42 protein-coding genes and 2 pseudogenes (1 of these 44 running past the window's edge) are annotated in these 57,671 nt (G+C 62.2%); 21 read left to right on the forward strand and 23 right to left on the reverse strand.

Features of this window, described 5'->3' with window-relative positions; genetic code table 11:
- Nucleotides 1–1,839 (forward strand): hypothetical protein (locus B2S33_RS20905; protein ID WP_288651009.1); only part of this gene is annotated, 1,839 nt, incomplete at its 5' end.
- Nucleotides 1,839–3,035, forward strand: coding sequence for a DUF6708 domain-containing protein (locus B2S33_RS20910; protein ID WP_288651010.1), 1,197 nt, complete (start codon nucleotides 1,839–1,841; stop codon nucleotides 3,033–3,035). The genes B2S33_RS20905 and B2S33_RS20910, both read left to right, overlap by 1 nt.
- 167 nt (nucleotides 3,036–3,202) lie before the next feature.
- Here B2S33_RS20910 and B2S33_RS20915 read toward each other — a convergent pair whose 3' ends face one another.
- The 3 genes from B2S33_RS20915 to B2S33_RS20925 are packed head-to-tail and all read right to left on the reverse strand — an operon-like array spanning nucleotide 3,203 to nucleotide 6,429.
- Nucleotides 3,203–4,735, reverse strand: a complete 1,533-nt coding sequence (locus B2S33_RS20915; RefSeq protein WP_027914885.1) for a DHA2 family efflux MFS transporter permease subunit — start codon at nucleotides 4,733–4,735, stop codon at nucleotides 3,203–3,205.
- A complete protein-coding gene (locus B2S33_RS20920) occupies nucleotides 4,732–5,925 on the reverse strand; it encodes an efflux RND transporter periplasmic adaptor subunit (RefSeq protein ID WP_027914884.1) in 1,194 nt (397 codons plus the stop codon). The genes B2S33_RS20915 and B2S33_RS20920 overlap by 4 nt, the downstream gene beginning before the upstream one ends.
- A 30-nt stretch (nucleotides 5,926–5,955) precedes the next feature.
- A complete protein-coding gene (locus B2S33_RS20925) occupies nucleotides 5,956–6,429 on the reverse strand; it encodes a MarR family winged helix-turn-helix transcriptional regulator (protein ID WP_027914883.1) in 474 nt (157 codons plus the stop codon).
- 238 nt (nucleotides 6,430–6,667) lie between these two features.
- Here B2S33_RS20925 and B2S33_RS20930 point away from each other — a divergent pair, with 238 nt between their 5' ends.
- Nucleotides 6,668–7,666 (forward strand): FecR family protein, encoded by a 999-nt coding sequence (locus tag B2S33_RS20930; protein WP_027914882.1) that lies wholly within the window; start codon nucleotides 6,668–6,670, stop codon nucleotides 7,664–7,666.
- Nucleotides 7,667–7,677: 11 nt separating this feature from the next.
- On the opposite strand, the gene B2S33_RS20935 is transcribed toward B2S33_RS20930, so the two are convergent.
- Entirely contained in the window at nucleotides 7,678–8,997 is a 1,320-nt protein-coding gene (locus B2S33_RS20935) for a Na+/H+ antiporter family protein (RefSeq protein WP_145280035.1), read from the reverse strand.
- 537 nt (nucleotides 8,998–9,534) lie between these two features.
- Here B2S33_RS20935 and B2S33_RS21690 point away from each other — a divergent pair.
- From B2S33_RS21690 to B2S33_RS20960, 6 genes and pseudogenes are all read left to right on the forward strand, one after another.
- Nucleotides 9,535–10,500, forward strand: a pseudogene (locus B2S33_RS21690) (HAMP domain-containing protein); the annotation flags it as partial.
- Nucleotides 10,501–10,845: 345 nt separating this feature from the next.
- Nucleotides 10,846–11,358: pseudogene (locus B2S33_RS21695) on the forward strand (methyl-accepting chemotaxis protein); the annotation flags it as partial.
- A 69-nt stretch (nucleotides 11,359–11,427) separates the two neighbouring features.
- Complete coding sequence (locus tag B2S33_RS20945) at nucleotides 11,428–12,444, forward strand: ABC transporter substrate-binding protein (RefSeq protein WP_027914879.1); 1,017 nt, start codon at nucleotides 11,428–11,430, stop codon at nucleotides 12,442–12,444.
- Entirely contained in the window at nucleotides 12,441–13,289 is an 849-nt protein-coding gene (locus B2S33_RS20950; protein ID WP_110607192.1) for an ABC transporter permease, read from the forward strand. The genes B2S33_RS20945 and B2S33_RS20950 overlap by 4 nt, the downstream gene beginning before the upstream one ends.
- A 90-nt stretch (nucleotides 13,290–13,379) precedes the next feature.
- Nucleotides 13,380–14,297 carry an AEC family transporter gene (locus tag B2S33_RS20955; protein ID WP_049695884.1) on the forward strand — a complete coding sequence of 306 codons (918 nt, stop codon included), beginning with the start codon at nucleotides 13,380–13,382 and terminating at the stop codon, nucleotides 14,295–14,297.
- 248 nt (nucleotides 14,298–14,545) lie between these two features.
- On the forward strand, nucleotides 14,546–15,397 hold the full coding sequence (locus tag B2S33_RS20960) for a CAP domain-containing protein (RefSeq protein WP_027914876.1): 852 nt from the start codon (nucleotides 14,546–14,548) through the stop codon (nucleotides 15,395–15,397).
- Between the two features lie 64 nt (nucleotides 15,398–15,461).
- Here the strand turns inward: B2S33_RS20960 and B2S33_RS20965 are convergent, their stop codons facing one another.
- From B2S33_RS20965 to pgm, 4 genes are all read right to left on the reverse strand, one after another.
- The gene (locus tag B2S33_RS20965; RefSeq protein ID WP_280076855.1) at nucleotides 15,462–17,867 is read right to left on the reverse strand and encodes a TonB-dependent receptor; all 2,406 of its coding nucleotides are present in this window, start codon (nucleotides 17,865–17,867) and stop codon (nucleotides 15,462–15,464) included.
- A gap of 131 nt (nucleotides 17,868–17,998) precedes the next feature.
- Nucleotides 17,999–18,955: a FecR domain-containing protein gene (locus B2S33_RS20970; RefSeq protein WP_280076854.1), complete on the reverse strand. Its 957-nt coding sequence runs from the start codon at nucleotides 18,953–18,955 to the stop codon at nucleotides 17,999–18,001.
- A complete protein-coding gene (locus tag B2S33_RS20975) occupies nucleotides 18,952–19,464 on the reverse strand; it encodes a sigma-70 family RNA polymerase sigma factor (protein WP_027914873.1) in 513 nt (170 codons plus the stop codon). Before B2S33_RS20975 ends, B2S33_RS20970 begins: the two co-directional genes overlap by 4 nt.
- A gap of 78 nt (nucleotides 19,465–19,542) precedes the next feature.
- A complete protein-coding gene (pgm, locus tag B2S33_RS20980; RefSeq protein WP_111475634.1) occupies nucleotides 19,543–21,180 on the reverse strand; it encodes a phosphoglucomutase (alpha-D-glucose-1,6-bisphosphate-dependent) in 1,638 nt (545 codons plus the stop codon).
- 231 nt (nucleotides 21,181–21,411) lie between these two features.
- Between pgm and B2S33_RS20985 the strand changes: the two genes are divergently transcribed.
- Both B2S33_RS20985 and B2S33_RS20990 read left to right on the forward strand, forming a co-directional pair.
- Nucleotides 21,412–22,059: a DUF1345 domain-containing protein gene (locus B2S33_RS20985; protein ID WP_049695881.1), complete on the forward strand. Its 648-nt coding sequence runs from the start codon at nucleotides 21,412–21,414 to the stop codon at nucleotides 22,057–22,059.
- 335 nt (nucleotides 22,060–22,394) lie between these two features.
- Nucleotides 22,395–22,655, forward strand: a complete 261-nt coding sequence (locus B2S33_RS20990; RefSeq protein ID WP_027914870.1) for a DUF1652 domain-containing protein — start codon at nucleotides 22,395–22,397, stop codon at nucleotides 22,653–22,655.
- On the opposite strand, the gene B2S33_RS20995 is transcribed toward B2S33_RS20990, so the two are convergent.
- The 9 genes from B2S33_RS20995 to B2S33_RS21035 form a co-directional block, all read right to left on the reverse strand.
- Nucleotides 22,652–24,718, reverse strand: a complete 2,067-nt coding sequence (locus B2S33_RS20995) for a putative bifunctional diguanylate cyclase/phosphodiesterase (RefSeq protein ID WP_028686350.1) — start codon at nucleotides 24,716–24,718, stop codon at nucleotides 22,652–22,654. The two genes, B2S33_RS20990 and B2S33_RS20995, sit on opposite strands and share 4 nt — an antisense overlap.
- Nucleotides 24,719–24,863: 145 nt before the next feature.
- Nucleotides 24,864–26,351 carry an efflux transporter outer membrane subunit gene (locus B2S33_RS21000; protein WP_027914868.1) on the reverse strand — a complete coding sequence of 496 codons (1,488 nt, stop codon included), beginning with the start codon at nucleotides 26,349–26,351 and terminating at the stop codon, nucleotides 24,864–24,866.
- Entirely contained in the window at nucleotides 26,348–29,455 is a 3,108-nt protein-coding gene (locus B2S33_RS21005) for an efflux RND transporter permease subunit (protein ID WP_206405534.1), read from the reverse strand. The genes B2S33_RS21000 and B2S33_RS21005 overlap by 4 nt, the downstream gene beginning before the upstream one ends.
- Nucleotides 29,456–29,486: 31 nt before the next feature.
- Nucleotides 29,487–32,582: an MdtB/MuxB family multidrug efflux RND transporter permease subunit gene (locus B2S33_RS21010; protein ID WP_288651012.1), complete on the reverse strand. Its 3,096-nt coding sequence runs from the start codon at nucleotides 32,580–32,582 to the stop codon at nucleotides 29,487–29,489.
- A complete protein-coding gene (locus B2S33_RS21015; RefSeq protein WP_027914865.1) occupies nucleotides 32,579–33,853 on the reverse strand; it encodes an MdtA/MuxA family multidrug efflux RND transporter periplasmic adaptor subunit in 1,275 nt (424 codons plus the stop codon). The genes B2S33_RS21010 and B2S33_RS21015 overlap by 4 nt, the downstream gene beginning before the upstream one ends.
- A 218-nt stretch (nucleotides 33,854–34,071) precedes the next feature.
- Nucleotides 34,072–34,572: a thiol peroxidase gene (gene tpx, locus B2S33_RS21020; RefSeq protein WP_027914864.1), complete on the reverse strand. Its 501-nt coding sequence runs from the start codon at nucleotides 34,570–34,572 to the stop codon at nucleotides 34,072–34,074.
- 156 nt (nucleotides 34,573–34,728) lie between these two features.
- Complete coding sequence (locus B2S33_RS21025) at nucleotides 34,729–36,009, reverse strand: serine/threonine transporter (RefSeq protein ID WP_027914863.1); 1,281 nt, start codon at nucleotides 36,007–36,009, stop codon at nucleotides 34,729–34,731.
- A 312-nt stretch (nucleotides 36,010–36,321) separates the two neighbouring features.
- Nucleotides 36,322–37,518 (reverse strand): aromatic amino acid transaminase, encoded by a 1,197-nt coding sequence (locus B2S33_RS21030; protein WP_027914862.1) that lies wholly within the window; start codon nucleotides 37,516–37,518, stop codon nucleotides 36,322–36,324.
- Between the two features lie 147 nt (nucleotides 37,519–37,665).
- A complete protein-coding gene (locus tag B2S33_RS21035) occupies nucleotides 37,666–38,691 on the reverse strand; it encodes an Ldh family oxidoreductase (protein WP_145280043.1) in 1,026 nt (341 codons plus the stop codon).
- A gap of 428 nt (nucleotides 38,692–39,119) precedes the next feature.
- Between B2S33_RS21035 and B2S33_RS21040 the strand changes: the two genes are divergently transcribed.
- The 5 genes from B2S33_RS21040 (at nucleotide 39,120) to B2S33_RS21060 (ending at nucleotide 45,839) form a co-directional block, all read left to right on the forward strand.
- Nucleotides 39,120–39,929: a gamma-glutamyl-gamma-aminobutyrate hydrolase family protein gene (locus tag B2S33_RS21040; RefSeq protein WP_027914860.1), complete on the forward strand. Its 810-nt coding sequence runs from the start codon at nucleotides 39,120–39,122 to the stop codon at nucleotides 39,927–39,929.
- Between the two features lie 285 nt (nucleotides 39,930–40,214).
- A complete protein-coding gene (gene kdgD / locus B2S33_RS21045) occupies nucleotides 40,215–41,126 on the forward strand; it encodes a 5-dehydro-4-deoxyglucarate dehydratase (protein WP_145280045.1) in 912 nt (303 codons plus the stop codon).
- A gap of 102 nt (nucleotides 41,127–41,228) precedes the next feature.
- On the forward strand, nucleotides 41,229–42,593 hold the full coding sequence (locus B2S33_RS21050) for an MFS transporter (protein WP_027914858.1): 1,365 nt from the start codon (nucleotides 41,229–41,231) through the stop codon (nucleotides 42,591–42,593).
- Between the two features lie 76 nt (nucleotides 42,594–42,669).
- Nucleotides 42,670–44,223 (forward strand): galactarate dehydratase, encoded by a 1,554-nt coding sequence (gene garD / locus B2S33_RS21055; RefSeq protein ID WP_288651014.1) that lies wholly within the window; start codon nucleotides 42,670–42,672, stop codon nucleotides 44,221–44,223.
- A 23-nt stretch (nucleotides 44,224–44,246) separates the two neighbouring features.
- Entirely contained in the window at nucleotides 44,247–45,839 is a 1,593-nt protein-coding gene (locus tag B2S33_RS21060) for an aldehyde dehydrogenase (NADP(+)) (protein WP_288651016.1), read from the forward strand.
- A 45-nt stretch (nucleotides 45,840–45,884) separates the two neighbouring features.
- On the opposite strand, the gene B2S33_RS21065 is transcribed toward B2S33_RS21060, so the two are convergent.
- A complete protein-coding gene (locus B2S33_RS21065; RefSeq protein ID WP_027914855.1) occupies nucleotides 45,885–46,634 on the reverse strand; it encodes a FadR/GntR family transcriptional regulator in 750 nt (249 codons plus the stop codon).
- Between the two features lie 138 nt (nucleotides 46,635–46,772).
- Between B2S33_RS21065 and B2S33_RS21070 the strand changes: the two genes are divergently transcribed.
- Complete coding sequence (locus B2S33_RS21070; protein WP_145280049.1) at nucleotides 46,773–47,423, forward strand: DUF998 domain-containing protein; 651 nt, start codon at nucleotides 46,773–46,775, stop codon at nucleotides 47,421–47,423.
- A gap of 74 nt (nucleotides 47,424–47,497) precedes the next feature.
- Nucleotides 47,498–47,827: a hypothetical protein gene (locus B2S33_RS21075; protein WP_027914853.1), complete on the forward strand. Its 330-nt coding sequence runs from the start codon at nucleotides 47,498–47,500 to the stop codon at nucleotides 47,825–47,827.
- A gap of 109 nt (nucleotides 47,828–47,936) precedes the next feature.
- Here the strand turns inward: B2S33_RS21075 and B2S33_RS21080 are convergent, their stop codons facing one another.
- Nucleotides 47,937–49,151 carry a YeeE/YedE family protein gene (locus tag B2S33_RS21080; protein ID WP_059183955.1) on the reverse strand — a complete coding sequence of 405 codons (1,215 nt, stop codon included), beginning with the start codon at nucleotides 49,149–49,151 and terminating at the stop codon, nucleotides 47,937–47,939.
- A 135-nt stretch (nucleotides 49,152–49,286) separates the two neighbouring features.
- On the opposite strand from B2S33_RS21080, the gene B2S33_RS21085 reads away from it, so the two are divergent.
- Entirely contained in the window at nucleotides 49,287–50,195 is a 909-nt protein-coding gene (locus tag B2S33_RS21085; protein ID WP_049695873.1) for a LysR family transcriptional regulator, read from the forward strand.
- Here the strand turns inward: B2S33_RS21085 and B2S33_RS21090 are convergent.
- The 4 genes from B2S33_RS21090 to B2S33_RS21105 form a co-directional block, all read right to left on the reverse strand.
- Nucleotides 50,180–50,713, reverse strand: a complete 534-nt coding sequence (locus B2S33_RS21090) for a DMT family transporter (protein WP_027914850.1) — start codon at nucleotides 50,711–50,713, stop codon at nucleotides 50,180–50,182. The two genes, B2S33_RS21085 and B2S33_RS21090, sit on opposite strands and share 16 nt — an antisense overlap.
- Before the next feature lie 188 nt (nucleotides 50,714–50,901).
- Nucleotides 50,902–52,191 carry a PQQ-dependent sugar dehydrogenase gene (locus B2S33_RS21095; protein WP_027914849.1) on the reverse strand — a complete coding sequence of 430 codons (1,290 nt, stop codon included), beginning with the start codon at nucleotides 52,189–52,191 and terminating at the stop codon, nucleotides 50,902–50,904.
- A complete protein-coding gene (locus B2S33_RS21100; RefSeq protein ID WP_132578708.1) occupies nucleotides 52,188–52,616 on the reverse strand; it encodes a DUF2231 domain-containing protein in 429 nt (142 codons plus the stop codon). The genes B2S33_RS21095 and B2S33_RS21100 overlap by 4 nt, the downstream gene beginning before the upstream one ends.
- Nucleotides 52,617–52,810: 194 nt before the next feature.
- A complete protein-coding gene (locus tag B2S33_RS21105; RefSeq protein WP_288651017.1) occupies nucleotides 52,811–54,997 on the reverse strand; it encodes an OsmC domain/YcaO domain-containing protein in 2,187 nt (728 codons plus the stop codon).
- Between the two features lie 263 nt (nucleotides 54,998–55,260).
- Between B2S33_RS21105 and B2S33_RS21110 the strand changes: the two genes are divergently transcribed.
- Nucleotides 55,261–55,716 (forward strand): (2Fe-2S)-binding protein, encoded by a 456-nt coding sequence (locus B2S33_RS21110; RefSeq protein WP_027914846.1) that lies wholly within the window; start codon nucleotides 55,261–55,263, stop codon nucleotides 55,714–55,716.
- Nucleotides 55,716–57,671: the 5' portion of a xanthine dehydrogenase family protein molybdopterin-binding subunit gene (locus B2S33_RS21115; protein ID WP_288651019.1), read on the forward strand. 285 nt of this gene lie beyond the right edge of the window; the window shows 1,956 of its 2,241 coding nt (coding positions 1–1,956); its start codon is at nucleotides 55,716–55,718; its stop codon lies beyond the right edge, outside the window. The genes B2S33_RS21110 and B2S33_RS21115 overlap by 1 nt, the downstream gene beginning before the upstream one ends.

A 57,671-nucleotide genomic window follows, 5' to 3' on the forward strand; every position in this document is an offset into this window, starting at 1 on the left:
GCCATCGGCATTACCCAGGAACTCAATGCCTGGCGCAACGCTGGCATGGAACACCTCAGGAATTGGCTGGAAGCCAGTACCGAGAACGGTGGCCCCAGTAACGAGCGGAAGGTGTTGGTTGCTCAAGCCTTTAGCGAGCTGCATGAGCAATTCACGGAGCGAAAGGTTGCCGCGTTGGTCGGTCATTATGACAAGGCGCTACGCGCCAGTCTCGCCTACGTCATGCAGGGTTCGCAGTCGCGGCTGGCCGAACTTTGGGAACAGAAAAAAGAGGCCATCTTCGAAATACACGTAGAAAAAGAGAGGCAGAAGCTCGAAATCCTTGCCGAGAACGGCGAGTTTGCCAAACATTTCGAAGACCGCTACCTGCCACTCGTCAACCTGCAAGGTATGCATCGACACCTGGAGACGTTCGAGGCGCAGAGCGCCGAAGCACAACGTCTCGCCGAGTCCAGAGCGGCAGATCACCTCACGTGGTTGAAGTCGTCCGCACTGGTAGACGCACTTGTCCACTATGATGAGAGCGACCTCACCAATGGCTTTTGCTTTGCACATCAAACGGGCCTATGCGTGATAGGCCTCGAAAGCGTGCCAGCAGGCGCAGCATTGCTCGCCCAATGGTGGCGCGCCGACGATATAACCCCTGACAACCTTGCGCTGCGCTCGTTTGTCCTCAACCAACGTGAGATTGCAGAGGCGCTTGCGCGAACACGTACAGCGCTGGACGCACTGGCGCCAGGTAACGACCCTTTTCTTCAGCTGGAGACGGCCCTCAAACAAGCCAAAGAGCTCGCCGCACACTTCAGCCGGCTGGACAGCCATCTGGACCAGCTCGCGCAACATAGCCCCATCAATACTGCTGGCGCGTTGGCCTGGCTTGGGCAGCTGGGGCACCAGAGCCTGTCAGCGGGTGCGCCCGGCAGCGCTGATCGGTTGCTGTACCGACGCCTGAGCACCTACCTCATTGCCTCACTGGGTCAGCAAGCGGTGGAACTGCGCTTGAGTGAGCAGGCGCTGAACGGTAAAACGCCGTCGCCCGGCCGCGTCGCGGCGCCCATCGTACGCCGGCTTGATCAAGCTTATGCCGAGACATTGCACGGGGTGCACGGGAATCAGTTCTATCGTTTGCGGGTCGCCAGCGGATTACTGCTGTTGGAGGCCGGGCTGCTGTTGTTACAAGGCAGGCGGGATGACAAGGACCGACGCTTCTGGAGCGAAGTGACTGCAGCTGCATTTACAAGTGCGGCTGCGGGGATGGAGCTGCTTGCGGTGGGGACTGAACTGACGATTAGAGGCGTTGGTGGGAACAGCGCCACTGCGCGGGGCGCGCACGTTAGCCTGGGTCGGTATCGATTTTGGGGAGCCGGGTTGGCGGCGGCGGGCGCGGTTATAAGCATTAAGTGGGACTTTTCCGATGCCATTGATGCACAAGCAAGATCTAAACATATGTTAGTAGCGGCTTACAGCGTTAGAGCAAGCGCCATCATCACCTTACTTGTGGGGCAAGGGGGTATAGCATTTTCACAGGCGAGTGCGTTCTTCCATTGGCTAGCAATTCTTGATCCTACTGCACGCATAAGCAACTCATACGCAATGTTATCAAGATTATCTGCAAGACTTGCGGCGAACAGGCCTGCTATGCTCTGGCTCAGCCGTTTGGGCTTGATCGGCGGCACCGTCGTGGTAGTCAGTACTGTTGCCTTACTGATATTCGATGAAAGCGCGTTAGAGAAGTGGTGCAGTAAATGCTGCTTCCGCATTAAAAAAACCACCGAAGGTTACAAAAAAGACACGGAAGAACTTGAAGCTTTATTTAGCGCAATCAGAGAGATAGCGTAATGTATTTTTTTGAATGGCTCACATGGCTCTCCTATATTGACCCCAAGGAAGAACGCGATGCTTTTGAGAAAAAGCATAAAAAGATAAAACTCAAGACAGTCTATGAAAACGACGATCAGGAGATGATCACAGCCGCTAAAAATCCAGCCAGCAGCTCACCCAAGAGCCGAGGACCAGTTTATGCTTGCAACGAGCATATACTGGAAATGCGCTACGGCATGTGGGAAAACAAGCGCGGACTCATCAGCATCATCTCGGCCACCATAGTAGCTACGATTACATCATTCGCATACATGTCAGCAACGTCTCTAATTCGACTAGTAGACATAGTTAGAAACGATCAAGGGGAGCCGTATGGAGCCCATATCTTCATAGCAACTCTTACCAGCAGCTTAATGATATTGATCTCCATAATTTATATAAAGTATGGGTTATGTATCACGCGCTTGGAAATGTTTACGTCGCGCCACTTGCTGATTCGATTCAATCGTAGTACCCAACAGGTTCACCTGCACCGTCCTACTTACTGTGGTGGCATCGTCACACTTCCTTGGCACGGAGTCACGTCCAACGGCTCGAATATAAATTACGCTGCTGCCGGTGGTGTAGGCCTACCTTTGGTGCTTATGTGGCCACCGTCGTTCGCCGGCGCCCTCCATCCAGAACTCGCCCACGTAGGCAAAGCCGCCAACAACTTCACGGAGCTGCAATCCGAGTGGGAGTTCATCCGCCGCTTCATGGACGAGGGCCCGGAGGACCTGCCCCGTCCACCTATGACTTCGCACTTCCCCTGGCCCTGGCAAGCCTTTACCCCTCAATTCGAAGGCCTGACCCACTACTTTCGAAAATCCTCTCGAATCATCCAACTCGGCCTGGTCTTGATCTCGCCCGCCTTCCTGATCATCGGCACCGGCCATTGGCTAAGCCTGATGCTGTGCTGGAAACCGCGCTGGCCCAAGATCATTCGTGAAGCCGGTTTGCCCGGGAAACCCGTTCCGCCATTGACCACCGTCAATGACTATCCACCGGCCATTCAAGAGCGGTTACGCGAAAACGCTTACCTCTGGGCCGTTCGCCCAGGTAAACGCCCGGAGAGGAAGAAACGCACCTCGACTCGGCGGCTAAAGACCGAAGTAGAAACTTCGACTGCCCAAATGAGTAGGCCCCGTGCAGCCCCCCGTGATGATCAGCCATGACGATGCAGTGAAGAGCAGAAGCGCGGACTCAAAAAACATCGGCTCCCCATGAAATTCTCTTTAGGGCTGCTGTGCGGCCCATCGAGGTCGGTCCGGCGCTCCGGCAAGACCGCTCCTACTGGGCTCCGGTATTTAGCAAAACACCGGTCACGCAACCCAAATCAAACTCAATGCCCGCCCCCGGGCCCCGCCTTGGCCGTAAACGGCGGCTTCGCGAACCAGACCAACAATATCAGCCCTGCGAACACCCACGTCATCATCATGAAGTAGTCCACCGTCGACATCATGTAAGCCTGCCCGTTGAGCACCTGCTCCAACTGCGCGTAGTTGTGCAGGTTCGCCCCGCCCATCTGCTCAAGCGTATGCCGTGTCGCCGGCTCGTACTGGCTGATGTGCTCACTCAAGTAAGCATGGTGCTGGTCAGCCCGGCGGATCCAGATCCACGTCGTCAGCGAAGCCGCAAAGCTACCCCCCAATGTGCGCAGGAACGTCGCCAAGCCTGATCCATCGGCGATTTGCTGGGGCGGCAGGTCGGACAACAAGATGCTCAATGTGGGCATGAAGAACAGCGCAACCCCGATGCCCATGAACAACTGCACCAATGCCACATGCTGGAAATCCACCTGGCTGGTGAACCCTGCACGCATGTAGCAACTGCTACCGATCGCCAGAAACGCCAGCCCCGCCAGAATCCGCAAGTCAAAGCGATGCGCGTACTTGCCCACGAATGGCGACATGATTACCGGCAATATCCCGATAGGCGCCACGGCCAAGCCCGCCCAGGTGGCGGTATAGCCCATCTGCGTCTGCAGCCACTGGGGCAGGATCAGGTTGATGCCGAAGAAGCCTGCGTAGCCACCCACCAGGACGATGGTTCCCACGCGGAAATTGCGGTGGGCGAACAACCGCAGGTTCACCACCGGGTGCCGGTCGGTCAGCTCCCAGATGACGAATACAGCCAGGAACACGACGGATATCAGCGTACCGGTGATGATGAACGAGGACTCGAACCAATCAAGGTCGTTGCCTTTGTCCAGCACGACCTGCAAGGCCCCTACCCCAACGATCAACGTCAGCAGCCCTATGTAGTCCATCGGCTGTCGGCTGGTGACCACCGGACGATCGCGCATTTGCTGGCGCACCACCGCAGCGGCGAACAGGCCGATGGGCACGTTGATGAAGAAAATCCACGGCCAGCTGTAACTGTCCGTGATCCACCCACCCAGGATGGGCCCGGCGATAGGGGCCACGACCGTCACCATGGCCAGGAGTGCGAGCGCCATCCCCCGCTTGGCAGGGGGATAGACCGCAATCAGCAAAGTCTGGGTCATGGGATACAACGGACCGGCTACCACCCCCTGCAATACCCGAAAGCCCACAAGCTCCGGCATCGACTGGGCGATGCCGCACAAGAACGATGCCAGCACGAACAACAAGGTCGCCCACAGGAACAACTTCACCTCGCCAAAGCGTCGGCTCAACCAGCCTGTTAGCGGCAAGGCGATGGCATTGCTCACGGCGAACGAGGTGATCACCCAAGTCCCTTGCTCGTAACTGACCCCCAGGTTGCCCGAGATGGTCGGCAAGGCCACGTTGGCAATGGTGGTGTCCAGCACCTGCATGAACGTGGCAAGCGACAGGCCGATGGTGGTCAGCAGCAGGCTAGGCGGCGTGAACTGGGCGGCGGCGTTATTGCTCATCGCTGTGCCGTCTTGCCAGGCGCGCTGTTGTCACGGATCAGTTGCTCGATCAGCTTGTCCGCCTCGACCAACTGGCGATCGTAGACGTCGGTGGTGTAGCTCGCCTGTTGCGCAGGTTGCTGAGCCAGGGCCGGGCCACTCTGGTCGTGCAGGTCCACATCCACAACCGTGGACAGGCCGATACGCAAGGGATGGTCCTTCAACTGGTCGGGGTTCAAGTGAATGCGCACAGGCACCCGCTGCACGATCTTGATCCAGTTGCCGGTCGCGTTCTGCGCAGGCAGCAAGGCGAACGCGCTGCCGGTGCCGGCACCCAGGCTGTCCACCGTGCCACTGTAGGAGACATCGCTGCCATACAGGTCGGCAGTGATCTCAACCGGTTGGCCGATGCGCATCTGGCGCAGCTGGGTTTCCTTGAAGTTGGCGTCGATCCACACCTGGTCAAGCGGAATCACTGCCATGGTGGCAGTACCGGGTTGCAGGCGCTGCCCGAGCTGCACGCTGCGCTTGGCAACGTAGCCGGTCACCGGCGCTACCAGCGTGGTGCGCGCATGAGCCAGGTAGGCCTGACGCAGATCGGCCGCCGCGGCCATGACCTCTGGGTGCGAAGCCACCACGGTGTCATCGACCAAAGCAGCACTGGTACTCAGTTGCTGGCGGGCACTGTTAACCGCCGCCTGGGCAACACTCAGGTCATCGCGCGCATGGGAAAGCTCTTCGCCGGCGATAGCGCCGCTTTCGGCCAGCACCTTGCGCCGGTTGAAGTCCTGCTGGGCCTTGCGCAATTCAGCCTGACGCGTCTGCAACTGAGCCTTGAGCGAATCGACATTGCTGTACAGACCGCGCACCTGCCTTACCGTACGCGCAAGGTTGGCCTGAGCCGATTGCAGGGCCACTTGGCTGTCGGCCGGGTCGAACTGCAGCAAGACCTGGCCGGCATGCACCAGGTCGCCATCGTCGGCGCCAATGCTGGTCACCGTCCCGGTCACCAACGGCGTGATTTCGACCACGTTGCCGTTGACGTAGGCGTCATCAGTGCTCTCGTACCAACGCCCAACCAGGCTGTACCAGGCCCAAGTGCCTAGCCCACCGAGGATCAGCAGCACCAACAGGCCAATCAGCCAGAGCTTGCGCTTGCGCGAGGAGGTGGGTGCCTCGGTAGGTGCAGGGGTGTCTGAGGAAGTAGCCATGACAATACCTTGGAATAAAGGAAACGGGGTTCAACGATCACCGAAGCGACGGATCGTCAGCGGATCGCCAGCGCCAAGCAGTACCTTGGCCAACAGACGCTCCAAGTCTTTGAGCTCATCGGCCGCCAGGGCGCCACACAGCTCGTTCATGGCGGCAGCTCCGATCTCGGGCAAACGGTCGGCCAGCCGCTGGCCATCGGCCGTCAACGCCAGGCGCACCACGCGGCGGTCCGTCGGGCAACGGGTACGCACCAGCAGGTCCTTTTGCTCAAGGCGATCGAGCATGCGCGTCATCGATCCGCTGTCCAGGCCCAGGTAGCGGCAGACCTCCGCCGGGGTATCGACCTGGTACTGCGTCACGATGATCAACACCTTGAACTGCGCGGCAGTAACGCCCTCGGACTCCAGGTGCCAGTCGAGGATCCGATCCTTCAGAAGCGCCGCGCGGCCCAACAGCATGCCGATGGCGCACGTCTCGAAATTGTCTGGCGAGAAATGGGGCATGAATGATTGCTCGAACAAGTGTGTGTAAATATTACTGCCTAGGCAGTGAATGTCAAAGACTTAATTAGCTTGCTATGTACGTGACACGAGCGCCTTTATTCATGGCGCGAAGCGTTCTCAAAAGCGAAAAATCTGAAGGCTTTTGCCGGAAAAGGCCGGGAAATGAAAGGGTTTGGCGGCTTTCCGTGTTTCTCGACACGGTGGTGGAACGTTAGAATGCGCAAAACCTGGAGCCGCGATGAACCAAGACCGCCCGACTATCCACACCGATGACAGCATGGCCGACGCCGCTGCGCACTGGTGCATGCGCCTGCATGAAGGCGATTGCACGACTGCCGAGCGTGAGGCTTTTGCCCAGTGGCTGGCAGCCGATCCGCGTCATGCCGAGGAATACCAGGCCATGCTGGATATCTGGTACACGGCCGACTTGCTGCCGCGTCCCGTTCAAGCGAATGGGCACCCTGCCCCGGTGCGGCGCAGCGGTCGCAGGTGGCGCGCTCAGGCTTACGCTGCCGTCATCGCGTTGGCGGCTCTGCCGCTGGTGGGGTGGATCGGCTGGGAGCAAGGCTGGGTTCCCAACCGCTACCAGCACGTCGAGACGACGGACCACATGCAGACCGTGCAGTTGAGTGACGGCAGTACGGTGCAGCTCAACCTGAACACCGACCTGACCTACCTCAACTTCAAGCACCAGCGCCGTGTCACGCTCAAGCGTGGCGAAGCCTTCTTCACGGTCCACCACGACAGCTCGCACCCCTTCGTGGTCCGCGCAGGCAATGGCCAGACCCGCGTGACAGGTACCCGCTTCAATGTCTGGAAATACCAGGACAGGGTCAAAGTGACCCTGGTCGAAGGATCGGTGCTGGTATCCAGCGAGGGCAATGCGGGCTATCGGCTTGGCCCCGGTATGCAGGCCACCTACCGCAAGGGCGACTATGAGCCCCAGTTGCTGGAAAACAGCAACTTCGCCGACGCCCTGGCCTGGCGCAGCGGCAAACTGGTGCTCGACAACTTGACCCTCGAACAGGCACTGCCGGCCATAAACCGCTACCTCGACAAGCCACTGAGGCTTGCCGATGTCGGTACCGGTCAGATTCGTATCAGCGGCATCTACAACACCCGGGAAGTAGGCCAGTTGGTGAACAACCTGCCCAAGGTGCTGCCGGTCTACCTGACCCGCAGCAACGACGGCAGCACGGTGCTCAACCGTATTTCGCCGCCGCCCGCCAAGCGCTGAGTGCCCTGCTGTTAGAGCGTCATCGCCGCCAACCACCCGAAGGCCAACAGCGGCAGGTTGTAGTGGATGAACGTCGGCACCACCGTGTCCCAGATGTGATGGTGCTGCCCGTCCACATTGAGCCCGGAAGTCGGACCCAGGGTGGAATCCGATGCTGGCGAGCCTGCGTCACCCAACGCGCCTGCCGTACCGACGATACACACGGTCGCCAAAGGGTCGAAGCCGAGCTGGACGCACAGCGGTACGAAAATCGCAGCCAGAATCGGTACGGTGGAAAACGACGAGCCAATGCCCATGGTGACCAGCAGGCCCACCAGCAGCATCAGCAAGGCACCTATCCCTTTGCTGTGGTTGATCCAATGCGCCGAGGTTTCGACCAGGCTTTGCACATCACCAGTGGCTTTCATGACGTCTGCAAAGCCAGAGGCGGTGATCATGATGAAACCAATCATGGCCATCATCTTCATACCTTCGGTGAACAGATCATCGGTGTCGCGCCACTTGACGATGCCTGACAGCGAGAAAATCAAGAAGCCGACCATCGCGCCGATGATCATCGAGTCCACCAGCAGCTGAACGACGAACGCGGCAACGATTGCAATGCCGGCCACCAGTAGCGTCATCGGGTTGTACTGCACGCTCACCTGTTCGACCTGCTCGATACGCGCCAGGTCGTAGTCGCGTTTTTTTCGGTAGCTGACGAACATCGCCACTATCAAGCCCACCAACATACCAGCGGCGGGAATGGCCATGGCGTGGGTAACGTTGACACCCGTGATGTCGACCCCTGCACGCGCCACGTTGGCCAGCAGAATCTGATTGAGGAAAATATTGCCGAAACCCACAGGCAGGAAAATGTAGGGCGTGATCAGGCCGAATGTAATGACGCAGGCGATCAGGCGCCGGTCGATACGCAGGCGGGTCAGCACATAGAGCAGCGGCGGCACCAATAATGGAATGAAGGCGATATGGATGGGCAGAATGTTTTGCGACGAGACGGCCACCACCAGCATCAAACCGATCATCAACCATTTGACCCTGCCACCTTGGTCGTGGCCTTGCCGGTCGATCATGGCCAATGCCCGGTCGGCCAACGCATGCGCCAGGCCGGATTTGGCGATGGCCACGGCAAAGGCACCCAGCAACGCATAGGACAGTGCCACGGTAGCCCCCCCGCCGAGCCCACCATTGAAAGCTTCAAGTGTGCCTTGCACACCCAGGCCGCCGACCAGCCCACCTGCCAGGGCACCGACGATCAGGGCGATGACCACGTGCACGCGGGACAGGCTCAGTATCAGCATGATGCCGACCGCGGCAATCACTGCATTCATGGGGGGCTTACCTCACTGGGAACAAAAAAGCGCGCACTCTGACGCAGTGCACGGCAGATGTCAAAACTGCCAGGCAACGGCGGATTGCCCGCAACCGAGCGGATTAAATTGAATGTTTGAATAAAGAAAAGTCTGTAGGAGCCGATACCCAGCTGGGGCTGGAAACCGCCTCGCCCGTGCCCTAACCCTTACTTGTCATAAAAAGGGATCTGCCCCATGCCTCTGCGACAACTTTCCATCCAATGGAAAATCACATTGCTGGCCGGCCTGTGCCTGGCCGGCATCGTCACCCTGCTCATCGGTTTGTCCCTGTACCGGATGGACCACAGCTCGGACCTGGTCAAGGCCAGCAGCATGCAGATGCTGACCGAATCGGCCCAGTCGCGCATCGAATCCCAGGGCGAGGTGCAGGCCCTGAACATCCGCCGCCAATTCATGGATGCTTACCAGTACGGTGCGGGCTTTTCCAGGCAGGTACTGTTCCTGCGCGAACAGGCCGAAAAGCGCTTTCTCGATGCGTTCGACCTGCGCGAGGACATGACCCGGCAGGTGCGCGCCGCGCTCCAGGCCAACCCCGATCTGCTGGGCCTGTCACTGGTGTTCGAGCCCAATGCGCTGGACAGCAAGGACAGCCTGTTCGCCGGCCAGGCTGAGCTCGGCAGCAACGAAACCGGGCGCTTCGCCCTGTACTGGTCGCAACCGCACGTGGGCCAGCTCACCTCGATGGCCCTGCCCGAGCGCGACATGGCCGACACGTCCATTGGGCCCAGCGGCCAACCTGCCAACACCTGGTGGGTATGCCCGCGTACATCGGGCAAGGTCTGCGTGGTCGAACCCTACTTCTATGCCATCGATGGCCAGCAGGTGCTGATGACCAGCATCGTCTTCCCGCTGGTGGTGGACGGCAAGGCGATCGCAACCCTGTCGGTGGACATCAACCTCAACAGCCTGCAGGCCCTGAGCGAACAGGCCAGCCGCAGTCTCTACGAAGGCCGCACCACCGTCGGCATCCTCAGCCCGGTGGGCTTGCTGGCAGGCTACAGTGCCGATGCCAGCAAGCTCTCCCAGCGTTTCGATCAGATCGACACGACCAAAGGTGCGGAGCTGGTGGCCAAGATGGCCGACGGCAAGATGACCATCATCAATGACCGCCAACGCCTGAAAGTGCTCGCGGCCTTCCGCCCGATCCCGGACGCCAAGCCATGGGGTGTGTTGCTGGACGTCCCCGAAAACGCCCTGACCGGGCCCGCCGAGGCCCTGAAGCAGGAACTGGACGCCCTCAACACCAGCGGTACCCTGCTCGAACTGGGCCTAGGCCTGGCAGCAGCCATTTTTGGCCTGCTGATGGTGTGGCTGATGGCCCGGGGCGTTACTCGCCCGATACTGGGCGTGGCGGCCATGCTCAAGGACATCGCCAGTGGCGAAGGTGACCTGACCCGCCGCTTGACCTACGACAAGCAAGATGAACTGGGTGAACTCGCGGGCTGGTTCAACCGCTTCCTGGACAAACTCCAGCCCACCATCGCCGAGGTGAAACAATCGGTACAGGCCGCCCGCTCGACGGCCGATCAGTCCTCGGCCATCGCCACCCAGACCAGCGCCGGCATGGAGCAGCAATACCGCCAGGTGGACCAGGTAGCCACCGCCTCGCACGAGATGAGCGCGACCGCCCAGGATGTCGCCCGCAGCGCAGCGCAAGCCGCGCAGGCGGCCCGCGACGCCGACCAGGCAACGCGCGAAGGGTTGGCGGTGATCGATCGCACTACCCACAGCATCGATTCGCTGGCCGCCGACATGAGCACGGCCATGGCCGAGGTGCAGGGCCTGTCGCAGAACAGCGAGAAAATTGGCTCCGTACTGGAAGTCATCCGCTCAATCGCCGAGCAGACTAACTTGCTGGCGCTCAACGCCGCCATCGAGGCAGCCCGAGCCGGTGAGGCCGGGCGCGGCTTTGCGGTGGTCGCCGATGAGGTTCGCAACCTGGCCCAGCGCACCCAGGAGTCGGTCGAAGAAACCCGCCAGGTCATCGAGGCCTTGCAGGACGGTACCCGTGAAGTGGTGGGCGCAATGGACAACAGCCATCGTCAGGCCCAAAGCGGCGTGCAGCAGGTCGGCCAGGCCGTGACCGCCTTGCAGCGCATTGGCCAGGCGGTGACGGTCATCACCGACATGAACCTGCAGATCGCCTCGGCAGCCGAGGAACAAAGCGCGGTGGCCGAGGAGATCAACAGTAACGTGGCGACCATTCGCGATGTCACCGAGTCGCTGTCAGGCCAGGCCAACGAATCGGCGCGGGTCAGCCAGTCGCTCAATGCCTTGGCCAACCAACAGCAGGCATTGATGGACCAGTTCCGCGTCTGAGCCTGCCCCCTGTGCTGCGTCGTCTACACTTGCCCCATTCCCGAAGGGCTGTAGACGACGAGGTCAGGCATGAAAAGAGGTTCATCGCTGCTGCTCGGGGTGCTGTTCGCCCTGGGCCTGGCCGCTGCCGACAGCGCTAGCGCTGCCGATCAGAAGCCACCCATCCGCTTTGGCGCCCTTACCTGGGAAAGCGGTGCCTTCACCACCGAACTCCTGCGCGTGATCGTCGAGCGTGGGTACGGCTACGCCACCGAGACATTGCCTGGTAGCACGGTCAGCCTGGAAGTCGCCCTGGCCCGCAACGACCTGCAAGTGATCGCCGAAGAATGGGCCGGTCGCAGCCCTGCCTGGGTCAAGGCCGAGCAGGCAGGTCAGGTGTTTGCGCTGGGCGACACGGTCAAGCATGCCGAGGAAGGCTGGTGGGTGCCGGCGTATGTCATCGAAGGCGATGCGTCGCGCAAGCTCAAGGCCTTGGCGCCTGAGCTGCGCAGCGTCGAGGATCTCAAGCGCTACGCTGCGGTGTTTCGCGACCCCGAATCACCCGACAAAGGCCGTTTCCTGAACAGCCCCAGTGGCTGGACGTCCGAGACCGTGAACAGCCAAAAGCTCAAGGCCTATGGGCTGGACCAACTGTATACTAACTTCCGCACAGGTTCCGGGGCCGCGATGGATGCGGAGATCGGGTCGGCCATTCGCCGGGGCCAACCGGTGCTTTTCTACTACTGGAACCCTACCCCGCTCATGGGCCGCTACAAGCTCGTGCGGCTACAGGAACCTGCATTCGATGCCCAGGCCTGGGCGACCTTGACCGACCCTGCCAACCCAGCCCCAAAAGGCAGCAGTTCGCTGCCGGCGAAACTCTCGGTTGGCGTGTCCAAAGCCTTTCGTGAGCAATACCCGGACGTGGTCCAGGTATTCGAAAGGGTGGATCTGCCTATCGACACGCTCAACCAGGCATTGGCGCAGATGAGCGAAAAACGTACCCCACCCCGTGACGCCGCCTTGGCGTTCATGCGCCAGCACCCGCACGTGTGGAAGGCTTGGCTTCCCGAGCAGGTGGCCACCAAGGTCGAGGGCGGTCTGTGAGCAATGGTTTCCCCCAGGCTTTGCAGTTTTCCTTCGCCGATCAGGTCAACCGCATGGTCGACTGGTTGGTACTCCATTATGGGGACCACCTGCGCAGCGTCTCCGACCAGTTGCTGCAAGTGCTCGTTGGCCTTGAAAACCTGCTGCGGCTCATGCCGTGGTGGCTACTGCTGGCGGTGGTCGGTGCGCTGGCCTGGCATGCTTGCCGAAGCCTGCTGCGCAGCTGTGTCCTGGTAGGGCTGCTGGCGGTCATCGGTATGCTGGGGTTATGGGACAAACTGCTGCAGACCCTGGCGCTGGTGCTGGTCAGTACGGGGTTGTGCGTGCTGGTTGGCATACCGTTGGGCGTCGTGCTGGCCGCTCGGCCGTTGGCAAGGCGCCTGGTGATGCCAGTGCTCGACGTGATGCAGACCCTACCCGCTTTCGTGTACCTGATTCCCGTGTTGATGCTCTTCGGTCTGGGCAAGGTGCCTGCGGTTTTCGCGACCTTGATCTATGCCCTGCCACCGTTGGTGCGACTCACTGAACTTGGGTTGAGCCAGATAGACCCGTCGTTGCTCAAAGCCGCCCAAGGCCTTGGCGCGACCCGTGCCCAGCGGCTCAGGCGCATCGCACTGCCCCTGGCGCTGCCCAGCATCATGGCCGGGCTCAACCAGTCGGTCATGATGGCCCTGTCGATGGTCGTGGTCGCCTCGATGATTGGGGCGCGAGGGCTTGGCGAAGATGTGCTGGCAGGCATCCAGACGCTGAACGTTGGTCAAGGCGTCGAGGCCGGGCTGGCCATCGTGGCACTGGCCATGGTCATCGACCGTATCAGCCAGGCCTATGGACGTGGACGGCGCTGAGAGGCTTTAGCCCGGGCGGTGGGATGGGCATGGCAAAGCGAGTGGCCGGCCGGTAGTCTGTGCAACGTACCCGGCCACGGATCTGCCTCCATGCTGCATGTGCTGTTGACCACCCTGCTCCCGATCATCCTGTTGATCGCCCTGGGCACACTGCTGCGGGTGCGTGGCTTCGTCTCGGACAGCTTCTGGCCGGGAGCCGAGCGCCTGAGCTACTACGTGCTGCTGCCCTCGTTGTTCCTCCATGGCCTGGCCACTGCCAACCTGGACGGGGTGCCGGTACTGGCCATGGTCGCGGTGCTGATGCTTTCGACCCTGTCCGGGGCGTTGCTGCTGGTGCTTTACCAGGGCGTGCGCCAGCACGACGGCACCGACTTCACGTCGCTGTTTCAGGGTGGCATCCGGTTCAACAACTACATCGGCGCGACCTTGGCCGCGGGCATCTACGGCAGCGCGGGCATCGCATTGGCAGCAGTGGCCAACGCAGCCATCGTGCCACTGGTCAATCTGCTCTGCGTGCTGGTGTTCGCGCGCTTCAGCGCCCGGCACAGCTCGCCGCTGACGGTGCTGCGGGCGATCCTTGCCAACCCACTGATTCTAGGGTGTGCGGGGGGCATGCTGTTACGGGTGACGGGGCTGGGCCTGCCGGCTGGCATCGAGCCTACCCTTGGCGCGCTAGGGCATGCCGCGTTGCCGCTGGGGTTGCTGTGCGTCGGTGCGGCCCTGGGTGGTGCACGTCTCGGTGATCAGGCCCAGCCATTGATAGCGGCCTGTGTCTTCAAGTTCCTGGTGATGCCGGTGACGACATGGGGGCTCTGCCGCCTGCTCGGCCTCAGTGGCCAGGCCGCTGTAGTGGCGGTGATTTTCCAGGCGCTGCCAACGGCATCGTCGTCCTACGTCATGGCCAGGCAAATGGGCGGCAACGCGCCTCTGATGGCGACCATCATTGCGGTACAGACGGTGGCGGCGGCGGCCACGCTTCCTCTGGTCCTTTCACTGTTGTTGGGCTGACAGCTGCACAACATCATGCATGGCCGATATCATGCCGAGTGCAAGTCCGGTCCACGCACACCCAGCATTGCCCCCTACACCTGGCCTGCACGCCGCCGCACTTTTTGCCCAGCCTGCGGTCTACTCTCCCTTACGACCGACAATGACTGCAGGCGTTTTCAATGCGTTGCACAGCTCGGGTCAAAACCATCGGGCTTGTGTAGGATAGGCAGCGCCTACTCGCCGCTGCCAGCCTCAGGGAGAACCATATGCGCGTCCTGTCATCTGTCGCTGCCTTCACGCTTGGGCTGATCGTTTCCTCCCAGGCACTGGCTGTCACGGGCGAAGAAGCACAGTTGATAGCGGCCATCAACGTCTACCGCAGCCAGGCGCAGCCCTGTGGCGAGCAAGGCTCGCTCGAACTGCCGCCGCTCAACAGCGACACACGCCTGGCACTGTCTCCCGAAGGCACTCGTGACCTTCAGCAGGCCATGACCCGCGCCGGTTACCCCATGGTCAACGTACAGGCGATCAGCCTGTCTGGCCCCCGAGATGCACCCGCTGCCATGCACGCCATTGAAGAAAGCTTCTGCCAGGTGGTGCTCGATCCTCAGTTCGTCGACATCGGCGTCAGCCAGGAAGGTCGGGATTGGCGCATTGTGCTGGCGCGCCCCCTGCTCTCTGGTCGCTTGGGCGACTGGCAGGCGGAAGGACAAAAGATGCTCCAGGAAATCAACGCCGCGCGTCAGCAACCCCGCCAGTGCGGCGGCCAACCCTACGCCGCCGCACCTGCACTTGGCTGGAACACCGTGCTGGCCGGAGTGGCAGCCGGCCACACGCGGGCCATGGCCAACCAGAACTTCTTCGATCACATCGACAAAGAAGGCCGCACCCCAGGTGATCGGGCCGAGCTTGCCGGTTATCTGTACCAGCAGATTGGCGAGAACATCGCCGCCGGGCGCGACACGCCGCACAAGGTGGTTCAAGGCTGGCTGGACAGCCCAGGCCACTGCGCAGTCCTGATGAGCGCCGACTTCCGGGACCTCGGCGCAGCGTATGCCGTAGACCCGAAGAGCGATGCCGGCATCTATTGGACGGCCCTGTTCGGCTCGCCGCAATAGCGCCTGGTTGAACCGGCGACACCCGACACCCGCAGTGTTGGCCCCGGGCTTCAGGCTGGCCGGATCAGAAACCCAGCGTGGCAGACAGCAGGTAAGTGCGTGGCGTCGACAAGGTAAGCCCCGGTTCGGCGTCATCCGGCGCGCCTGCTGAGCTCCAGTAACGGTCGTCGAGCACGTTTTCGACGCTGGCGCGCAGGGTCACCTGCGTGTCGTCCAGCTTGAAGGCGTATCGTGCCCCCAGGTCATAGCGTTCCCAGCCGTCGATCTTCTTGCTGTTGTTCTGGTCCAGGTACTGGGAGCTCGAGTGCGTCCCGCGCGCCGTCAGGGTCAGCCCCCGGACCGCCGGCACATCCCATTCGGCCCCCAGGTTGACGTTGTAAGCGGGCGTTGCGGGCGCACGGTTGCCATCGTAGGCACCCCCCACGGTATCGGTCAGGTCACTGTGGATGTACATCACCCCGCCCAGCACACGCACCCCTTTCGTGGGTTCACCGAACACGGTCAGCTCCACACCCCGGTTGTTGCGCTTGCCATTGGCGCCGAAGACCCGGGAGCCGGGGTTGGTTTCATAGGCAGGCTGACGGATTCTGAAGGCGCTGGCCGTGAACGCCACGTTGCCCAGGTCATACTTGGCACCCACTTCCACCTGGCGGCTGGTGAAAGGCGGGAAAATCTGGTCCTCGTTGATCGAGGTGGACGGCGCGATCTTGCCTTGGCTCAAGCCTTCCATGTAGTTGGCATACACCGACAGCTCATCCGTCACCTTGTACAGCACACCACCGGAGGGCGACACCTTCTTCTCGTCATACGCCGTGTCGCCTTTGACCCCATCACTCCAATCGTCCACCTGCACCCGCTGCCAGCGCAGCCCCAGGGTCAACAGCAATCGGTCATCAAAGAAGCCGAGGGTGTCGGACAACGCCAGCCCAGAGAAACGGTTCTCGGTGTAATCCTTCGAATCGAGCCGCGTCGGGGTACTCGGCGTGGGCGTCGCCGTCGGATGATAGAGGTTGCCGGCTGAGGCGGCGTAACGGGCACCCCCATTGGTGAAGTCCATGTAGTAGTACGTGGCAGCCAGGTTGATCTCGTGGCTGACGGGCCCGGTGTGCAACCAGGTCCTCAAGCCCGCCAAGGCAGTGCGTACCGATTCATCCCTGCTGAAATCGCGGGGCTGGATGGTGAAGTCGCCAGCATTGTTGATCACAGAGACGTTATGGCGCAGGAAATCGTGTCGGCTCTCCCGGGCGCCCACTGCGCCATAGGCCAGCACAGAATCGCTGAGGTCATATTCGGCATGCACTGCCCCGAAGGTATCGTTGGTGCGCGCCTTGCTCCACGCCTGGGCGTAGTTGCGGTGCACATCGCCAGCACGCGGTACCTGGGCGCTTGCCCCTACCAGCACACGCTCCTGAGGGGCATCGGTGTCACGCTCGGTATGCCCAAGGTCGGTCGAAAGCCGCAGGCGCTCGCCGCGAAAATCCAGCCCCAGTACGGCCATTTCGCGGTCCACTTGCTGGTGGTCCCATTCGGTATCGCCAGACTGTTTCACCGCGTTCAGACGCATGCCGAACTGCTGCTGTTCACCGAACCTTCGCCCTACGTCAACGGCCCCGCCTACCTGGCCCGCCGAGGCGTAGCTGCCGGTGAACTCGGTGATCGGCGTGTCGCCAGCGCGTTTGGGTTGGACGTTGATGCCGCCGCCGACGCTACCCCGTGGCGCAATGCCGTTGATCAACTGGCTGGGGCCCTTGATGATGTCGACCCGTTCGGCCATCTCCATATCGATCGAATAGGTAGGTAGCAAGCCATAGAGGCCGTTGTAGGACACATCACTGTTATACAAGCTGAAACCGCGAATGGTGAACTGCTCGAAACGCCCACCGGCCGGGTTGGTGGCACGAACCGAAGGGTCGCTGGCGACCAGTTCGCTCAGGGTGCGGGCCTGTTGGTTCTTCACGAGGTCGCTGGTGTAACTGGTGATGCTGAACGGCGTTTCCATGAAATCGCGCGCACCCAGCAAGCCCTGCGCGCCTTGGCGGGCGACCTGCCCGCCTGCATAAGGGGGTGCCTCGTCGGTCGCCGGTAGGCCACCGACGATGCTGGTAGGGGCTATTTCCAGCGGGCCACTTTGCTGGGGCGACGGCACGAGAGTGAAAGCATCTTGGCCCACGGCTACCCATTGCAGACCGCTGCCGCGCAGTAACTGCGTGAAGCCTTCATCGACGCTGTATTGCCCGGTCAGCCCTTCGCTGCGCAGGCCCTTGACCAGCGCTGGGTCCAGCGACAAGCTGACCCCTGCTTGATCGGCGAAGCGGGTCAATGCCGCCCCCAGGCTCGCCGCTGGCACTTGGTAGGTGCGCCGGGCTGGCTCATCGGCCCAAGCGGGCGTGCCGAGCAGCAGGCTGATGGCGAACAATGGGCGTGCTGCCCGCACCCATGGGCGCAGGTGGATGGACTTTACTGCAGGCATCTATAAAGCTCCCCTTTATGGTGTTCTAGGGGTAATGACAGGCGAGTCCGGAAAAGGGGACAGCTTCTCGTTGATATCACGTGCAATGCGTCGCAACGCAGCGTTCGGGGTGAACTTGGCGGGTTCGAGCTTCAGGCAGTCGTTGCTCGCGGCACCAGCGTGATCCAGTAGCGGGTACGGGCTACCACCTGCACCGGCAGGCTTGCCGCGAGCAGCGTCAGCACCTGGTCGGTGTCATCCAGGCGGAAGGTGCCGGTCACCCTCAGACTGTTTAACGCCGGATCCCAGCGCAGCACACCTGGACGATAGCGGCTCACCTCCACAAGCAAGTCGCCTAGCCGCTGATCGTCCAGGCGCAACACGCCATCACGCCATCCCAGTCGCCATGCCTCGAAGAAACCGAGATTTCGAAGACCTGACGCCACAAGGTCGGCCTGCTGACCGGCGTTGAGGCGCAGGCGATTACCCCCTGAGGGCTGCACGTCTGCCCTGCCCTGGACTACCGCGACCTGACACCCTGATTCGATCAGGCGGACGCACACCTGTCCAGGGCCAAGGGTTGCACCACCCAGCGACACCTGGCCTGAAGGCACCTGGATGGTCAGGGGTTGAAGGCCAGGCGTGGTGACTGAAATTTCGCCGCTTCGCAACCACACCTTGTGATTTACGGTGTCCAGGTCGACAGCGCTGTCGGTGTTCAACTGCACCGTGGTGCCGTCATTGAGCGTCACCACTCGACGCTCACCTACATTCGTGCGCAGGTCGGCAGTCCAGGCCTCAAGGGGCAGTTCGTGGCTCACCCACCAAGCCATGGGCACCAGCGCTGCCAAACCCAGTATTTGCCCAAGCGCGGTACGCCGGCTCTGGTCCGGACGGTCCAGCGTGGCCATGGCCAGACTGGCAGGCAAACCGGTGAAGCGCTCGCGCAAGCGCAGCGCCTGCTGCCAGGCAGTCTCATGCACAGCGCTTTGGCTGCGCCACTGCTCAAGCCCGGCCAGGTCCGCCTCACGGGTATCGCCTGAATCGATGAGCGCCAACCACTGCGCGGCCTCGCGCAAAGCTTCCCGCAGGTGCACAGGCGCGCTCACAGGAGTTCGGCCAGCAGGCAGTGCTCGTAAGCGTGCGCCATGTAGCGCTTGACCGACCGCTCGCAAACACCAAGCCGGCTGGCGATGTCGGCGTAGCTCAGCCCTTCGAGCTGGCTCAGCAGAAAAGCCTTGCGCACGACCGGCTTCAAACCGCCCAGCAGTTCATCGAGTGCCTGCAGCGTTTCGAGCAACAACCAGCGCTGCTCGGGCGAAGGTGCGTGCTGTTCGGGCAAGTGGGCCAGGGCCTCAAGGTAGGCTTTTTCAAGGCTGCGGCGTTGGTGCAGGTTGCTTAGCAGTCGCTTGCCAACTGTCAACAGGTAGGCGCGTGGTTCGCGGATGTCGGTCAACGGCTGGGCGCTGGCCATCACGCGAAGGAAGGTATCCTGACTCAGGTCGGCCGCATCCCAGGCATTGCCCATGCGCCGTCGTAGCCAGCCCTCGAGCCAGCCACGGTGCTCCCGGTAGAGGTCGGGGAAGCTTTGCGAGGGCGGCGGCGCGGCTTCGAACATGGACAAGTCCCTGCGATGATGTAAATAGGATTAATTCTAATTTACATCTCACCACAGGGCCAAGCCCTTTATCACTGCTTACGCAATGGCCGCATCCACCAGTACCTGGGCTTCCTGTACCAGACGTTGCAAGTGGGCTTCGTCGACGAAACTCTCCGCGTAGATCTTGTAGATGTCCTCGGTGCCGGATGGGCGGGCTGCGAACCAGCCATTGGCGGTGATGACCTTCAGACCACCGATGGCCTGCCCATTCCCTGGCGCGTGGCTCAGGATCTGCAGGATCGGCTCTCCAGCAAGCTCGGTGGAGGTCACTTGCTCGGGCGCAAGCTTGCTCAACAACCCTTTCTGGCGGGCATCGGCCTTGGCTTCCACGCGGGTAGCGAACGGCTTGCCCAGCGCCTGGGTCAGCTCGGCATACGCCTGGCTTGGGTTACGTCCCGTCCGGGCGGTCATTTCCGCAGCCAGCAAGGCCGGGATGAGGCCATCTTTGTCGGTTGCCCATACCGAGCCGTCGCGGCGCAGGAACGAGGCGCCCGCACTTTCTTCGCCACCAAAGCCCAGCGTGCCATCGAACAGGCCTTGGGCGAAGAACTTGAAGCCTACGGGTACTTCGTACAGCTCGCGGCCCAGCCGTTGGGTTACGCGATCGATCAGGCCGCTGGACACGACCGTCTTGCCGACGGCTGCGTCGCTACGCCACTGGGGACGGTTGCGGTACAGGTAGTCGATGGCCACGGCCAGATAGTTGTTAGGTTGCAGCAAGCCGTCGGGGGTGACGATGCCATGGCGATCATGGTCCGGATCGCAGGCAAAGGCCACGTCGAAACGCTCGCGCAGGCCGATCAAGCCCTGCATGGCGTAGGGTGACGAAGGGTCCATGCGAATCTGGCCATCCCAGTCGACGCTCATGAAACGGAACGTCGGGTCGACCTCGGTGTTTACCACTTCCAGGTCCAGTTGATAATGCTGGGCAATGGCCGACCAGTAGCGCACCCCTGCCCCACCCAGCGGGTCCACACCCAAGCGCAGCTTGGCCGCACGGATGACCTCGAAGTCGATGACGTTTTCCAGGTCTGCCACGTAGTGGCTGACGTAGTCGTGACGATGGGTGGTAGGGGCCTGCAGCGCCTGGGCGTGGTCGATACGCTTGACCCCCGCCAGCCCGGCCGCCAGCAACTCGTTGGCCTTGGCTTCGATCCACTTGGTGACGTCGCTGTCGGCCGGGCCGCCGTTGGGCGGGTTGTACTTGAAGCCGCCACTTTGCGGCGGGTTGTGCGAGGGCGTGATGACAACCCCGTCGGCCAGGCCGTCCTGGCGCCCACGGTTGTAGCAGAGGATGGCATGAGACACTGCCGGTGTCGGGGTGTACTCGTCGTCCTTGGACAACATCACCTGCACGCCGTTGGCAGCCAGCACTTCCAACGCACTCGCTGCTGCAGGTGCTGACAGCGCGTGGGTGTCGGCACCGACGAACAGGGGGCCATCGATGCCCTTTTCCTGGCGGTACAGGCAGATGGCCTGGGTGATGGCCAGTACATGGTATTCGTTGAAGCTCAACTCAAGCGAAGTACCCCGGTGCCCCGATGTGCCGAAGGCGACCCGCTGGCTCGCCACGCCAGCGTCCGGCCGGCCGGTATAGTAGGCCGTGAGCAGGCGGGGAATATCGACCAGCACGCTGGCTGGAGCCGGCTTGCCTGCCAAAGGACTGAGCGTCATGCATTAACCTCGAGTTCAGCGAAATGTGGGGGGTTAGAGCGTGCAGTGTACTGAGAGTTGCAAGTGCGCGCGATGCAGGGCACGAAAGAAACCCTGGGTATCGCTCGATGACAATTTGATGCAGCCCCCCGTCCCTGCCACGGGATGATATCGAGCCCCTGCCTTATGTGGATCTTGGCTCAAGCCATGCGGTCAGAAGCCTTGTCGAGCACACCATTGCTGTGAGGCACCATGGCTTTCTATCGTCTGACGCGCACCCACCCTCGATTGAGCCTGGCCACAGGCGCAGGGTTGCTGAGCGCCTGGCTGGTCCCGGTCAGCGACCCTGTGCAACGCCTGCTGGCAGGCTGGAACATTGGCGTCTGGTTGTACCTGATGCTGGTACTCTGGCTCAGCTGCACCGCAAGCCCTGCAAAGGTTCGCAAGGTGGCCCACAGCGAAGACGAAAACGCGGGCCTGGTGCTGCTGACCGTCTGCGTCGCAGCGATCGCCAGCCTGGTCGCCGTGACGCTGCAACTGGTGTCCAGCCGCGGGCTGCAGGGCAGCGCATTGACGGCTCACTACCTGTACACCGGGTTCACCGTCGCAGGCTCCTGGCTGCTGATCGGCTGCATCTTCAGCCTTCACTATGCACGGCTGTTCTATGCAGTGAAGGCCACGGCGCCGCCGTTACGCTTCGCCGATGGCGAAACCCAGCCAGACTACTGGGACTTTCACTACGTCTCGTTCACCATCAGCGTGGCCGTCCAGACATCCGACGTGGGGGTAGCCGGTAGCGCGATGCGGCGCGTGGTATTGGCCCACTCGCTGGTGGGGTTCGTGTTCAACACCGCCATTCTTGGCTTTACCATCAATATCGCGGCTGGGTTGCTTGGGTGAATCACCCGTCGGTCAGGTTTCATGAACTCACGCCATGCTCGGCTTTATACGTTCTATAGGCTTATCTCGTATCCCCACCCTGAACCCGGCTTCCGAGGTTCAGCGTTTGGATTGGCTCGATGCGGTGGGCGTGTGCCCGCCGGACGGGCAAAATCATGAGGATGCGCCTTAACCGGCTTCAGATTCCCATAGCGCTGTGATGCAGGTCATGCCCTGCAACATTTGTCACATTTGCAAGCGAGAATCACGTCAGCCAGATGCTATGGTTACATTCCCGGCAGCCACGGTGCGCGGCCGCCCTTCACCAGCTTTCAGTCACGTACAAGGAGGCTCGGATGAACAAGATGACCTTCCCCAACGCCTGTCAAGTCATGCGCTGGCACTTCCATCCGTTGGGTTTCGAAGCCAACATGGATGCACCGCGCAGCATGGTGGCGCGGCTGTTCGATCGAAGCACGGGCGAAACCTTGCTGGCCATAGCAGGCATCCCCTGCACAGCCATCATGGCTGCCAGCGATGTAGAGCGCATCATCGAAGCGGTCGAAACCGAACTCGATGCCTTCCAACCCCCTCCTTTGCTGCGCAACGCCAGTTAACCCAGGGTCGAGTTCGACCCCCGCAACTGCTCGGCCGGCACGGGTCGACCGAGCAAGTAGCCCTGAAGCGAATCGCAGCCTAACCGCGTCAGGAAGGCCTGCTGACTGGAGGTCTCGACGCCTTCTGCGACGATTCGCAACCCCAGTGCGCGGCCCAGGGCAACGATGGCCGACACGATGGCCGCATCCTCGCCCTCATCTTCCAGCTCGCGCACGAACCCTCGGTCGATCTTCAGCTCGTTGGCTGGCAAGCGCTTGAGGTACATCAGGCTGGAATAACCTGTACCAAAGTCGTCAATCGATAGGTCCACGCCCATGTCCGAGAGCTGCTGGAGTACGGTCAGGCTCACCTCCACGTCGGACATCGCCGTGGTTTCGGTGATTTCTAACGTCAGGCAGTTGGCGGGCAGTGCGTGACGTTCGAGGGCACGCGCCACGCTATCGAGCAGGCCCGCGTGGCAAAACTGGATGGCCGACAGATTGACCGCGATCCGCCAGCCCTCGATACCCTCATCCAGCCACAGGCGCATCTGGCGACACGCCTCGTCCAATACCCAGTCACCGATGGGGATGATCAGGCCGGTCTTTTCCGCCAGGCCGATGAAACGGTCTGGGGCCAAAAGCCCGTGCTGAGGATGCTCCCAACGCAGCAACGCCTCGGCGCCGATCGGTTGACACCGCTTGGCGTCGAACTTGGGTTGGTAATGCAGACGGAATTGACCGGCTGCCACTGCCAGGCGCAAGTCCTGCAACAACTGCAGCTGCTGACGGGCGTTGCTGTTCATCGAGGCGTCGAAGAAGCTGTAGCCATTCTTGCCGACCCGCTTGGCGTGATACATGGCAGCGTCGGCGTTGCGCAGCAGCTCGTGCTGATCCTGGCCGTTGCCGGGATACAGGACGATACCCAGGCTCGCTGAAAGCTGCAGATCATGCTCGGCCACTCTGAAAGGCCGCGAGACCAGATTCACCTGTTTGATGGCAACGTTCATGGCATCGCTCGGGTCCTGTAACTCGACCAACAGCACGAACTCGTCCCCGCCGATGCGCGCCAGCGTGTCCTGACTGTGCAGGTGACCCCGCAATCGCGTCGCCACAGCCTTGAGCAGCAGGTCCCCAGCATGATGGCCAAAGGCGTCGTTGACCGGCTTGAACCCATCCAGATCAATGAACATCAGCGCAAAGCACCCCCCCTGCTCAGCGACCTTCGCGATGGCCAGTTCTATGCGGTCAGCCAGCAGACTGCGATTGGGCAGCCCTGTAAGCGTGTCGTGCAATGCCAGCTGAGTCAGCTCCTGGTTGGCCAGGGTCAAAGACCTGGCCAACGCCGCCGTGCGAGCTTCGAGGCGCGCGTCCAGTACGGAGGTCAGCAAGGCCACGAGCAACACGGCAAAGGTCGTGATCAGGACAAGCGATACCAGGCCGTCCCCTTCCAGGCCATCGGGCAGCGCGCCACAGAAACTGCCCTGGGGAAAACCAGCGGCCGCCATACCGGTGTAGTGCATGCCAACGATGGCGATCCCCATGAGCACCGCTGCCAGCCCACGTATCTGACGCACGTAGGGGGTCTGCCGGCGCAGCCGGAACGCGGTCCACAGCGCCGCAGCCGAGGCGCCCACCGCGATCAGCAGCGAGGCCATGAACAGGCTCGGGTCATAGTCGATCCCGGGTGTCATGCGCAGCGCTGCCATGCCGGTGTAATGCATGCTGGCGATTCCGGCACCCATGATGAGCGCGCCGAGGGCAAGCTGCAGGAAGGGCAAGCTGGGCTGGCTGACCAGCCACAGGGCGAAGCCCGAGGACAGCACCGCGATCAACAGCGAACATGCCGTCAACGTGAGGTCATAGCCCAGCTCGACAGGCAGCTGCAAGGCGAGCATGCCGACAAAATGCATCGACCATATGCCGGTCCCCATGGCCAGCGCCCCGCCGATCATCCATAGCGAGGCGGCATACCCTCTGGCGGTGGCAATGCGCCCGGCAAGGTCCAGCGCCGTGTAGGACGCAAGGATGGCCACGCACAGGGAAATCAGCACCAGCGAAGAGGAGTAGCTAGCGGTCAGCATTTTGCGAAGTACCAGGGGCTGGCAGAGGTAGGCACGAAAGGCCGACCATTGTACTCAAGCTTTGGTAAAACGCACGGTGTTTCGACATGTCAAATGGCCATGTCGACAGCAGGTAGGTGTGTCGACATGTGCCATGGGCTGCGCATCAATCCTGGTCGGCGAAAGCCCCACGGGCATCCCAGCCACCGCCCAGCGCTGCCACCAATTGGACACTGGCGACCAAGCGTCCCTGCAACAGGTTGAGCACACTGCGTTCGTTGCTCAGGGCGGTGGCTTGCACATTGACCACATCCAGATAGCCGATCAAGCCGGCCTTGTACTGATTTTCCGTAAGCCGCAGCGATTCGCGGGCTGCCTCCAGGGCTTCCTGGCGCACCACGGCTTCGTCCCCGTACACCTTCAGTTGCACCAGCAGGTTCTCGACTTCCTTGAACCCATCGAGCACGGTCTGGCGGTACTGGGCGACCGTCTGGTCGTATACGGCAACGGTACGGTCCACCTCGGCGCTGCGCCTGCCGGCATCGAACAGGGTGAGCGCAAGCTGTGGGCCAACCGACCAGTAGCGGTTGGGCAACTCGATCCAGTTGTTGAAGCTGCTGCTCGAATAACCGCCATTAAGGCTCAGGCTGAGATCTGGGAAGTAAGCCGCACGTGACACGCCGATATTGGCGTTGGCGGCCATCACGTTGCGCTCGGCAGCGGCGATGTCGGGTCGGCGCTCGAGCAGTTGCGACGGCAGTGCCACCGGGATTTGTGGCAATGCAGGAATAGCCTGGCTGTCGGCCAGGGCAAATTGCGCAGGCGTCTTGCCCAGCAACACGGCAATGGCGTTCTCGAATTGAGCGCGCTGCCAGATCAGATCGATCAGGTCAGCCTCGGTGCTTTTGAGCTGGGTGCGCGCCTGGGCCACGGCATCGGGGCCGGCGATGCCCGCGCGGTATTGATTCTGGTTCATCCGCAGCGATCGCTCGTACGCGGCCACGGTGGCTTGCAGCAAGCGTTTCTGCTCATCGATGACGCGCAGTTGCAGGTAGTTCTGCACCAGCTCCGACTGCTGGCTCAAGCGCATGGCGGCAAGGTCGGCCAGGCTGGCCTGGGCACTGGCCTGGTTGGCATTGAGCGTCTCGCGCAACTTGCCCCACAAGTCGATTTCCCAGCTCACGCCCAACTGGGCGTTGTAGGTGTCACGAATGCCGCTGCTGTTATTGGACAGGCTTGAGCTGGAACTGCCGGTGCCCTGGGCTGACCTGTTCTTGGCCACGCTCAGGTCAAGGCTTGGAAACAGTCCGGCGCGGCTACTGCGCACCAGCGCCTGGGCCTGACGATACTGAGCCTCGGCTTGCGCCACACTCTGGTTGTTGCGGTTGAGCTCCTCGACCAGTGCGTTGAGTTGCGCGTCGCCGTAGATCTCCCACCAGGCACCGCGGGCGATGGCGTCAGAAGGCGTGGCCTGCGTCCAGCCTTCGGCATGCTTGAATTGCGCCGTGCCGGCCATTTCCGGGCGGTGGTAATCCGGGGCCAGTGTACAGGCGCTGAGCAAGGCGGCCCCCAAGGCAGCCCCCAGCAAACGCGAGCCGCGAACACGGCTGAGCACTTGCAGGGCACGATGAAGCGGAGTCTGGGCAAAAGTCATAGCGGGTTTTCCAAGGCCGCGTCGGTGCGCACGCCGCGCCAACGGTTGTAGCGGTGACGCAAGCGGTCCAGATACAGGTAGACCACAGGCGTTGTGTAGAGGGTCAGGACCTGGCTGAAAACCAGGCCGCCGATGATGGTCAGCCCCAGCGGCTGACGCATCTCCGCCCCTTCTGCCTGGCTCAGCAGCAGGGGCAAGGCGCCGAGAATGGCCGCCAGCGTCGTCATCAGGATCGGGCGCAAGCGCAGCAGGCACGCGCGCCGAATGGATTCCTCGGGCGAGAGCCCCTGGTGGCGTTCAAGTTGCAGGGCCAGGTCGATCATCAAGATGGCGTTTTTCTTCACGACCCCGATCAACAGGAACAGCCCCAGCAGGGAAATCAGGCTGAATTCGCCACCGGTCACATACAGCGCCAACAAGGCACCAACGCCGGCCGAGGGCAGCGTGGACAAGATGGTCAGGGGGTGGATATAGCTCTCGTACAGGATCCCGAGCACCAGGTACACAAGCACCAGTGCGCCCAGAATCATGAAAGGCTGCCCCTGCGCGGTCTTGGTGAAGGCGTCGGCGGTGCCGCCCAGCTTGGCGATCACCCCTTCCGGTAGGCCGAGCTTGGCCACGGCACGCTCGACCGCCGCCAGCGCCTGGTCGGTGCTGTAGCCTTCGGCGACGTCGAAGGCGATGTCCTCGGAGGCGAACTGGTCTTCGTGGCTGACCCGGTCGTTGGCCAGGCTATTCTCGTAGTGCGCGATGGTCGACAGCGGCACCCGCGCGCCCTCGGCGGTAATCACCTGCACCTGCTCCAGCGTACTGGGGTCCCAGGCGTATTTCGGGTTGATCTCCAGCACGACCTGATATTGGTTGAGGCTGTCGTAGATGGTGGAGATCTGCCGTTGGCTGTAGGCGTTGTTCAGCACGGTGGTGACCATCTGCATGTCGATGCCCAGACGCTTGGCCTGATCACGGTCCACCACCAGTGTCACCTGCTGGGTGCCCGCCCCGTCGCGTGCGTCGATGGCGGTCAGCTCGGGCAAGGCGCGCATGGCCGCGACGACTTTGGGGAACCATTGGCGCAAAGCTGCCAGGTCGCCGCTCTGCAAAGTATACAGGTACTGCGAGGACGACTGATCGCGCCCGCCGCCGCCTAGCTGCAGGTCCTGATCGGCCATCAGGAACAGCCGCCCGCCTGGCACCTTGGGCATTTCCTTGCGCAGGCGTTCGATGACCTTCTGGGCATCGAGCTTGCGTTCGCCGATGGGCTTGAGCCTGACCAGAACCATGGCGTTGTTGGTGCCGCTGTTGCCGCCGATGAAGCCTGCAACACTCTGCACGGCAGGGTCTGCGAGCAAGGCGCGCCGGTAGATTTCCATCTTTGGCTGCATCACGCTGAACGACAGGCCGTCGTCACCGCGAATGAAACCCATGAGCTGGCCGGTATCCTGCTGGGGCATCAGCGTTTTGGGCACCACGATGTATAGCGCCACGTTGACTGCAATGGTCACCAGCAGGCTGATCAGGGTCAGGCGCCGATGCCGCAGCGCCCAGCCCAGGCTGCGGTCATACGCGGCAACCATGCGCCGGTGCACGGCATCGCTCCAGCGTTGCAGGCGAGTCTGCTCGGCCTGGTGCGCAGTCAGCCAGCGGGCGCACAGCATGGGGGTGAGGGTCAGCGACACCAGCAGCGAAACCATGATGGCGGCCGCCAGGGTGATGGAAAATTCCTGGAACAAACTGCGCACGATGCCGCCCATGAACAGGATCGACACGAACACGGCCACCAGTGACACGTTCATCGACAAGAGGGTGAAGCCGACTTCCTTGGCGCCCAGGAACGCCGCTTTCATGGGTGGTTGCCCGTCCTCGATATGCCGGGAGATGTTCTCCAGCACAACGATGGCATCGTCCACCACCAGTCCCGTCGCCAGGATCAGCGCCATCAGCGACAGGTTGTTGAGCGAGAAGCCGCACAGATACATGACCGCGAACGTGCCGACCAGCGACACCGGCACCGCAAGGCTTGGAATCAGTGAAGCACGCAGGCTGCCGAGGAACAGGTAGACCACCAGGATCACCAGAACCACGGCGATCAGCAGGGTATGCTCTGCCTCCTTTAGCGTGGCCTTGATCACCGGCGAACGGTCCATGGCCACGTTCAGCTCGACGCTTGCCGGGAGCAGCGATTGCAGTGCAGGCAACTGCGCCTTGATCTGGTCCACCGTGGCAATGATGTTGGCACCTGCCTGCCGGTTCACGACCAGCAACACCGCGCTCTGGTCATTGAAAAAACCACTGTTGTAGCGGTTTTCGACCCCATCGGTGATGGTTGCCACATCCGATAACCGAAGAATCGTGCCATTCTCCTGGCGAATCACGATCGGCCCGTAGTCCTTGGCGCTTTCCAACTGATCGTTGGCCCGCACCTGCCAATTGCGGTCGGCATCCTCGACAAAGCCCATGGGCCGGCGCTGGTTGGCGTTGGCCACGGCGGTACGCACCTCATCCAGCGCCAGGCCGTACTGGTTCAACAATTGCGGCTCGACCGAAATGCGCACGGCCGGCAGCGAACTGCCCCCGATCTGCACCTCACCCACGCCAGGCACCTGGGCCAGGCTTTGGGACAGGATGGTGTCGGCCAAATCGTACAGCTGCCCTTTCTGCAGCACACTTGAGGTCAGCGACAGGACCATGACCGGTGCCTGCGACGGGTTGATCTTCTTGTAGGTCGGCATGCTGCGCATGCCGCTGGGCAGCAGGTTGCGGGTGGCATTGATTGCGGCCTGCACCTCGCGCGCAGCGCCGTCGATGTCGCGGCCAAGCTCAAAACCAATGATGACCCGCGTGGAGCCCTGGTTGGAGCTGCTGGTCAATGTGGTGACGCCGGCGATGCTGCCCAGCTTGCGCTCGAGCGGCGTTGCCACGGTCGAGGCCATGACCTCGGGGCTTGCGCCCGGCAGGTTGGCCGACACCACGATCACCGGGAAATCCATCTGCGGCAGCGGCGAGACCGGCAACAGACCGAAGCTGACCGCGCCCAGCAGCATGATCGCCAAGCTCAACAGCATGGTTGCCACGGGCCTGCGGATGAATGGCGCCGACAGGTTCATCGGGCCGCCCTTAGGAACGCGCTGCACGTACTCATACCGGCTCCTGCGCCAGGTCGCGCTTGCCGAAGCGACGGCCCAACCGGTCGAAATACAGGTATATGACCGGCGTGGTGAACAGTGTCAGCACCTGGCTCACCAGCAGCCCGCCCACCATCACCAGGCCCAGGGGTTGGCGCAGTTCGGCGCCGGACCCGGTGGCCAGCATCAACGGCACTGCACCGAACAGGGCCGCCAGCGTGGTCATGAGGATCGGTCGGAATCGCAGCAGCGCGGCCTGGTAGATGGCATCGCGCGGACTCATGCCTTGGTGACGCTCGGCTTCGAGCGCGAAGTCGATCATCATGATGGCGTTTTTCTTGACGATGCCGATCAACAGGATGATGCCGATGATGGCGATCATGCCCAGGTCATTGCCACTGATCAGTAGCGCCAGCAACGCACCCACGGCAGCCGAAGGCAGCGTCGAGAGGATGGTTACCGGATGGATATAGCTCTCATAGAGCACACCCAGCACGATGTACATGGTCACCACCGCCGCGAGAATCAGCAGCAAGGTGCTGGACAGCGATGCCTGGAACGCCTGCGCCGCGCCCTGGAAACGGGTCTGGATACCCAACGGCATGCCGATGTCCTGCTGAACCTGCTCGATCACTTGCACGGCCTTGCCCAGCGACGCGCCCTGCCCCAAGTTGAATGACAAGGTGACCGCCGGGAACTGACCGATGTGGGAAATGGCCAGCTGCGCCTGGCGCTGCTCGATGCGCGCCAGCGCGGACAGTCGCACTTGCCCGCCATCACTGGCCTTGACGTGGATCGACTCCAGTGCCTGGGGCCCGATCACGGCCGCGTCTCGCGATTGCAGCACCACCCGGTATTGGCTGGCCTGGGTATAGATGGTCGATATCTGCCTTTGGCCGAAGGCATCGTAAAGCGCGTTGGTGATCTGCGATACGCTGATGCCTAGCCGACTGGCCATGTCCCGGTCGATCACCAGGTACACCTGCAAGCCATTCTCCTGCAGGTCACTGGCCACATCGGCAAGCTCGGGGCGCAGGTTCAGGGCCTGGACCAGCTTGCCACTCCACTGCCCCAGCAGCTCGGCATCGGGCGATGACAGCGTGAACTGGTACTGCGTGCGGCTGACCCGGTCCTCGATGCTCAAATCCTGCACCGGCTGCATGAACAGGCGGATGCCCACCAGCTTGTCGAGCTGGGGTTGCAGGCGCTTGATGACATCGGTTGCAGTGACATCGCGCTCGCCATGAGGCTTGAGGTTGATGAGCATGCGGCCGCTGTTGAGCGTGGCGTTGTCGCCGTCCACGCCAATGTAGGATGAGAGGCTCTGCACGGCAGGGTCTTGCAGAATAACGCGGCTCAGGGCCTGCTGGCGCTCGCTCATGGCCGCAAACGAGGTGGACTGGGGCGCTTCGGAGATACCCTGAATGACGCCCGTGTCCTGGACCGGGAAGAACCCCTTGGGCACCACCATGTACAGCAGTACCGTCAACGCCAGGCTAGCCACCGCCACCAGCAGGGTCAGGGGCTGGCGCTTGAGTACCCATTGCAGGGCGCTGGCGTAGTGCTTGATCAGCCAGTCGATCCAGGCGCCGCTGGCGCGGTAGAAGCGGCCTTGCTCGTCAGGGGTGGGTTCACGCTTTAGCAGGCGGGCACACATCATCGGCGTGAGGGTCAGCGAGACCACCAGGGAAATCAGGATGGCCACCGCCAGGGTGATGGCGAACTCCCGGAACAGGCGCCCTACCACATCGGCCATGAACAACAGCGGGATCAGCACGGCGATCAGCGAGAAGGTCAGCGAGATCAAGGTAAAGCCAATCTGCCTGGCGCCTTTGAGCGCCGCCTGCATAGGCGTTTCGCCCTCCTCGATGTGCCGGGAAATGTTCTCCAGCATCACGATCGCATCGTCCACCACGAAACCGGTGGCGATGGTCAGCGCCATCAGGGTGAGGTTGTTGATGGAAAACCCTGCCAGGTACATGACGGCGAAGGTACCGACCAATGACAGCGGCACGGCAATCGAAGGAATGATCGTGGCGCTGAACCGCCGCAGGAACAGGAAGGTGACCGTCACCACCAGGGCGATGGCGATCAGCAGTTCATGCTGAACGTCGCGCACGGCGGCACGGATGGTCTGGGTACGGTCAGTGAGCACGGACACGTCCAGGCCCGCGGGCAGGTTGTCGGTGATCGAGGGCAGCATGTCCTTGATGCGGTCCACCACCTCGATGACGTTGGCACCTGGCTGACGCTGGATGTTCAGGAGCACGGCATGGTTCTGGTTGGCCCAGGCCGCCAGCCGCTCGTTTTCCGCGCCGTCGACGATTTCCGCCACATCCTTCAAACGCAGCGGAGCGCCGTTGTTGTAGGCCAGGATGAGGTTGGCGTATTCCTCGGGCGAGCGCAGCTGGTCATTGGCGTCGAGCATCGAGACGCGGGTAGGACCATCGAAATTGCCTTTTGGCTGATTGACGTTGGAGGCCCCGATGAGTGTGCGGACATCCTCCAGGTTGAGCCCTTTGGCTGCCAGCGCATCCACGTTGACCTTGATGCGCACGGCCTGGCGCTGGCCCCCGGCGATGCTGACCATGCCCACCCCGCTGGTCTGCGCCAGCTTCTGTGCCACGCGGGTGTCGACCAGGTCGTTGAGCTTGGGCAGCGGCATGGTCTTGCTGGAGATGGCGAGCGTCAGCACTGGCGTATCGGCCGGGTTGACCTTGTTGTAGACAGGAGGCGCCGGAAGATCGCTGGGCAGCAGGTTGCTGGCGGCGTTGATTGCAGCCTGCACCTGCTGCTCGGCCACATCCATGTTCATGTCCAGGTTGAAGCGCAGGGTCAGCACCGACGCGCCACCGGAACTGGTCGAGGCCATCTGTTCAAGGCCGGGCATCTGGCCGAACTGACGTTCGAGTGGCGCGGTAACGGCACTGGTCATGACCTGGGGGCTTGCACCGGGATACAGGGTCATGACCCGAATCGTGGGGTAATCCACCTGCGGCAGCGCGGCGACAGGCAGCATGCGGTAGGCAATCAGACCGGCCAGTACCAAGGCCAGCATGGTCAAGGTCGTTGCGACTGGCCGCAGGATGAACAGGCGCGAGAGGTTCATGCGCCCGCCTTGCCTGCGGTGCTGTCGGCCTGGCCCGGGGCACTGCTTTCTTGGCCCTGCAAATGCTGGCCGGGCGTGGTGGGCACCTGGGAGCTGTCATCGACCACGTCCACCTTGGTGCCTTCGCGCAGACGGTCGGTGCCTTCGAGCACCAGGCGATCACCGGCCGCCAGGCCTTCGAGGATCACGCTGTTCTCACCGTCGCTGGGGCCGACTTTCAGCTTGCGCACGTTGACGGTATTTTCGCCGTTGACCACGTAGGCGAACGTCCCGTCGTTCCCGAACTGGATGGCGGCGGCTGGCGCCAGCACCACCTGCTTGAGCGTATCGGCAAGCAGGCGCACGTTTACGAACTGGTTGGGGAACAGGGCCAGGTCCTTGTTCTCGAAGCGGCCCTTGAACTTGAGGGTGCCAGTGGCAGTGTCGATCTGGTTGTCGATACTGCCCAGCACGCCAGTGGCCTGCAGCTTGCTGTCGCCTCGATCCCACGCCTCCACGGGCAGGCTGGCCCCGGTGCGATAGCGCTCAAGAACGGTGCCCAGTTCGGTTTCTGGCAGTGTGAACGCCACGTTGATCGGCTCTGTCTGGGTGATCACCACCAGGGCGGTGGTGTCGTTGGCGGCCACCAAATTGCCCAGGTCGAGCTGGCGCAGGCCGACACGGCCGCTGATGGGCGCGCGAATCTGGGTGAATTCGAGGTTCAGGCGCGCATCGTTGACCTGCGCCTGGTTGGTCTTGACCAGCCCCTGGAATTGCGCCACCTGCGCCTGCGCAGTGTCCAGGGTTTGCTTGGCGATACTGTCCTCGGCGTACAGCCCTTTGTAGCGAGCGACGTCGACCTGGGCATTCTTCAGTTGCGCCTGGTTCTGGGCCAGGGTGCCCTCGGCCTGCTGCAGGGCAATACGGTAGGCACGTGGGTCGATTTCAGCAAGCAGGTCACCGGCCTTTACTTGCTGGCCTTCCTTGAAGTGCACCTTGACCAACTCCCCCCCTACACGGCTGCGCACATTCACGGTATTGGTCGCGGTCACGGTGCCAAGCGCCTTGTAGTAAAGCGGGAAGTCGCCCACCCGTGCAGGTTCCACCCTGACCGGGACAGGGTCGGTAGACCCTCCGAAACCGGGCCGCCCGCTCTTGCCACCCTGCCCCCCAGCAGCCTGGTCGGTGGCTGGCGTGGCAGGCCATAGCCACCAGGCCAGCACTGCAACCAGCAGCACGATCAGCAGCATAACGAGCCAGCGACGGGGAGAACGGGATGTAGGCGCTTGCATGGGTTGAACGAACCTTGTTCGGATTGACGATTCAGGAGGGTGAACGATAAGCACTGTCGACAGCCAAGCAAAGCGCCTTTACCAGAGGTTTACCTTTGCCTGACGTTGCCAAGACCCTGAACTTTAAACGAAAACGGCCCGGAAAAGCGTTCCGGGCCGTTACAGGGTATAGCTTGGAGCAATGGGCAGGAGGAAGGTTCGATCCCTGCCCGGCGCCGTCACTTCAACGCGGCAAGGGCGGCGTCGTAGTTGGGCTCGTCGGCGATTTCAGCGACCAGCTCGCTGTGCAGCACCTTGTCGTGCTCGTCCAGTACCACAACGGCGCGGGCAGCCAGGCCTGCCAATGGGCCGTCGGCGATGGCAACACCGTACTGCTCAAGGAACTCACGGCCACGCAAGGTGGAGAGGTTCTTGACGTTTTCCAGGCCTTCGGCACCGCAGAAGCGAGCCTGGGCGAATGGCAGGTCGGCGGAAACGCACAGTACGACGGTGTTGGCCAGCTCGTTGGCCTGGGCATTGAACTTGCGCACAGACGTGGCGCAGGTAGGCGTATCGACACTTGGGAAGATGTTCAGCACCTTGCGCTTGCCGGCGAAGTCATTGAGCGACTTGTCGGCCAGCCCCTCGCCTACCAGGGAGAACGCCGGCGCCTGAGCACCGACCTGTGGCAGCGAGCCATTGACTTGGACGGGGTTGCCTTTGAGAGTCACTTGAGCCATGACAAAATCCTTGATCTTGGGTTGGGAAAAGGATCAAGAGTTAACCATGAAGGCCAGCATGTGCCTATGGGGCAACGTGAATTTGTTGGCGGTGAAGCATTGGCCCGCCCCGGCGCACGTNNTACCGAGCACCGGGGCGGGCCTGCAGCTGGGCGCTTAAGCCAACAGGCCGTAGACGACCGAAGTCAGGGCGACCAGGCCGATCACGGTGACGAACACGTTCGACAGCGCCCCGCTGTACTTGCGCATTGCCGGCACACGGCGGATGGCATACATGGGCATCAGGAACAGCAATACCGCGATGATCGGGCCGCCGAGAGACTCGATCATGCCCAGGATGCTGGGGTTGAGCGTGGCAACGATCCAGCACACCACCAGCATCAGCGCCGCCACCACGCGGTCCAGGGCCTTGGCACCCGGGCGCGCGCCGGTCTTGGCGATGATGCCCTTGAGACCCTCGCTGGCGCCGATGTAGTGGCCCAGGAATGACTTGGCGATGGCGACGAAGGCGATCAAGGGCGCGGCGAAGGCGATGGTCGGGTTGCTGAAATGGTTGGCCAGGTACGACAGGATCGACAGGTTCTGCGCCTTGGCTTCGGCCAGCTGCGTGCTGTCGAGGGTCAGCACGCAACTGAAGACGAAGAACAGCACCATGGCCACCATCAGCAGGTGCGCACGCGCCAGAATCTGGCCGCTGCGGGCGTCTGCATGATCGCCATAGCGGCGTTTCTGGTCGACCGCGAAGGCCGAGATGATGGGTGAATGGTTGAACGAGAACACCATCACCGGGATGGCCAGCCATACCGTGTGCAGGAAGGCCGAACCGCTGGGCACGGTGTGGACGCTGTCGAGAATGCCGCCGGTCCAGTGCGGAACCAGGTACAGGCCCAGCAGCGCCAGGGCCACGATGAACGGATAGACCAACAGGCTCATGACCTTGACGGTGGCCTGTTCGCCGCAGCGTACGATTGCAAGCAGGCCCAGGATCAGCACGAACGACAGCAGTGCACGGGGTGGAGGCGCCATGTGCAACTGGTGCTCCATGAAACTGCTGACCGTATTAGTCAGGGCCACGCTGTAAATGAGCAGGATGGGGAAGATGGCGAAGAAGTACAGGACCGTGATCACGGCGCCTGCCTTGATGCCGAAGTGTTGTTCGACCACGTCGGTGATGTCTGCCCCTTCGCGCCCCGAGAGCACGAACCGGGTCAACCCGCGGTGGGCGTAGTACGTCATCGGGAAAGCCAGCGCCGCCAGCACCAGCAATGGCCAGAACCCGCCAAGCCCGGCATTGATCGGCAGGAAAAGCGTACCTGCGCCAATGGCGGTGCCAAACAGGCCGAGCATCCAGGTGGTGTCCTGACGGGACCATTTGCCGAGGGTACCGGCGGTCGTTTCTTCGTAACGCTGTTCTACGCTTGAGGCCTGCTCATTCATCCGGGTGACGCTCCACTCGCAAGACTGCAACAGGCTGAGAATGACGAAGCGTTGGCTGCGCCCTACTCAACCGGAAAAAGAGGGGCGCGATTGTGCACGGAAAGGTTGCACTTGCGAAGCCTTTTTCGGAGGGGCGGTTGCACTTGTCTGTACAAGCGGTAGGTGCAGCCGGGCTGCTCAGCACGCTCGGCGTGCAGAAGGTCTTGACTGGCACAGGCGTCCTTGCGGGCAGGACACGGATAAAGAATGACGATGGCCGAAGCCGCAGGGCGGCCTCGGCCATCGTCGTTGCATAACGTTAAGCGTGGGCGCTTACTGATGCACAGCCGCGAATGCCTCGGCAACACGCTGCAGGTTTGCCGGCCGCAGGCCTGACATGCACACGCGCCCACTGTCGATCAGGTAGACGCCAAACTCATCGCGCAAGCGGCGCACCTGCTCCACGCTGAAGCCTGTGTAACTGAACATGCCCCGCTGACGCAGCAGGAACTGGAAATCACGCCCCGGCAGCAACACGCCCAGCGCATCGACCAGCGCTTGGCGCATGTCCAGAATGCGAGTGCGCATGACTTCCACTTCCGCAGCCCACTGGGCATTGAGGACGGGATCGTTGAGCACGCCTGCGACCAGTTGGGCACCGAAGTTGGGTGGGCTGGAATAGTTACGGCGCACGGTGGCCTTGAGTTGGCCAAGCACGCTCTGCGCCGTGGCCGCATCGTCGCAGACCACCGACAGGCCGCCCACACGCTCCCCATACAGGGAGAAGATCTTGGAGAACGAGTTGCTGACCAGGCACGGCACGCCTGCGCTGGCCATTTCGCGGATGGCGAACACGTCTTCGACTAGCCCTTGGGCAAACCCTTGGTAGGCGATGTCCAGGAAGGCGATCAACTGGCGGGCCTTGACCACCTCCACCACCTGCTGCCACTGGCCCTGGTCCAGATCGGCACCTGTCGGGTTGTGGCAGCAGGGGTGCAGCAGCACCACACTGTTGGCAGGCAAGGTGTGCAACGTGGCAAGCATACCTTCGAAGTCCACGCCACGGGTGGCCTGGTCGAAGTACGGGTAGGTGTTCACCGTGAAGCCCGCACCCTCGAAGATGGCGCGATGGTTGTCCCAGGTGGGGTTGCTGACCCAGACTTGCGCCTGCGGGAAATAACGTTTCAGGAAGTCGGCACCGACCTTCAGGGCTCCGGAACCACCGACGGTCTGCACCGTTGCTACGCGACCGTCAGCAACCGCCGGGTGGTCGGCCCCGAACAGCAGGGCCTGAATGGCCTGACGGTAACTGGCAAGGCCTTCCATGGGCAGGTACAGCGAAGCATCGTGATCCTGGCCTGCGATGCGCTTTTCCACTGCATCCACTGCAGCGAGCTGCGGCACTACTCCGGCTTCGTCGTAGTAAAGGCCGATGCTCAGGTTGACCTTGTCGGCGCGTGGATCGGCCTTGAAGGTTTCCATCAACGAGAGGATCGGGTCGCCGGCGTAGGCTTCGACATGTTTGAACACAGCGTGCAGCTCCTTGGGATCAGGACGAGTCAAAAAGGCAGCCAAGAGCATACCCGTACTGGCTGAGAATGGGCACCAACTATCGTGCAAGGGGTATATGCAACCCTGCATGATCGGGTAAGGGCCGCCTACCCTGCCCTGCGGCGATCAGGTGAGCAGATCGCGCAGCGCCTGCAGGGTACTGATGCCGATTGCCACCCCTTCGCGCTGCGCCCGTTCACGCTCCAGGTGCCGCCGGGCACCTGGCATGCGACTGACGCCGGCCGCCTCCATCTGCTCGAGTAGCAGGCGGCTGCGCTGGGCGAACCGTTGCCCTTGTGCGATCTGTGGATCGATGACGATCAGCAACTGCCCGGTCCACGGCGTCTTGGCCCCGGGATGGCCAGACCAGTCGAACTCCCACGAAAAATGCCCACCCGTGAGTGCTGCCGCCAACAATTCCACCATCATCGACAAGGCCGAGCCCTTGTGCTCGCCGAACGGAAGCAGAGCACCGCCGTCCAGGATCTTGGCCGGGTCCTGAGTCACCTGGCCCTGACCGTCCACGCCCACCCCCAGGGCCACGGGCTCCCCGGCACGGGCAGCCAGTTGCACATCGCCATGGGCCATCGCACTGGTGGCCATGTCGAACACGATGGGTGGATGCCCTTCGCAAGGCGCAGCGAAGGCGATCGGGTTGGTCCCGAACACCGGCTTGCGCGCACCGTGCGGTACGACGCATGTCATGCTGTTGACCACGCTCAGGGCAACCAGGCCCTGTTCGGCGAACGGCTCCACATCTGGCCACAATGCGGCGAAATGATGGGAATTGTGGATGGCCAGCACTGCGATCCCAGCGGCGCGTGCCTTGGCCACCAACACGTCCCGGGCAGCCGCCAATGCGGGCTGCGCAAAACCACCCCGTGCATCGACACTGATATAACCGGCCGCCAGATCACTGACCTCGGGAGTAGCCTTGCCATCCACCCAACCGCTGGCCAAGGTCGACACGTAGCCAGGCATGCGGAACACGCCATGGCTATGCGCACCATCACGCTCGGCGCTGGCACAGTTGGCGGCCAGTACCCGAGCAACTGCCGGCGTACAGCCATGACGTTCGAAGATCGACTCAAGCAGGGCTTTGAGCTCGGCAAAGGGAACATGGGTGACGGGCTCGCTGCTAGTGATGGCCATCAAAATATCCTTCTTCTGATCATGGAGGGATGTGCTGCACCGCAACCGCTCGCAAGACTAACCCACGCCTGCTGGCAGGGCCACGTGATACGGTCAAGTCACCTGCCAAACATCAACACGTAACCCCTGGAACAGCTGGAACATTGCACCGCTGCAATGAGTCGACTGCGTCGTTAAGTATTATTGACCATCGCCCCAGCCAAACCCGCGCCGCCACTGCCTTGCAGCCCGCCAGGCCCCGTGATTGGGGGCCAGGGGCCTGCTGCGGTCGTTTGACATATCGAACGGCTCTGGCAATCTAACACCAAGTCCCGACCGGCATCGTCGACGCCGACGAGTCGGCAGTGCTCGGGGCCTCAGGCTGTACCAGCGCCGCGCGCCGTGCACCTGCACAACAACGACAGGTTCAACCTGTCCCAAGGTGACATATGTCCAACAGCAACATTGGCAACAAGCAACCTTCCCTGCGCAAACCCATCGTTCTGATGACCATGGGCACCCAAGAGCGCAAAGGCCATGACTACCAGGTCATGACCCACAAATACATCACCCCGCTGGTCGATTTCGCCGATTGCGTCCCGGTTCTGGTGCCCACCTGCTGTGGCATCGAGGCACTGGAGACCTACTTGGACATGGCCGACGGCGTGTACCTGACGGGCGCGGGCAGCAACATCGACCCAGCGCTGTACGGCCAGGAGAACGAAACCCCAGGCAAAGGCCAGGACAGGAACCGTGACCTGTTCGACATTCCGCTGGTCAAGGCGGCGATCAAGCGCGGCCTGCCCATCTTCGGCGTGTGTCGGGGCATGCAGGAAATCAACGTGGCGCTGGGCGGGGACATCTACCAGAAGGTGTACGCCGAGCCTGGTTTCAATGATCACCGTGAAAACCCCGAAGACCCTGTCGAGGTGCAGTACGCTCAGGCTCACAGCGTGAAGATCAAGCCCGGCAGCTGGCTGCGCGACACCCTTGGCACGGACGAAATTCGCGTCAACTCCCTGCATGGCCAAGGCTTGCGCAACCTGGGCAAGGGCATCGAAGCCATTGCCCACGCCGAAGACGGGTTGGTCGAGGCCATCCATGCCCCGGGCCTTTCGTCTTTCCTGTTTGCCGTTCAATGGCACCCGGAGTGGCAAGCTGCCAAGAATCCTGACTCGATCAAGCTCTTCCAGGCCTTTGGCGATGCGTGCCGAGCGCAGGTTCGCAAGGCACAGGGCAAGCCTCAACAGGCGGCCTGATCACCCGCACACAGGCGAGTAATTAAGCATGGGGCGGCGCAAGGCCGCCTCATTCGTTTGTAAAGCGACTGCCCATCCCAGAGATACGATGACCCGACAGCAGACACAACTGTCTAAGGCCGCTTTCTGCGCTTCACCATCCATCCATAGCGCGCCATCAATGCAATCCCTCATCACCCAGACCGAAAAAAAATCCAGAGGGGACTGTTCTTGAGCTAGGTTGTACGATAACTTACCTCATACAAACCGCACCGCTCCCACCCAAGTGTCTGGATGCCTATAACAATGAACCCACAAGAACTGAAATCCATCCTCTCCCACGGCTTGCTGTCATTTCCTGTCACCGACTTCACTGCGCAGGGCGATTTCAATCAGGCTGGCTACATCAAACGCCTGGAATGGTTGGCCCCATACGGCGCGAGTGCGCTGTTCGCCGCCGGGGGTACGGGCGAGTTCTTCTCCCTGGCTGCCAGCGAATACAGCCAGGTCATCAAGACAGCGGTGGACACATGCGCCACGTCGGTACCTATCCTGGCGGGCGTAGGGGGTGCAACCCGCCAGGCCATCGAGTATGCGCAGCAAGCCGAGCGCCTGGGGGCCAAGGGCCTTCTGTTGCTGCCGCACTACCTCACCGAAGCCAGCCAGGATGGCGTCGCTGCCCATGTAGAGGCCGTGTGCAAGTCGGTCAACATCGGCGTAGTGGTCTATAACCGCAACGTCTGTCGCCTCAATGCCACCTTGCTCGAACAGCTGGCCGAGCGTTGCCCGAACCTGATCGGCTACAAGGACGGTCTGGGTGACATTGAACTGATGGTGTCGATCCGTCGCCGCCTGGGTGAGCGTTTGAGTTACCTGGGCGGGCTGCCGACTGCCGAAGTCTATGCTGCAGCGTACAAAGCGCTGGGTGTGCCGGTGTATTCATCGGCGGTATTCAACTTCATCCCCAAGACGGCCATGGACTTCTACCACGCCATTGCCCGGGACGATCACGCCACCGTAGCCAAGTTGATCGACGACTTCTTCCTGCCTTACCTGGAAATTCGTAACCGCAAGGCCGGTTACGCCGTCAGCATCGTCAAGGCGGGTGCCCGCATTGCCGGCCATGACGCAGGCCCGGTTCGTGCACCGCTGACCGACCTGAACCCCGAGGAGTATGAAATGCTTGCCGCCCTGATGGACAAGATGGGGCCGCAGTAAACCCTCGCGGCGCCTGCCAGCGCCGCCCCCGGAGTGGGCCCGCCCTACTCCGGCACAATTCGAAGACCCCGCACAACAATAACTAGTGGGAGTACTACCAGCATGCAAGCGACGAAGAAAACGCATGTGCGCTACCTGATCCTGTTCATGCTGTTCGTGGTGACCACGATCAACTACGCCGACCGCGCAACCATCGCCATCGCAGGGTCGAGCCTGCAAAAAGACCTGGGGATCGACGCCGTCACCCTGGGCTACATCTTCTCGGCCTTCGGCTGGGCCTATGTGGCCGGACAGATTCCCGGCGGATGGTTGCTGGATCGCTTCGGCTCAAAAAACGTCTATGCATTCAGCATCTTCACCTGGTCACTGTTCACCTTGCTGCAAGGCTTCGTCGGCGGCCTGCCGGTGGCCTGGGCAGTCGTCACTTTGTTCACCCTGCGTTTTCTGGTCGGCTTTGCCGAAGCGCCGTCGTTCCCCGGCAACGCCCGGATCGTCGCCGCCTGGTTTCCGACCCAGGAGCGAGGCACGGCCTCGGCGATCTTCAACTCGGCGCAGTATTTCGCCACCGCCCTGTTCGCGCCCCTGATGGGCTGGATCGTGTTCAGTTTCGGTTGGGAGCATGTGTTCGTGGTCATGGGCGTGCTGGGCATCCTCTTTTCGATGGTATGGCTCAAGACCATCTACAACCCCCGCCAGCACCCGCGGATCAGCCCCGCCGAGCTTGAACACATCGAGCAAAACGGCGGCTTGGTGGACATGGACCACAAGCGCGGCAACGACGGGCCCAAGTGGGGCTACATCAAGCAATTGCTGACCAGCCGCATGCTCCTGGGTGTGTACCTTGGCCAGTACTGCATCAACGCCATCACCTACTTCTTCCTGACCTGGTTCCCGGTGTACCTGGTGCAGGAACGGGGCATGACCATCCTCAAGGCAGGGTTCATCGCTTCGCTGCCGGCTATCTGTGGCTTCATCGGTGGGGTACTGGGCGGCGTGATCTCGGACTGGTTGCTGCGCCGCGGCAATTCGCTGACCTTCTCGCGCAAACTGCCAATCGTGTGCGGCCTGATGTTGTCCACCACCATGGTGTTCTGCAACTACGTCGATGCCGAATGGATGGTAGTAGGCTTCATGACCCTCGCGTTCTTCGGCAAAGGCATTGGTGCGTTGGGCTGGGCAGTGGTGGCCGACACCTCGCCCAAGCAGATCGCAGGCCTGTCCGGCGGGTTGTTCAATACCTTCGGCAACATCGCCTCGATCACAACCCCTATCGTGATCGGCTACATCATCAGCGCCACCGGCTCGTTCAAGTGGGCGCTGGTCTATGTGGGCGCCAATGCGCTGGTGGCAGTACTGAGCTATCTGGTGATCGTCGGTCCCATCAAGCGCATCGAGCTGCGCGATGAGACGCCTGAGCCCAAACCAGCGCCTGTGGCGGATGCCCAGCTTGCCAGCCCGCGTCATTGAATGAGCACGTGCGCACTGCCCGGCAGTGCGCACGCACGTAAAAAAAGCCTGAGAACCTGAACAATAGGGCCCGAACATGCAGCTGATCGAACATTCCGAATCGCCGCGCTATATCCGTCTTCACGATGATGACAATGTGGTGGTAGTGGTCAACGACGGCGGCCTGGGCGAAGGGGCCCGGTTCGCCGATGGGCTTACCTTGGTAGAAGACGTGCCCCAGAGCCACAAGGTGGCCACCGTGCCCATCGCCAAGGGCCAAGCGGTACGGCGCTATGGACAGGTGATCGGCTATGCCCTGGAGGACCTGCGCCAAGGCAGCTGGGTGCAGGAGGGTCAGCTGGCCATGCCCGCCCCACCCGAGCTGGACGATTTGCCACGCTGCGATGCAGTTCCCCAGCCGAAACCGCCGCTGCTGGGTCATACCTTCGAAGGCTACCGCAATGCCGACGGTACGGTCGGCACCCGCAACATCCTGGGTATCACTACCACCGTGCAATGCGTCACCGGGGTGCTGGAGCATGCCGTCAAGCGCATTCGCAATGAGCTGCTGCCGCGCTATCCGAATGTTGACGATGTGGTGGCCCTCACTCACAGCTACGGCTGCGGCGTGGCCATCAATGCCCGCGATGCCTATATCCCCATCCGTACCGTGCGCAACCTGGCGCGCAACCCTAACCTGGGTGGCGAAGCGCTGGTCATCAGCCTGGGCTGTGAAAAGCTGCAGGCCAGCCAAGTGATGCACGAAGACGACCTGTCGGTCGACCTCAGCGAGCCCTGGCTGTACCGTCTGCAGGACGCAAGCCTGGGCTTCACGGAAATGATCGAGCAGATCATGGCCCTGGCCGAAACCCGCCTGAAAAAACTCGACAAGCGCAGGCGCGAGACTGTGCCGGCCAGTGAGCTGATCCTGGGCATGCAGTGCGGCGGCAGCGATGCCTTCTCCGGCATCACCGCCAACCCGGCGCTTGGCTACGCGGCAGACTTGCTCGTGCGGGCCGGTGCAACAGTGCTGTTCTCGGAAGTGACCGAGGTACGCGACGCCATCTACATGCTCACCTCCCGCGCACAGGATCCGCAGGTGGCCGATGCGCTGGTACGCGAAATGGACTGGTACGACCGCTACCTGCACCAGGGCGCTGCCGACCGCAGCGCCAACACCACCCCAGGCAACAAGAAAGGCGGTTTGTCGAACATTGTCGAGAAAGCATTGGGCTCAATCGTCAAGTCCGGCAGCGGCGCCATTCAAGGTGTGCTCGGGCCGGGGGAACGGGTGAATGGCAAGGGGCTCATCTTCTGTGCCACACCTGCCAGCGACTTCGTCTGCGGCACCCTGCAACTGGCCGCCGGGATGAACCTGCATGTGTTCACCACCGGCCGAGGTACGCCATACGGCCTGGCAATGGCGCCGGTGGTGAAGGTATGCACCCGCACCGAGCTGGCGCAGCGCTGGCCGGACCTGATCGACATCGACGCCGGGCGCATCGCCACGGGCCGCAGCACCATCGAAGCGCTGGGCTGGGAGCTGTTCCATTACTACCTGGACGTGGCCAGCGGGCGCAAGCTCACCTGGGCTGAGCAATACCGCCTGCACAACGACATCACCCTGTTCAATCCCGCACCCATTACCTGATCCTTTTTTCTGAGGAGTTCCAGATGCCAGAGATTCTTGGCCACAACTTCATCGCCGGCCAGCGCAGCGCCGCCGGCACACAGCGCCTGCAAAGCTTGGATGCCACTACCGGTGAGCCCCTGCCCTATGGCTTCGTACAAGCCACCGAGGGCGAAGTGGACGAGGCGGCCGAAGCCGCACAGTCCGCTTTCGCAGCGTTTCGTCAGTTGGCACCGGCACGGCGCGCCGAATTTCTGGAGGCCATTGCCGCAGAGCTCGATGCGCTCGACGATGACTTCGTGGCGATCGTCTGCCGTGAAACCGCATTACCAGCAGCCAGGATCCAGGGTGAGCGCGGCAGGACCAGCGGTCAGATGCGCCTGTTTGCACAGGTGCTGCGCCGAGGCGACTATCTGGGTGCGCGTATCGACCTGGCGCAGCCAGACCGTCAGCCGCTGCCGCGCGTGGACCTGCGGCAGATGCGCATCGGCGTTGGACCTGTAGCGGTGTTCGGCGCGAGCAACTTCCCCCTGGCCTTCTCTACCGCCGGTGGTGACACCGCCGCTGCACTGGCTGCCGGTTGCCCGGTGGTATTCAAAGCGCACAGCGGCCACATGGCTACCGCCGACCTGGTCGGTTGTGCCATCGAACGCGCGGCCGCCCGTACCGGCATGCCCAAAGGCGTGTTCAACATGGTGTTCGGGGCAGGCGTGGGTGAGCCATTGGTCAAGCATCCGGCCATCCAGGCGGTGGGCTTCACCGGCTCGCTCAAAGGTGGCGATGCCCTGTGCCGCATGGCCGCCGAGCGCCCCCAGCCGATCCCGGTGTTTGCCGAAATGTCGAGCATCAACCCGGTGATCGTCCTGCCTGGGGCGCTGGCCAAGCGCGGCGAAGCGATTGCGCGTGAACTGGCAGGCTCCGTATGCCTGGGGGCTGGACAGTTCTGCACCAACCCGGGGTTGGTGATAGGGCTGCAATCGCCCGCTTACACCCAACTGCTCAAGAACTTGGGCAGCCATCTTGATCAACAGGCTGGCCAGACCATGCTCAATGCAGGTGGCCTGCGAAGCTACGCCAGTGGGCTGGATCATCTTCACGCCCATGACGGTATCGTGCACCTGGCCGGCCAGCCGCAGACAGGCCCGCAGGCACGTGCACATCTGTTCGAGGCCGAGGCCCGCCTGCTGGTGGAGTCTGACCCGCTTTTGCAGGAAGAAGTCTTCGGCCCGACGACGGTAGCGGTGCAAGCGCGCGACGAGGTACAACTGCGCAGCGCCCTGCAGGGCCTGAGAGGCCAACTGACCGCGACGCTGATCGGCGAGCCTGAAGACTTTGCTGCGTTCGCCTGGTTGGTACCGCTGCTGGAGGAAAAGGTCGGCCGCATCCTGGTGAACGGCTACCCCACCGGGGTGGAGGTATGCGATGCCATGGTCCACGGCGGCCCGTACCCCGCCACCTCGGACGCTCGGGGCACGTCTGTCGGCACGTTGGCCATCGACCGATTCCTACGGCCGGTGTGCTATCAGAACTACCCGCAGGCGCTGCTGCCAGAGCCGCTGCGCGACAGCAACCCGCTGGGGTTGCGCCGGCTGGTGAATGGCCAGTGGAGTGATAAAGCGATCGAAGGACAATCTTGAGTCATTAGCCGTGATGAGGGACACCAGGAGGCTGGGGAGATGGTGTCACGCCCCGCTCACCTGTGCCCGCTCATGCGCCTGGCGCAGCCGTTCCCGGCTGTTGCTCAGGTGCATGCGCATGGCCATTTTCGCCCCTTCGCTGTCCTGACGTGCAATGGCCTCATAGATCGCTTCGTGCTCATGCATCAGCCTGCTCATGTAATGGGGCTGGTCGTCGTGGGCCAAGCGGGCAGAATTGAGGCGGGTTCGAGGGATGATGCTGGTGCCCAGGTGGTTGATGATGTCGGCGAAATAGTGATTACCGCTGGCCTGGGCGATGCGCAGGTGGAATTGAAAGTCCGCGGACACTGCATCGGTAGCATGAGCTGCCCCTTCATTGAGCTCATCGAGGGCCGCGCGCATCCCAGCCAGCTCTTCATCGCTGCGTCGCTGCGCGGCAAGGCTGGCCGACTCGATCTCAAGGGCGATGCGCAGCTCCAGTACCGCGAGTACTTCGCGCAGCGTCACCACCGTGGCCGGGTCGATGCGCAGCCCCCCAACCGGTGGAGCGTCCAGCACGAAGGTACCGATACCATGACGGGTTTCCACCTGCCCGGCGGCTTGCAAGCGCGAGATCGCCTCTCGCACGACCGTGCGGCTGACCCCTTCCTCGGCCATGATCTGCGATTCGGTCGGCAGCTTGTCACCGCGCTTGAGTTGACCACTGCGAATGCGTTCGGTCAGCACCGTGACCAGTTCCTGGGCCAGGCTGCGCGGCTTGCGCCTGGCCCGAGCCGGTGGTTGTAGATCTGACATGCCCTGTGCGTCACCTTGAAAGACAGCTGTCATGATAGCAGGCAGTTGTACGATCACATACGGCTACCACGTTATTGGTGCTGGTGCTATCACGACACCGTTTGTTAAGGTCCGGGCTTTCCATGGAAGGATGTCTGCATGAAACTGCTGGACCGATCACTCCTAAGCTGTGGCTTGCTCATTCCATTTTTGCTGGCTCTGGGCGTTTCGCTGACCGCCATAGCCTACCCCGGGTACGATCATCTGCAATTGGCAATGAGCCAGCTTGGCGCCGTCGGCGCCCCAACCCATGGCCTCTCCCCGCTGGTGAACAATTTCCCACTAGCGCTCTTGTTCGCCTTGTTCGCCTGGGGCATTGCGCGGCGCTGGCGCGGCTCCCGGCTGGCCATGGTCAGTGCGGTACTGTTGCTGCTGCACGCCGTTGGCAGCTTGGGCACGGGTTGGTTCGCCTGCGACCAGGGCTGCGCGCCTGACCAGCCTTCCACGTCGCAGCAGTTGCACAACCTGTCAGGGCTGTTGATGTTCTTGTCCTTGACCCTCGCCAGTGGCCTGTGGGTCTGGCTCGGCGCTCGCGTCGCGGACTCTCGCGCCCTGGCGGTCACCTCGCTGGTATGTACCCTTGGCGCAATCATCACCGTCGGGTTCATGGGCCAAGCCATGCAGAGCGGGGAACTGTTCGGGCTTTACCAGCGGCTCAATTATGGCGTGGGGGTGGCGTGGGTAGCGGCTATCGCCGGTTACAGCCTGTGTGAACAGGCCAGCACAGGCGCCAAGGCTGCGCTGGCCTGAAGGCAAACTGCTGGCCCCTGGCTACGGAAGGAGGAGGCAAACTTCTTTCTCCTTCAAGCGCTTAGGACAGGAACATGCGAGTCATTCTAGCAATTACAACGGGCTGCCTGCTGGCGACGGTAGGTCTCAGCGCCAGCGCGCGATCGTTGACTCAGAACGATCGCCAAGCCTGCACGTGGGGTGCCCAGATTGCAGCCCAGGCCCAACAAGCCAAGTTGTCTGGCGTGACGCTCTATACCGCGCGCAAGAAGCTGCAGGCCCGCAAGTTTGCCAAGCCGTGGATGCGCATGACAGCCTTCGGCATCACCGAGCAAACCTATAACAGCCGCTCGCGGCTCTCACCGGCTGCCATCGGCAAAACCTACCATGAACAATGTGTACAGCATGCTGTGGCACGTAGATAGTTAGTTAAATCAGATAGTTACGAGCTATATTTGATGTTAACTATCAGTCCAGCAGCCCCAGCCTAACGTTGATTGGCCGAGTCGTTAACCACCCGGCCAGCCCCTTGCCTTAACAGCCGGTCAAGGTCGTCGCGCGGCGCTCCCCTGCAAAGAACGCAGGGCGTAGCCGTACCCCGACCACGTTGCCCATGTAGGCGGCGATCAGCCATAGCCAGCCGTGCAGGCTCCCCGATGCGATACCGCTGAAATAAGCGCCAATATTGCAGCCGTAGGCCAGGCGAGAACCGTAGCCCAGTAACAGGCCGCCAATGACGGCAGCGATCAGTGACGGCAGCGGGATCTTCAGGCTCGGCGCAAAGCGCCCGGCAAGACCTGCGGCCAGCAGCGCCCCCAGCACGATGCCCAGGTCCATAACGGTGGTTACATCCTGCCAGACTGGCGAGGCCAAGGCCTTGGCATTGGCCGGCGCCTGCCAGAACACCCAGCTGCTTACCTGAACGCCAAGGCTGTCCAGCACCTTTGCGCCCCACAAGGCGAAGGCCGAGGTGATGCCCCAGGGCCGCCCAGCCAGCGCCAGGGTGGCATAGTTGAGCACGGCCAACGCGACGGCACCCCAGACCAACGGCCAGGGGCCCCGTACAAAGCGTTGCAGACCTGCCCGGCCATGCTGCTCAGGCTGTTCAAGCCCACCGTGGCGGCGCTTTTCCAGGTGCACCGTGACCCAGGCGATCAGGCCGAACACGCCCAGGCTCACCAGCAGGGCGGGCACGAGGCCCCATGCCTGCACGATCGAGGTCGCAGGCAATGATGGCAAAGCAAACCACCAGTCGGCGTGGTGCGTGGCGGTCACGGAACCGATGATGAAGAACAGCAGGGTCACCAGCATTCGGGCATTGCCGCCACCAACGGTGAACAAGGTGCCCGACGCGCAGCCGCCCCCCAGCTGCATGCCGATGCCGAAGATGAAAGCCCCGAACACGACGGACACCCCGGCCGGTGCCACAAGCCCTGTCACGGGGTTGCCGAACAGGTTGCCGGCCGCAAGCGCCGGGAAGAACAGCAGTACGGCCAGTGCCAGCATGACCATCTGTGCGCGCAAGCCGGCGCCACGCCGCTCATTGATGAACACGCGCCACGCGGAAGTGAAACCGAAGGCGGCGTGATACAACGTCAGGCCCAGCGCAGCCCCCAGCAGCAGAAGCAGCACCTGCTTGAAGCCTGCGTTGACATCCAGGAACCAGGCGCCAGCCATCAGTAGGCCCAAGGCGACTAGGGGTGCGCCCAGGCGGCGCGATTCAGGTGAAGCGGTAGCGGAAAGACCCATCGAAATACTCGGAAAAAATCGAACAGGTGCGCAGTATAACGGCAACCGCCAGCAAGGTCGTGTTGTGCCGCCAGCGGCACAGGCGCGCATTTGTTAGGCTTGGCCCTGCCCCCTTACGGATCAGACGCCCGGACCATGGATCAATTGCGCAGAATCGACCTGAACCTGCTTCTGGCCCTGCACGCCCTGCTCACCGAGCGGCATGTGACACGCGCTGCCATTCGCCTGCACCGCAGCCAGCCGGCGGTCAGCCATGCGCTGGCACAGCTGCGCGAGCATTTCGATGATCCTTTGCTGGTACGTCAGGGTGGCAAGATGATGCTCACCCCGCGGGCTCAGGCCTTGGCACAGCCGCTGGAACACGCATTGGCGGATCTGGAAGGGCTGCTGAGCACGCCGCAATTCGATGCCACGCAGGCCCGGCGATGCTTTCGGCTCTCGCTGTCGGACTACGCCGCACGGATCATCCTGCCGCCTCTGCTACGCCATGTGCGGCGCGTTGCCCCGGGCATCGACCTGGCGGTCAGCCAGGCCAGTCGCGAGGCGATGGTGGCCCAATTGCTCGACGGCGAACTGGATCTGGCACTGGGGGTCTTTCCGGAGCTGCCTCAAGGCATCATCGCCCAGTCATTGTTTGACGATCGCTTCGTAAGCGTGGCTGACCAGCAGACGCTGCCGGCCACGGGCGAACTGAGCCTGAGCCAGTGGTTGGCGCGCCCCCATGTGCTGGTGGCTACGCGCCCCGACGCCTTCGATGAGATTGACCGTGCCCTGGCATCCCAAGGTCATCGCCGTCACATTGCCCTTGCACTGCCCCATTGGAGCGCAGCCGTGCAAGTGTTGAAAGATACCGACCTGATTCTTACCGTGGCGCGACGGGCCGTTGCCCCGCTGCCTGCCCATGCAGGGGTTCGCGAGTTCATCCCGCCGGTGCCTCTGGACTGCATCGATTACCGGCAAGCCTGGCACAGCCGCAAAGACGGTGACGCAGGGCATCGCTGGCTGCGCGAGACGGTGCTGACGTGCTGTCAGCCGGAGGTCTGATCGTGGCTTGAAGACTGTACTGCGGGCTCGCTTTTGCTGGATGTACTGGTCGCCCATTGACTCTGCACCAGCCACACGCCCGCCAGAATCATAACTAGCCCAAGTACTCGCGCCAGTCCCAGGGGCCTGCCAGGCAGGTTCATGATGGCAAAATGATCAGCAACCACCGCCGTAACGATCTGCCCTGCCACCACCAGCACCAGAAAGCCTGCCGCCCCAAGCCTGGGCGTCAGCGCCGCCGCCCCTGCCACATAAAGGGCGCCCAACACACCGCCGATCCAGAGCCACCAAGGCCCTTGCAAGGCTTTGCCGATGTCCGGCGCAGGGATCCGCATCACCAGCAGCGCTGTGATAACGACCACCGCGCTGACGGCAAGTGACGCAAAAGCGCCCCACAGCCAGTGACCGAGTGCCTTCCCCGCAGCGGCATTGCCAGCTGCTTGAAACGGCAGGACAGCGCCAGCAATCAACGCTAAAACAATGGGTAACAGCACAAATATAAGGGATTTACTGAACATGACCGTTCTCGCTACCAGGACGGAGGTCAGCATGAGGCTATTGATGCCTCGCATGGAAATCGAAAACTGAGATGCAAACTATTCGTATGGCGAATAGCGACCTGGCGCGTCTTCGCCCAGGCACCGCGTGACTCTCACATTGAGTGTCGGCTACAGGGGCAATGTGTCCTGCCCCCGTAGCCGATTCATCAGTTGCGCGTCACCCGCCAGATGGTGTTGGCCAGATCGTCCGCAATGATCAGTGCCCCACGCGGGTCGACGGTCACACCCACCGGCCGCCCACGCGTCTTGCCATCTTCGCCTCTGAAACCGGTGGCGAAATCGATGGGTTCTCCCGCCGGCTTGCCGTTGCTGAATGGCACGAAGATGACCTTGTAGCCGACCGGGTTCGGCCTGTTCCAGCTTCCGTGCTCACCCACGAACACCCCTTCAGCAAAGCCTTGCCCCATGGCGGCCGTGGAGAAGTCGACACCGAGCGCTGCGACATGCGACCCCAGGCTGTAGTCGGGCTTGATCGCGGCAGCCACCTTGTCAGGGTTCTGCGGGCGCACCCGGTCATCGACATTCTGCCCCCAGTAACTGTAAGGCCAGCCGTAGAAGCCGCCTTCGCGCACTGAAGTCAGGTAATCGGGAACCAAGTCCGGGCCGAGTTCATCGCGCTCGTTGACCACTGTCCAGAGCTGCCCGGTACCCGGCTGGACGGCCAGTGCAGTGGGGTTGCGCAGCCCAGTGGCGTAGGGGCGATGCGCGCCAGTCTGGGCATCGACTTCCCACACCATCGCACGGTCGATCTCGACCTCAAGGCCCCGCTCGGTGATGTTGCTGTTCGAACCGATGCCCACATAGAGGAAGCGGCCGTCCGGGCTGATGGTCAGTGCCTTGGTCCAGTGATGGTTGATCTCGGCTGGCAGGTCGGTGAGTTTGACCGGTGGGCCGTCGGCCTTGGTCTGGCCGTCGCGGTAGTCGAAGCGCACCAGCGCATCCTGATTGGCCACGTACAACTTGCCATCGGCAAATGCCAGGCCATAGGGCGCATTCAGGTTTTCGGCAAAGACGGTCTGCAGCTCATACTTGCCGTCACCGTCGGCATCGCGCAACAGGGTTAAGCGGTTGCCGCCCTTCACCTGGGTATTGCCCTTGGCCTTGATCTGGCTGGCGATCACATCCTTGGGCTTGAGTTTGGCAGCGCTGCCGCCGCGCCCCTCTGCCACCAGGATGTCGCCGTTGGGCAACACCAGGCTCTGACGCGGGATTTTCAAATCGGTGGCGATGGCGGTGACGCTGAAACCGTCGGGTACGGTCGGCTTTTGCTGACCCCAAGCCACCGGCTCGGCGATCTTCATGCTGGGTAGCAGACCGCGCTGGGGCTCGGGCAGTTTCGGGTCGGGCCCACGGGCCTGGGTAGGGTCACCCTCACCGCCGCAAGCGGCCAGCAACAGCGAAAGGGACAACAAGCTCACAGCGTGCAGCGCTCTCATGCTTCACCTCCCGAACGCAGGTTGCTCAAGCCAAGCCACGCCGTTACCACCGCGAGCACCGTCACGATTACCGACAGTACCAGCCCGGACGGCATCACAGCCCAGGCGTCCTTGGCGTGCTCGAAGGCGTTGACCAACCCAAGCACCCACGTCACCAGCAGCAACAAGAAATAAAGGGTCGGCCGCCCGGCCTTGCGCCGAGCGCTGATCAAGTTGGCCAGGGCGAACAGCAGGGCCAGCCCGCAGAACACCAGGCCCCCTGCGATCAGCCAGGCGGCAAAGTTGCTCCATTGAATCTGGTAGCTGTTGTAGTAGGCAATGTCACTGATCATTGCCCCCAGGAACAGCGGCACGGCGCCCGCCAACAACAACGCATGCAGTGGGCCAGGTCTGCAGCGGTACAGGGTAGGGTCGGATACGGTCACGGTGCCTCCTTTTCGTTCAGTGACCAGGGCCGACGAGAGACGGCCCACGGGGATACGCAGGGTGCGCCTAGCAAATGAGCACCCTGGCGAGCCGATAGTTCAGCCACGCACCACTGAAATATCCTGCAAAAAATCCCGAACCGCCTCCCTGTGTGGCATGCGCGGCCTATGCAGGCCCGCATGCCTGCAGGACGTCAAGCCAGCCGCGCCCGAGCGGCGTGCAGCTTCTTGTAGCTGTCGATCAGGCGCAAATGGCGATCCAGCCCTTCGAGCTTCATGCTAGTCGGGGTCAGGCCGTAGAAGCGCACGCTACCTTCGATCGAGCCCAGTACCGCGTCCATCCGTGGGTTGCCGAACATGCGGCGGAAATTGACTTCGTAGTCGGCCATGTCCAGCTCATCGTCCAACTGCACTTCCAATGCCACGTTAAGCGCCTGGTAGAACAGCCCCCGCTCCACGGTATTGTCGTTGAACTGCAAAAACGCCTCGACCAGTTCCTTGGCCTCCTCGAAGCGCTGCACGGCCAGGCAAATGAGCAGTTTGAGCTCGAGGATGGTCAGTTGCCCCCAGACCGTGTTGTCGTCGAATTCGACGCCAATCAGCGTGGTGATGGTGGTGTAGTCGTCGACATCGCAGTTGTCCAGGCGCTTGAGCAGCAGCTTGAGCGAGCGGTTGTCCAGGCGGTGCAGGTTGAGGATGTCGGCGCGGAAGGACAGCGCCCGGTTGGTGTTGTCCCAGATCAGGTCCTCGACCGGGTAGATTTCCGAATAGCCTGGCACCAGAATTCGGCAGGCGATCGCCCCGAGGTTGTCGTACACGGCCATGTAGACTTCTTTGCCAAGGTCTTCGAGGATGCCGAACAAGGTGGCTGCCTCCTGCGCAGTGGCACCTTCGCCCTGGGCAGTGAAATCCCAATCGACGAACTCGAAGTCAGGCTTAGCGCTGAAGAAGCGCCACGACACAACGCCGCTGGAGTCGATGAAGTGCTCGACGAAATTGTTCGGCTCGGTCAGGGCGTGGCTTTCGAACGTGGGCTGCGGCAGGTCGTTCAAGCCCTCGAAGCTGCGGCCCTGGAGCAGTTCGGTCAGGCTGCGCTCCAATGCCACCTCAAGGCTTGGGTGCGCACCGAACGAGGCGAACACACCACCGGTGCGCGGGTTCATCAGGGTCACGCACATCACCGGGAATTCACCACCCAGCGAGGCATCCTTGACCAGCACCGGGAAGCCCTGTTCTTCCAACCCCTGGATACCCGCGACGATGGACGGATAGCGCGCCAGCACCTCGTCCGGCACATCTGGCAGGCACAGCTCGCCTTCCAGGATTTCACGCTTGACCGCTCGCTCGAAGATTTCGGACAGGCACTGCACCTGCGCTTCGGCCAGCGTGTTGCCCGCGCTCATGCCGTTGCTCAGGAACAGGTTCTCGATCAGGTTCGATGGGAAGTACACCACTTGCTCGTCCGACTGGCGCACGAACGGCAGTGAGCAGATGCCCCGGGCCGTGTTGCCCGAGTTGGTGTCGTACAGGTGCGAGCCGCGCAGTTCGCCATCGGGGTTGTAGATGGCCAGGCAATGCGCGTCGAGGATTTCGTTGGGCAGGGCATCACGGGGGCCGGGCTTGAACCACTGCTCGTCCGGGTAGTGCACGAACGCCGCATTGGCCAGCTCCTCTCCCCAGAACTGGTCGTTGTAGAAGAAATTGCAGTTCAGCCGCTCGATGAATTCGCCCAATGCTGACGCCAGGGCAGCTTCCTTGGTAGCGCCTTTGCCATTGGTGAAGCACATGGGCGACTGCGCATCGCGCACGTGCAGCGACCAGACGTTAGGCACGATATTGCGCCAGGAGGCAATTTCGATCTTCATGCCAAGGTCGGCCAGGATGCCGGACATGTTGGCAATCGTCTGTTCCAGTGGCAGGTCCTTGCCCGGGATGCGCGTGCTGGTTTCGGCCACCGGCATCAGCAGACCCTGGGCATCGGCGTCGAGGTTGTCGACCACCTCGATCACGAATTGCGGACCGGTCTGCACCACCTTCTTGACCGTGCAGCGCTCGATTGAACGCAAGATGCCCTGGCGGTCCTTGTCAGTGATGTCTTCGGGCAATTCGACCTGGATCTTGAACACCTGGTTGTAGCGGTTCTCAGGGTCGACGATGTTGTTCTGCGACAGGCGAATGTTTTCGGTCGCAATACCGCGTGTCTGGCAGTAGAGCTTGACGAAGTAAGCCGCGCACAGCGCCGAAGACGCCAGGAAATAGTCGAACGGCCCAGGGGCCGAACCATCGCCCTTGTAGCGGATCGGTTGATCGGCGATCACCGTGAAGTCGTCGAACTTGGCTTCGAGACGGAGATTGTCGAGAAAATTGACCTTGATTTCCATGCGGGTTTACCGTGACTTTAAGCGTGCAAAACACAATGGTCGGCATTATCCGGTTTTTCACCGCGGAAATCCTCCCCGAAGGTCGTACGCGGCAGCTACAGGCGCACGCTTGCGCATTCCGGGGAAATCCTTGCCTGATCCTCTGCATCTGCACAGCCTGCCGCAGGCAACGGTTCAGCGGTGTGCTAGCGTTTCTGCACGGGGCAACGCACCCCCAACCATCACGACAAGAACAGCGCAGACCGATCACTGGCAGGTGAACCATGGAATTACACATCAACGGCACGACCCACCAGGTCGATGCAGATGCCGACACGCCCTTGCTGTGGGTGATCCGCGACGATCTGGGCATGACCGGCACCAAGTATGGCTGCGGCCTGGCCCAATGCGGGGCCTGCTCGGTGCTGGTCGACGGCGTTGTGGTGCGCGCCTGCGTTACCCCGGTGTCCGGCGTGGTTGGCAGACAGGTATCGACCATCGAGGCGATCGAAGCGGACCCTGTGGGCAAGCGGGTGGTAGCGGCCTGGGTGGAACACCAGGTCGCGCAATGCGGGTATTGCCAGTCCGGTCAGGTGATGGCGGCGACCGCACTGCTCAAGCATACCCCTGCACCCAGCGCCGAGCAGATCGATGCGGCCATGATCAACCTGTGCCGTTGCGGCACCTACAACGCTATCCATGCAGCCATGCATGACTTGGCGCAGGGAGTCAAAGCCTGATGAGCGCTCCTGATCCCGTTGCCGAACTGCATAGGTTGCAAGCTGGCGAAACCGTCAATCTTTCGCGCCGCCGTTTCCTCTTGGGCACGGCCGCAGGCGCATTGGTCCTGGGCTTCGGCCTGCCGACGGGCGTTGCGCGTGTGCAAGCCGCTGCCGATGCGCAGCGAGGCACCCAGGTACCGGCGTTCCTGGAAATCCGACCGGATGGCACGGTTCGTCTGCTCAGTCCGTTCATGGAAGGCGGCCAAGGACCGTTTACCGCCATGGCGCAGATCGTTGGCGAGGAGCTGGATGTGGATCCCGCTCATTTCGTCGTGGACAGCGCCCCACCCGGCCAAGCCTATGTCGTGATGGAAAACGGCATGCGCATCACCGGCGGCAGCATGTCCGTACGCATGAGCTACCCCACCATGCGCCGTCTGGGCGCACTGGCGCGGGCGATGTTGCTGCAGGCCGCCGCGCAGCAACTCGGGGTCGAGATGAGCGAGCTCACCACGACGCCGGGTACCGTAGTACATACCACGTCAGGGCGCACACTCGGTTATGGCGAGCTCGCCAAGCGCGCCATGGACTTGCCGGTCCCCGACCCTGCCACCGTCAAGCTACGAGATCCTGCCCAGTTTCGCTGGATCGGCAAACCGGTTCGGCGGCTGGATGCGTACGACAAGTCCACCGGCAAGGCCTTGTACTGCATCGATATCAGCGTGCCAGGCATGCTTCACGCAGCCGTGCAGCATGCCCCTCGCCTGGGCATGACGGTGGGCCAAGTGCGCAATGAGGCACAGGTGTCTGCCATGAAGGGCGTGCATTCGGTACATCGCCTGCCCGGGGCTGTTGCCGTGGTTGCGCCGCGGTGGTGGCACGCCAAGCGTGCTGTCGAGGCGCTGCAAGTGGAGTGGCTGGAGCCGGCCGCAGACTCCACCGTACGGGCCATGCCGGCTGATTTCTCCAGCGACGGCTGGCTCCAGCACCTGGCCGATGCTACAGGTCCGGCCCGTGATGAGGAAACGGCCGGAGATGTGGCAAGCGCGCTGGACAACGCCGTGACCACTGTAGAAGCCAGCTACCACAACCAGTACCTGAACCATGCCCAGTTGGAACCCCCTTCTGCCCTTGCCCGCTTCAATCCCGACGGCACACTGGAGGTCTGGCTGCCCAACCAGGCGCCCGACATGTTCCGCGATGACATTGCCAAGCGCACCGGACTGCCACCCGACCAGATCACGCTGCATTCGCCACTGCTGGGGGGCTTCTTCGGTCGGCACTTCCTGTATGAGTCGGCCAACCCCTACCCGCAGGCCATCGCGCTGGCCAAGGCGGTAGGCCAACCCGTCAAGCTGATCTGGAGCCGCGAGGAAGAGTTCTTGCGCGATGTGCTACGCCCAGTCGCCGCGGTCAAGTTCCGGGCCGGGCTCGATGCCGAAGGCTTGCCGGTGGTCCTGGAAGCGGTCAGCGCCACGGAGGGCCCCACTGAAGCCCTGGCCGGCAAACAAGGTGAAAAGGTAGACCCCACGGCATTGGAGGGGCTATCGGGCAAAGCCTATGCCATTGCCAACAAGCGCATTGCACAGGTGTACGTCAAGGGCCCGGCCATGCTCGGCTATTGGCGGTCGGTGGGTAACTCGCTCAACGATTTCTTCTATGAGTCCTTCCTGGATGAGCTGGCGGACAAAGGGGGCCAGGACCCTCTGGCCCTGCGTCAACACCTGCTGCGAGACAACCCGCGCCTGACCCAGTTACTGCAAGCGGTCGTCGAGCTTTCAGGTGGCTGGAAACGCGGGCCTTTCACTGCCGAGGATGGCACGCGGCGGGCCCGGGGCTTGGCGATGGCGTCCCCTTTCGGGTCCGAAGCGGCCGTGATCGCCGAGGTCTCCATCGAAAATGGCCACGTGAAGGTCCACGACATCTGGCAGGCGATCGATCCGGGTAGCATCGTCAACCCGGCCATCATCGAG

The sequence above is a fragment of the Pseudomonas sp. UBA5568 genome (genome assembly GCF_002425525.1).
Classification (GTDB): Bacteria; Pseudomonadota; Gammaproteobacteria; order Pseudomonadales; family Pseudomonadaceae; genus Aquipseudomonas; species Aquipseudomonas fulva.

Bases quoted from the DNA above. Each gene is read 5' to 3' on its own strand.
- B2S33_RS20910 (WP_288651010.1), top strand. From the start codon at position 1,839: ATGTATTTTTTTGAATGGCTCACATGGCTCTCCTATATTGACCCCAAG.
- B2S33_RS20915 (WP_027914885.1), bottom strand. From the start codon at position 4,735: ATGAGCAATAACGCCGCCGCCCAGTTCACGCCGCCTAGCCTGCTGCTG.
- B2S33_RS20920 (WP_027914884.1), bottom strand. From the start codon at position 5,925: ATGGCTACTTCCTCAGACACCCCTGCACCTACCGAGGCACCCACCTCC.
- B2S33_RS20925 (WP_027914883.1), bottom strand. From the start codon at position 6,429: ATGCCCCATTTCTCGCCAGACAATTTCGAGACGTGCGCCATCGGCATG.
- B2S33_RS20930 (WP_027914882.1), top strand. From the start codon at position 6,668: ATGAACCAAGACCGCCCGACTATCCACACCGATGACAGCATGGCCGAC.
- B2S33_RS20935 (WP_145280035.1), bottom strand. From the start codon at position 8,997: ATGAATGCAGTGATTGCCGCGGTCGGCATCATGCTGATACTGAGCCTG.
- B2S33_RS20945 (WP_027914879.1), top strand. From the start codon at position 11,428: ATGAAAAGAGGTTCATCGCTGCTGCTCGGGGTGCTGTTCGCCCTGGGC.
- B2S33_RS20955 (WP_049695884.1), top strand. From the start codon at position 13,380: ATGCTGCATGTGCTGTTGACCACCCTGCTCCCGATCATCCTGTTGATC.
- B2S33_RS20960 (WP_027914876.1), top strand. From the start codon at position 14,546: ATGCGCGTCCTGTCATCTGTCGCTGCCTTCACGCTTGGGCTGATCGTT.
- B2S33_RS20965 (WP_280076855.1), bottom strand. From the start codon at position 17,867: ATGCCTGCAGTAAAGTCCATCCACCTGCGCCCATGGGTGCGGGCAGCA.
- B2S33_RS20975 (WP_027914873.1), bottom strand. From the start codon at position 19,464: ATGTTCGAAGCCGCGCCGCCGCCCTCGCAAAGCTTCCCCGACCTCTAC.
- pgm (WP_111475634.1), bottom strand. From the start codon at position 21,180: ATGACGCTCAGTCCTTTGGCAGGCAAGCCGGCTCCAGCCAGCGTGCTG.
- B2S33_RS20985 (WP_049695881.1), top strand. From the start codon at position 21,412: ATGGCTTTCTATCGTCTGACGCGCACCCACCCTCGATTGAGCCTGGCC.
- B2S33_RS20990 (WP_027914870.1), top strand. From the start codon at position 22,395: ATGAACAAGATGACCTTCCCCAACGCCTGTCAAGTCATGCGCTGGCAC.
- B2S33_RS20995 (WP_028686350.1), bottom strand. From the start codon at position 24,718: ATGCTGACCGCTAGCTACTCCTCTTCGCTGGTGCTGATTTCCCTGTGC.
- B2S33_RS21000 (WP_027914868.1), bottom strand. From the start codon at position 26,351: ATGACTTTTGCCCAGACTCCGCTTCATCGTGCCCTGCAAGTGCTCAGC.
- B2S33_RS21005 (WP_206405534.1), bottom strand. From the start codon at position 29,455: ATGAACCTGTCGGCGCCATTCATCCGCAGGCCCGTGGCAACCATGCTG.
- B2S33_RS21010 (WP_288651012.1), bottom strand. From the start codon at position 32,582: ATGAACCTCTCGCGCCTGTTCATCCTGCGGCCAGTCGCAACGACCTTG.
- B2S33_RS21015 (WP_027914865.1), bottom strand. From the start codon at position 33,853: ATGCAAGCGCCTACATCCCGTTCTCCCCGTCGCTGGCTCGTTATGCTG.
- tpx (WP_027914864.1), bottom strand. From the start codon at position 34,572: ATGGCTCAAGTGACTCTCAAAGGCAACCCCGTCCAAGTCAATGGCTCG.
- B2S33_RS21025 (WP_027914863.1), bottom strand. From the start codon at position 36,009: ATGAATGAGCAGGCCTCAAGCGTAGAACAGCGTTACGAAGAAACGACC.
- B2S33_RS21035 (WP_145280043.1), bottom strand. From the start codon at position 38,691: ATGGCCATCACTAGCAGCGAGCCCGTCACCCATGTTCCCTTTGCCGAG.
- B2S33_RS21040 (WP_027914860.1), top strand. From the start codon at position 39,120: ATGTCCAACAGCAACATTGGCAACAAGCAACCTTCCCTGCGCAAACCC.
- kdgD (WP_145280045.1), top strand. From the start codon at position 40,215: ATGAACCCACAAGAACTGAAATCCATCCTCTCCCACGGCTTGCTGTCA.
- B2S33_RS21050 (WP_027914858.1), top strand. From the start codon at position 41,229: ATGCAAGCGACGAAGAAAACGCATGTGCGCTACCTGATCCTGTTCATG.
- garD (WP_288651014.1), top strand. From the start codon at position 42,670: ATGCAGCTGATCGAACATTCCGAATCGCCGCGCTATATCCGTCTTCAC.
- B2S33_RS21060 (WP_288651016.1), top strand. From the start codon at position 44,247: ATGCCAGAGATTCTTGGCCACAACTTCATCGCCGGCCAGCGCAGCGCC.
- B2S33_RS21065 (WP_027914855.1), bottom strand. From the start codon at position 46,634: ATGTCAGATCTACAACCACCGGCTCGGGCCAGGCGCAAGCCGCGCAGC.
- B2S33_RS21070 (WP_145280049.1), top strand. From the start codon at position 46,773: ATGAAACTGCTGGACCGATCACTCCTAAGCTGTGGCTTGCTCATTCCA.
- B2S33_RS21075 (WP_027914853.1), top strand. From the start codon at position 47,498: ATGCGAGTCATTCTAGCAATTACAACGGGCTGCCTGCTGGCGACGGTA.
- B2S33_RS21080 (WP_059183955.1), bottom strand. From the start codon at position 49,151: ATGGGTCTTTCCGCTACCGCTTCACCTGAATCGCGCCGCCTGGGCGCA.
- B2S33_RS21085 (WP_049695873.1), top strand. From the start codon at position 49,287: ATGGATCAATTGCGCAGAATCGACCTGAACCTGCTTCTGGCCCTGCAC.
- B2S33_RS21090 (WP_027914850.1), bottom strand. From the start codon at position 50,713: ATGTTCAGTAAATCCCTTATATTTGTGCTGTTACCCATTGTTTTAGCG.
- B2S33_RS21095 (WP_027914849.1), bottom strand. From the start codon at position 52,191: ATGAGAGCGCTGCACGCTGTGAGCTTGTTGTCCCTTTCGCTGTTGCTG.
- B2S33_RS21105 (WP_288651017.1), bottom strand. From the start codon at position 54,997: ATGGAAATCAAGGTCAATTTTCTCGACAATCTCCGTCTCGAAGCCAAG.
- B2S33_RS21110 (WP_027914846.1), top strand. From the start codon at position 55,261: ATGGAATTACACATCAACGGCACGACCCACCAGGTCGATGCAGATGCC.